The following is a 46,958-nucleotide window of genomic DNA, read 5'->3' as shown; positions in this document are numbered from 1 at the left end:
ATGAACATGGTCGAGGTGTGGTTCGGCATCATCGAACGCCAAGCCATCCACCGCGGGACCTTCCGCAACGTGCGCGAGTTGACGACCAAGATCCGCGAGTTCATCAACGGCTGGAACCCGAGAGCGAAGCCCTTCGTCTGGACCAAGACCGCTGAGCAGATTTTGGCCAAGGCTGACCGCCGAAGAACTTCAAATACGGCCCACTAGGGCTGCTGCATGCGGTGCCATGCAACAGCCTCGCCGTCGGGTATTGAGGAGCGTGTAACCGACATCTCACGCCAGCCAGTGTTGGCTGCTCTGCATCCCTACTCAGCGTGTTTCCGCCCGCGAAGTCGTGCTGGCGGACCACCGGCAAGCTAGGTACGGCGGCTACAGCCAGCCGGTCCGGAAACCGGGCAATCTCGCCTCCCGCCAATCGGCACGCTCCGCCCCGGACCCACCGCGCTCTTCCCCGCGCCTGTGCCGGAACCCGGTGCAGGGCGCCGATGTCGGTCCACACCGGAACTTCGGCCGCATGGGCGTCACTGAGCGCTCCGCGGCGGGTCAGGTCCGATTGCGCCACGCGCACGCGGTGTCAGAACCCGCTCTGCGATGATGCTGGAATGATTAGTCCGACATCGGGTGCTGCCGATAGCCCCTTGTATCAGGCAATGATCGCCTCCGGAGTTGATTACCGCCCCTGGGAGGGACAACGACTCGACGACGATCAGTGTTTTATTTGCGGTGCTGAGCTGGATCCTTCAACGTACACGAAGGAAGACGTAATCCCGAGATGGATGCAACGCGAGATAGCAAAGCGTAAACACAGTAGACCGTTCATGGAACTACCAAACGAAACAGCTATTGCGCTCGGTAAAATTCTTGTTCCCGCATGTAGGACTTGCAATAATGCCCATCTAAGTGGCCAAGAAAAGTCGATCTCTGGCGCCTTCAAGAAGGGTCCGTTCGAGGTGCGGAAGCTTCCGGAGCAGACGTTACGGATTTGGTTTGCAAAGATCGCATACGGTCTTCGGCGCAACGATTTGCGGCTCAAGCGGGATAGGAGTGACCCTGCATCGCTTACTGTTGCTGCCAGAGGGGATGTCGAGCAATTGGCGCATTTGCACCTATTACTACAGGAGGTGCGTGATGTCGTTTACATTCCTGACCCGCATTCAACCTTCTTCGTATTCGAGGCACAGGAGGCGGACTGTGGAGCCTGTGACTTCGACGCAGCCTTCCCGATCGGCTGGCCTTACCCCGTGATGCTTCGCCTGGGCAATACGGTCGTCATGGGAGCCGTGGACGATAGGCGGCTGCTAACCGTGCTCAGATCGCACTCCGCTTTCAAAGCGGCTGCAAAGCTGAAGCTGCATCCGATTCAAGTAAGGGCGCTGTGGGCAATACTTCTGCATACTGCAACCATGCTGAATCCGAGCAGTGCAACGCTGAGATTCGGAGTGACCGGAAATCGATTGCTGGTGCGGAGTGAACTTGGGGGCGGTCCTGTACTGGACATGACTCGTTCGAAGGTGTCGGTAGATAAGGTACTTCAAAATCTGATTGGAATGCCTGAAGATGAGCTTGCCGCTCAAGGTGGCGCGGTTGGATTGTTGGTAGACAAAAATGGTGACCCCAGGGAGATGGTGTTTGAGCACAATGCTTAACGCACCGCCTGTTGAGCCGTACCGGACTTCAACCCGCAAGGCATCACGCAGTGGTTCTCTAAACCAGAAGTTGGCTTCGAGTTTGCGTCCTGCCACTGCAGGCGCCGATGCTTGAGATGCAGCCCATGCCACACCCACAGGCTGGCGGCGTCGGTAGCACCCAAGTTGGATAACTCAGAGTTCTCGATATGGGATCTCCGATTGGTTTACTGTGACGTCGCCGAAGGCATCCTTTCCGCTTGCAAAATAACGCTCAAGGGAAGCCTTACGAAGTTCGGCAAAAGCACCCGGGCCAACAATCACCTCCTGCACGGCCTTCTTATCGTAACTCACCTTTGCCCGAGGGATTAGGCCAAGACTTCCGGGTGTGAAAAACGACTCGCGGCATCGAGAAATGATTCGATACTCGTGCTCCTCGTAGAATTTCCTATGTTTAAGGGTGCTTACGGCCTCAATGACGGAGTCTGTAAATTTACCGGCAGCTTCATCTGCCTTGGAATTATCCTGCGCTTTGATAGCTTCTATTGTGTCTTTCATGCGGTCTTGAACCATCTGATCGACCCGCTCTCCGACCAGGTGACCTAGGTATATTGCCTTGACAACATGCGGATTCTCGTCACCAGGGGTCGCCGCGCCGCTTTCGGTGACTAGCTGAAGTGAACTCTCTAGCAATTCCGGTTCGAATGCAATGGCGTAGCCTCCATTTGCATATCCTCGCCATTGGCTAAGTTGATCTCGAGATCTTGACAGACACGCAATGAATGGTGCGTGAGTATTTTTCAGGGAACCAGCGTTGGTGGCCAGCCCGGCGGCGATCGCGCGGTACAGATCGGCAACGAACTCGACGCTTTCCGGGCTTGTAGTTTTCTCCGGATTCTGATTGAACCAATCAGCTTGGGATTCGATTATGTCACATATGACACCAATTCCATACTCAAATTCCTGCGAGTCGTTGAGGTAAGCCATATGCGTCAGCCATATTTCACCTGAATCCAGAATGCCTTTTAGTCCGTTTATGTCCGTGTAGTGATACCACTGCTTGTCATTCGAGTACTCTGCATTGATATCCCTCCAAGAGATCTCCGATGCAAGCGCCTGGTCCTCAGTCCAATCCTCTGTGTCAGTCACGCGCCAGAGACTATCGCGCAGCGGAGTTTCCTGGGCGCGAACTTTGGCACCACCTCGCGATGACGTGCAACTCGTGGATAGGCATCGCTCGCTCGATGCTCGGTTGGGCCGTTATTCCTGCCCAAGTTCCGTATCGTCTCGGCGACCGTCCCATCTGGACTCGAAGGACAAGGAGTGTGTAACCGACATCTCACCCCAGCCAACATCGCGACCTCTTCACGTCGCAACCCGGGAGTCCGCCGTCGACCGGCCGCAGGCAGCCCCACTTCGGTTGGGCTCAACCGCTCCCGCCGCGACCGCAGAAAATCGCGCAACTGTTCGCGTCGCCGAGCAGATACCGCACTGACCATGCAACCAAGGTAACAACGTCGGAGTCGCCGCGGCTTCGGTGAGCCGGTTCTACTCGGGGCGAGGCCCGGTACGGTCAGTGGTGGAAGATGCGACTGGTCACCTCGCCGGTGGCGATGAGGGATTTTTTGGTGTCGACGACGCGGACATGGGTCAGAGTCGAAGAGCGGGTTCGGTTCACGACGGTCGCTTCGGCGGTGAATTCGTCGACTCCCGGTGCGAGGTAGTAGACAAGCCGGGGACGACTACGACGATCCGCAAGCGGTGAGCGCCGCGTCCTTCGCGGTGAAGTAGCGGGTCTGGGCTGTAGTGACCACGGCCGAATCGCCGGACCCCAGCGCCAACTTGTTCAGCTCGCTGCCGAAAGCATGTGAGGCGGAAGCATATTCGGTCAAGGCGGTGTTGAGGCTGGTCGAAACCTTGTTGGCGGCCAACGCGCTGTCGACCTTGTCGCCCGAGTCGTCGAGTGCGGTTGCCGCATCCTGGGCGGCGGTCCGCGAGGCCACACGGTCGTCCTTCTCGTCGAGCCGGCGTTTCAACGCGTCGATCTTGAGTTTCACCTGCAGCGCACTGGTCAGAAACGGCCCACACACCGCCCCCTGTGCGGCCCTCGCCTTCGACGACGATGTGGCCGCCGCAGCGCTGACCGAGGTGACATGCGCCGCCCGATCGGCCTCGTTGACAGTGGCCTGCCCGCTCACAGTATCCGCGCATCCGACGGTGATGAGACCGCCGAAAACCGCCACCGCCGCCAAGATCAAACCAGCAATACGCCTGTTCACCGAACCCCCACCGTCGAGTGCCCACAATCCCGATCCCGTTGTGCGACAAGCGCGCCACCGCCGCGCCCGAGCAGAATACAGGCAAGGCCGCGCCCGAAGCTCACCGATTACCCGGTCTCGCCGCCCACCAACCAGCATCGGCGAACCGATCCACCTGACCGCACGTCGCCCGGTCCGATAGTCTCGCCGCCGCGAGTGCGGAAATCGCGCAGTTGTTCGCGCCGACGGGCAGGTGCCGCCCTGGCGATTGAACCGAGGTGGTGGCGACGTAGCGGGCAAATAGCTCGTTACATGCAGAGCGGAACGGCACCCGAACCTGACCTATGGCTAGTGTGCTATCCGTTAACGTAGTTAAAGCGTACTGTACTGACCATGAAGCGTCCCACGTCTCCTATCGTCACACGAAGTGCGAAGCAGCTCGGGGAGTACATGGCAAACTGGCGGAAACTCCAAGGACTGACCGCCGAGCAGGTGGCTCAACGCGCGAACATCACCCGCACAACCTTGCGCAACGTCGAGAACGGAGGGCTCGGCGTGACGATGGAGACATACCTGTCGGTGTTGCACGCCCTCGGCATCCTGCGTGATGCCATCACCGCCATCGACCCATACGAGTCCGATCTCGGACGAGCGCGCGCCGACCAGATCCTGCCGACAAGGGTGCGGCCATGACGACACCGGACAAGCTCGTCGTCGCCATCGACTTGGACGGCGACACTACCGACGCTGCCATCGCTCATTTCAACCGCCGCGGCGGATCGATCAGCACGACCATCCAGTACTTCCCGAGCTACTTGTCGAATCCGCGCGCCTATGCCATCGATCCCGCAATACCGTTGACCGCGGGCAGTTTCAGCGTTCGAGGGTTGCCCGGAGCATTTTCCGACTGTGCCCCCGATCGGTGGGGAAAGAACCTCGTCACCAAACGGCTGGCCGCGCAGGCGCGTGAGCAGGGGCGTCGACCGGCCACCGTGACAGACATCGATCTTCTCGTAGGCGTCGCCGACGCGACCAGGCAGGGCGCTCTGCGCTTTCGTAACGTCGACGAACACGATTTCCTCCACTCCGACTCCTCGATTCCGCCATTGGTCGAACTCCCTCGGCTGCTACGCGCTGCCGATCGCGTGACGTTCGGACCACAGCCGCGCTCCTCCGACCTTGCAGCTATCAAAGAGCTCCTCGGCGCGGGAACCGGCACACTGGGCGGAGCGCGACCGAAAGCATCGATCCGCGATGGGGACCGACTGCTGATCGCGAAGTTCCCACACCAAGACGACGCAGTCGACGTCATGGCTTGGGAATGCACCGCGCTCGACCTGGCACAACGAGCCGGGATCGAGGTTCCCCCGCATCGCATTTCACGAGTTGACGGGCGCACGGTACTGCTGCTCGATCGGTTCGATCGACACCCGTCCACCGGACAACGGGTGGGGTACATCAGCGCGATGACGCTCACCGAACACAGTGATGGAGACGTTGCCGACTACCTGGACCTCGCCGCCGCACTGTCTGTCACCGGGCACCGGCCGAAGGACGACCTAGCTGCGTTGTGGCGCAGGATGGCGTTCTCTGTCGCCATCCACAACACCGACGACCACCTTCGAAATCACGGGTTCCTGCACGTCCGCAATGGTTGGACGCTGGCACCGCTGTTCGATGTGAACCCGGATCCTGACCCGCACAGCGAACGCGTGACCGGGATCTCGGGTGCACGCGCGGCCGACGACGAGATCGACGCGCTGATGACCAGCGCCGCCGAATTCGGCCTGGCACCGAACCAAGCGGCCGCGATCCTCGCTGAGGTGTTCACAGCGACGCGGGATTGGCGAACGGTCGCGACCGCCAACGGCATTCCAGCCCCGCAGGCCACCGTATTCGAATCGACTTTCGACCGGCTACGCGACGAGGCAGGAGTGGCGATCCAACGCTGGCGATGAGCTGTGGGACATCGCTACCGGCCGAATGATCCGACCGATCACGGAATCAAGAAGGGGAGAATGGCGGAAAATGGGCTGGGTGGCGGGCGAAGTGTGGTCGATTACGCCGGCTTCGCCGTGGGTCGGTGATGTCTATGGGGGTGATTGTGGGGAGTTCTAGACTTTCGTCATGACAGCGTGGATCGAGGTTCTGACAGCGCTCACCGCCGGCCCTGACCTGCCCATTCGAGGCACGGTTCGGGAGATGGCTCCTGCGGATCGGGCTGAGGGGTTCGCGTCGGTCGGGTCGCGAAGGCCCATGATGGTTGTCGTTCGTGACGGATGTCGGGTGTGGCGAAGCGGGGATCGGCTCCGTGTCGAGCATGAGGACGGGCGGCCGGTCTTCGTCACCGATGGGGTTCATGCGTGGGATTTCACCGCGGATCCCGAGCGTCCACGCGTCGGTCCACCCGACCGCGTTCGTTACCTCGGGCGGAATCAGTTGCTGTTGCGGCGACGCGATGCGGCGGAGTGGGCAGGTGATGATTTCACCCGGCCCAATGGTCCTGTGGAAGAGGTCGAGTTCGTCGGTCGGGCGTGTTGGACTGTCGAGTTGGCTCCGCCTCCCGGAAAGCCAATGCCGCTGCGGATTTGGGTGGACATCGAGTCGGGGCAGATGCTCGGGTACCGGTCCGAGGAGGCTGGGGTCGGGGCGCAGTTCGTTGATCTCGAGGTGGGCGAAGACATCGATGATGCATGGTTCGTGTGGGACGGTCCGGTTTACACCCCGGAGCAACACCAGCAGATGTTGAAGGAGCGGCACGAGGCGGTAGAGCGTGCGCAGACTGATTGGTTTGCTGAAACAGTCACTGCGGCACCGATTGTCGTTCGTGTGCCGGTCAACTTCACCCCGAACGCTGTGCCGTTCCATGATGCCGATTCGGGGGCGTTCGATGCGATGAGCCAGCACACGATGCTCTCCCGGCGCCCACGCAGTGAGGAAGGTTGGGCTCCCCGCTGGGGCGCGGTGCACTATGTCTGGTCCACGCCCGGCTGGGACTGGGCAGCCGCCGCCCACGACGCCGACCTCGACGACGAGGCGATCCGCCAGCTCCAACAAACCCTGCACTCCGACGAGCCCATCGACCGCCAGCGACGCATCGGTCCACCTGGTCGAGGCAAAGTCGGTTGATCACGTCCGCCGCAAGATCCGCATCCAGAAACGAGGAGATCATGAGCACGACAGTGACCGACGAACAGATTCGAGCGCTGGCCGCGACCGCGAAACCCTGCAGTCTGGTGCTGCTTCGGTGGACACCGGAGCGATCCATGGACGGCGCTGCCGCTATCGAGCTAGAACACCAGCGACGGATGGTTTCACTGCGTGCCGACGGGGTGATCGCGATCCTGTGCCCGGTCGGCTCCGACACCGTGGCGGGCGTCGCGATCATGACTGTGCCTGCCGAGGAGGCCGCGGCGATCATGGCCGATGATCCCTGCGTGCGAGCCGCAATGATGACCTACGAGGCACTCCCGTGTCATGGTTTTCCCGGGGACGCTGTCCCCGCTTGAGCGAGGGTTTGCGCGCGAAGTCGGTGGACGGGCATACGCTGGGCGCGTGTCGGTCTTACCTCTGATCTTCACCGCCGGCTGGGCCAGCGGGATCAACGCGTATGCGGTGGTGTTTCTGCTCGGGTTGTTCGGGCGGATCGGGTGGGCGGGGGATGTGCCGCCCGGGTTGCAGCGCACGGATGTGCTTGTCGCGGCCGGAGTGTTGTTCTTGATCGAGGCGGTGGCGGACAAGATTCCGTATCTGGACTCGTTCTGGGACGCGGTGCACACGGTGGTGCGGCCTGCGTCCGGGGCGATCGTCTCGGCTTTGATTGCGGGGCAGGATGATTCGTTGCCGACGATGTTCGCGGCGGCGGTGGGCGGGACCACGGCGTTGCTCAGTCACATCGTCAAAGCGGGCACCCGGATGGCGATCAACACCTCGCCGGAGCCGGTCACCAATATCGCGATGAGTACTGCCGAAGACTTCACGGTCGGCGGTGTCGTCACTCTCGCGGTGTTCTTCCCGGTGCTGGCCGCGGTGATCGCCGCTGTCCTGCTGGCGGTCGGTTTATCGGTGGTCTATCTGTGCGCCAGCCGAATCCGCCGATACCTGCGACGACGGAGGGAGCGCCGCGCCGAGCGGACTTCGGGCATCGACCCCGCCCTCGAATAACTCCGGGCGGGAACCGACCCGCGGGCCATGTGCCGACCGCACAGCACGACGACGCGACGCGAAAGCGATGGGTGGCCATCCATCCGCGCGGGGTTCACCGCACCTGTGGCGCCACCTTGTTCCCCAACAGATCGATGCTGTGCAGCACCTGTTCGGGCGGCAGTGTTCCCACACTGGTGTGCAGCATGAACCGGTCGAGGCCGAGGGTGTCGCGCACCTCGCCGATCTTGTTCGCCACGTAGTCGGGCGTGCCGACGAACAGCGAACCGCTCTGCGAACGCAGCGCGTCGAACTGTGCGCGCGTCATCGGCCCCCAGCCGCGTTCCCGGCCGATGGTCGACATGGCCAGGGCGTAGGGCTCGTAGAACCCGGCAACAGCCTGCGCGTCGGTGTCCGCCACATAACCGTGCGCGTGCACCGCGACGGGCTGCTTCTCGTGCCCACCTTCGGCGAGCGCCCGGTGATACAGCTCGACCAGCGGCTTGAACCGCGCGGGCTCACCACCGATGATCGCGATGGCGAGGGGCAGGCCGAGCAGTCCGGCGCGGATCACCGATTCGGGACTGCCGCCGACCGCGATCCACACCGGCAACGGCCTACCGTCGGTGCGCGGATACACCGTCGCGTCCTGCAGCGGCGCACGGAACCGGCCCGACCAAGTGACCGGCCCTTCCTCGCGCAGACGCAGCAACAGCGCCAGCTTCTCCTCGAACAGCGCGTCGTAGTCGGACAGGTCGTACCCGAACAGCGGGAACGACTCCGTGAACGACCCACGCCCCGCCATCAACTCCGCGCGCCCGTTCGAGAGCCCGTCCAACGTGGCGAAGTCCTGATACACGCGCACCGGATCATCGGAGCTGAGCACGGTGACCGCGCTGGTCAGCTGGATGCGCTCGGTGCGCGCGGCGGCCGCGGCCAGCACGACAGCGGGGGAGGACGCGGCGAAATCCTTGCGGTGATGTTCACCGACGCCGTACACATCGAGCCCGGCGGCCTCGGTCGCCACGGCCTCGTCGACCACCTGACGCAGCCGCTGGGCAGCGGTCGGTGCGGGCCGGTCGCCGGTCGGGTACAGCTCGGCGAAGGTCGTAAGCCCCAGTTCCATGTGAACCTCTCTTCCGGATGTCATCCACACTCTAAACGGACCGCAGTCCGATAACATTCCCGAGTTATGGATGGATGCGGATTATCTATGACAAAACTATAGTGAGCGGTATGACTGCTCTCGCGCCGACGCGCAATGAACCGGACCTGTCCTTCCTGCTCGACCGCACCAGTCATGTCCTGCGCACGCAGATGGCGGCGGCGTTGGCCGAAATCGGGCTGACGGCCAGGATGCACTGCGTGTTGGTGCACGCGCTGGAGGCGGAGCGCACGCAGGCGCAGCTCGCGGAGCTCGGCGACATGGACAAGACGACGATGGTCGTCACCGTCGACGCGCTGGAGAAAGCCGGTCTGGCCGAACGCAAGCCGTCGAGCACCGACCGCCGCGCCCGCATCATCTCGGTGACTCCTGAGGGCGCGAAACTTGCCGCCCGCAGTGCGGAAATCGTCGACGGCGTCCATCGGGACGCGCTCGATTCACTGCCGAAGGCTGAGCGCGAATCCTTGTTGCGCGCACTGAATCACCTGGCAGAAGGCCATTTGTCGACATTGGTCGAAGCTGCTCCCGCGCGCCGCGCCAGGCAATAGTCCGTTAGAGATTGTCTGCAACAAAACTATCTAGTAGTGTCACTCTTGTTCGACACGAGCAGGAGATGACCCATGACGAAGTCCCAGCGCACCGCCCTCGCGGTGCTGTCGGCAGCGATGCTGATGACCATCCTCGACGGCAGCATCGTGACCGTCGCCATGCCGGCGATCCAGGAAGACCTGGGCTTCTCGCCCGCCGGTCTGAGCTGGACCGTGAACGCCTACCTGATCGCCTTCGGCGGTCTGCTCCTGCTGGCGGGGCGCCTCGGTGACCTGATCGGCCGCAAGACGATGTTCGTCACCGGCAATATCGTCTTCACCGCCGCCTCGGTGCTGGCGGGCGTCGCGACCACCCCCGCCGTGCTCGTCGCGGCCCGCTTCCTGCAGGGCGTCGGCAGCGCGATAGCTGCCTCGGTGGTGCTCGGCATCCTGGTCACGATCTTCACCGAACCGCGCCAACGAGCCACGGCCATCGGCGTTTTCAGCTTCACCGGCGCCGCGGGTGCCTCCATCGGACAGGTGCTCGGCGGTGTGCTCACCGATGCGCTGAACTGGCACTGGATCTTCCTGATCAATGTGCCGATCGGTGTGCTGACGGTGTTCGTCGCGATGAAAGCCCTGCCCGCTGATCGTGGTCTCGGCTGGTCCGCCGGTGCCGATGTGCTGGGTGCCGCGCTGGTCACGGCCGGTCTGATGCTGGGTATCTACACCGTCGTCGAGGTGGAACGTTACGGCTGGGTCTCGCCGCACACCCTCGGCCTGGGCGCGCTGGCCGCCGCACTGCTCGCCGCCTTCGTCGTCCGTCAGGCCACCGCGACCAACCCGCTGCTGCCGCTGCGAATCTTCCGCTCCCGCACGGTCTCCGGAGCCAATGTGGTCCAGATGCTCACTCTCGCAGCCATGTTCGCCTTCCAGGTCATCGTGGCGCTCTACCTGCAGAAGGTGCTGGGCTACAACGCATTGCAGACCGGCCTGGCCATGCTGCCCGCCGCCGTCGCCATCGGCGCAGTGTCGCTGTTCGCCTCCGCTCGGCTGATCACCCGCTTCGGCGAGCGCGCTGTGCTCATCGCCGGTCTGGCCCTGCTGCTCGCGGGGATGTCCTGGCTGATCCGGCTGCCCGTCGACGCCGCCTACCTGACCGACGTGCTGCCGGTGATGGTGGCGATCTCCGGTGGCGGCCTGGTGCTGCCCGCCCTCACCGCACTCGGTATGTCGGGTGCCGACGCCGACGACGCGGGCCTGGCATCGGGACTGTTCAACACCACCCAGCAGGTCGGTATGGCCATCGGCGTCGCGGTCCTGTCCACCCTCGCCGCCGCGCGCACCGGGACCGAGCTGGTGGCGGGTGCGTCCGACGCCGAGGCTCTGACCAGCGGTTACCGGCTGGCATTCACCGTTGCGGCCGGACTGCTCGCCTCCGCCCTGGTCATCAGCGCCACCGTGCTGCGTAACCAGAACCGCACCGAAACCGCGTCGGTGGCCGAACCGGTTCTCGCGCACTGACGCGACGAATCGCGGGGAACCACCCCTGCGATTCACCCCCCGGGTGGATGTCCGCCCGGGGGGTCGGTGGTGTCCTCGAAGGATGCTGACCGATCGCACGACGTTGACCCAGTTCCTCATCGAAGAGCGCCGCCGCCATCCCGGTTCCAGCGGTGAGCTCAATTCCCTGATCCTCGACGTCGCGCTGGCCTGCAAGGCGATCTCCAAGCGCATCGCCTCGGGCGCGCTCACCGGTGTCCTGGGCGGCGCCGGGGTGGTGAACGTGCAGGGTGAGCAGCAGCAGAAGCTCGACGTGGTCGCCAACGACCTGTTCCTGCGCGCCAACGAATGGGGTGGGCAGCTGGCGGGCATGGTGTCGGAGGAACTCGACGACCCCTACCCGATCCCGCCCGACTATCCGCGCGGCAAATACCTCCTCGCCTTCGATCCGCTCGACGGTTCGTCGAATATCGACGTGAATGTCGCTGTGGGCAGCATCTTCTCGATCCTGCGCGCCCCGAAGCCCGGCGTGGACGCGATCCTGGAGGACTTCCTGCAACCCGGCACCGAGCAGGTCGCCGCGGGCTATGCGATCTACGGTCCCGCAACGCAACTCGTACTCACCGTCGGCACCGGCGTGCACGCCTTCACCCTCGACCCAGAGCTCGGCGAGTTCTTCCTGACCGGGCAGAACCTGCGGCTGTCGGAGTCCACGTCGGAGTACGCGGTCAACAGCTCCAACCGCCGCTTCTGGGAACCGGCCGTGCAGCGCTACATCGACGAATGCCTGGCGGGCGCGACGGGCCCGCGCGAGAAGGACTTCAACATGCGGTGGGTGGCTTCGCTGGTGGTCGAAACGCACCGGATCCTCACTCGCGGTGGCGTTTTCCTGTACCCGCGAGATTCCAAGGATCCGTCCAAAGAGGGCAGGTTGCGCCTGCTCTACGAGGCCAATCCGATCGCCTTCCTGATCGAGCAGGCAGGCGGTCTCGCCTCGACCGGTCGTGAACGGATTCTCGAGGTCGCCCCCACCGAGCTGCACCAGCGGATCGCGTTCATTTTCGGTTGCCGCGACGAGGTAGCGCGCATCGTGAAATACCACGCCGAAGCGGCCGAGGAACCCGACGGCCAGTGGAGTCCGCTGTTCGGTCTACGCGGTCTCTACCGTTCCACCACCTGAGGAGGAGATTCATGTCCGCCAAGCACCCCGTCGTCTCGATCACCGGATCATCCGGTGCCGGAACAACTTCGGTGATGCGCACGTTCGATCAGATCTTCCGCAGGGAGGGCATCGACGCCGCGTATGTCGAGGGCGACAGCTTCCACAAGTTCGACCGCGCCGGCATGAAGGAGGAACTGGGGCGGGCGCTGTCGGACGGCGACCACACCTTCAGCCACTTCGGCCCGGAGGCCAATCTCTTCGAAGATCTCGAGAAACTGTTCCGTGGCTACGGTGAGACCGGAACGGGACGGGTGCGAAAGTACCTGCACGACAAGGAAGAAGCCGCGCCCTATGACCAGGAGCCCGGCACGTTCACGCCCTGGGAGGACATCCGCCCCGGCACCGATCTGCTGTTCTACGAGGGTTTGCACGGCGCGGTCGCCAACGAGCAGGTCGACGTGGCGCAGTACGCAGACCTGCTCATCGGAGTGGTGCCGGTGATCAATCTCGAGTGGACCCAGAAGTTGCACCGCGACAAGGACAAACGCGGCTACTCCACCGAGGCGGTGACCGAGACGATCCTGCGCCGCATGCACGACTACGTGAACTTCATGTGCCCGCAGTTCTCCCGCACCCACGTGAATTTCCAGCGGGTTCCGGTGGTGGATACGTCGAATCCGTTTGTCGCCCGGACGATTCCGACGCCGGATGAGTCGATGCTGGTGATCCGGTTCGCCGACCCGCACGGCATCGACTTCCCGTATCTGCTGTCGATGCTGCACGACTCGTTCATGTCCCGCCCGAACACGATCGTATGTCCGGGCGGGAAAATGGACCTGGCCATGCAGTTGATCTTCACGCCGATGTTGTTGCGGCTCATGGAACGTCGCGGCCGCACCCGCTGAGACGGACTCGACGACCACCTCACCCGAGGTGGTCGTCGAACCATGTCACCAGCTCCGGATCGTCGAGCCCGTCGGCGACGAGCACCGCCGCGGACAGGTCGTCGGTGCGGGTATAGGCGTTCTGTGCGGCCACGCACCGTAGTCCGGCGGCCACCGCTGACCGCACTCCGTTGGCTGAATCCTCTACGGCCACTGCCTGATCGGCGGACAGGCCGGTCTGAATCAGCACGTCCAGATACACCGCCGGGCTCGGTTTCAGTACGGGCACTTCGGTTCCGGTGGTCACGGTGTCGAACGGTTCACCGAACGCGTGTTTCAGCAACGGCTCTACCCAGGCGCGCGTGCCGGTGGTCGCGACGTGCAACCGGACACCGTGCGCCCGGAGTCGTTCGATCAGCTCACGCGCGCCCGGGCGGGCACGGATGTGCCCGTCCGCGGCCATCTGTCGCATGATCCGGGTCTTGGTGCGGTGCAACTGTTGTGCGAGCTCGCGGGCCTCCGTACCCGTCCGTCCGTGCTGCTCGAACCAGAACGCCAGTCGCTGCGCACCACCGGCGACCTTCAACAACTTCCCGTACTCCTCGACCTCCCAGCGGTCGGGGAGCCCCGCCTCGGCGAAGGCCGCGTTGAAGGCCACCCGGTGGCCGTCGCGTTCACTGTCGACGAGGGTGCCATCGACATCGAAGATCACCGCCCGCAGTGGAGTCACGGTGCACCGTCGAGGTATTCGCGAATCCGATCGAGGACGGCCGCCACGGTGAAACCGTGACGGGCCATGACCTCGTCGCCGGGGCCGCTGTGCCCGAACTCGTCGATGCCGATCGCCAGGTCGACCAGTCCGGCCCAGCCCGCGGTGGTGCCTGCCTCGATGCTGATGGTGTGCGCCGAACTGTCAGCGGTGAAGCGCGAACGATCCAACGGCGACACCACCCGCACGTCATAGCCGTCCGCCCGCAGCTGCTCGGCAACCCCGACTGCTAATACGACTTCCGAACCGGTGGCGGCGATTTCGATCCCGCGCCCGGCCGCACCATCGCTGCCACCTGCGTCGGCGCCCATCTCGACATTCAGCTGGGGGAGTGATTGCCGCGACAGGATCAGCGCGGTCGGCCCGTCGACGCGAGTCAACGCCAATTCCCAAGCATGCGCCGTCTCGACATCGTTCGCCGGCCGCAACACCTGAACCCCGGGGATCACCCGCAGCGACTCGACATGCTCGACCGGCTGATGCGTCGGCCCGTCCTCACCGACCGCGATCGAATCATGCGTCAGCACATAGATCACCGGCTGTTTCATCAACGCCGACAGACGCAAAGCGGGCCGCAGGTAGTCGGCGAACACCAGGAACGTGCTCCCGAACACCCGGAACCCACCGTGCAGGCTCATCCCGTTCAGAATCGCCGCCATTCCGAACTCGCGAATGCCGAAAGCTATAGCGCTGGAAGTGAAGTCATCGCGACTCACCACCTCGCCACACACCGTGCCGGTCGACCCGGCGAGGTCGGCCGATCCGCCTACCAATTCCGGCATCATCGCCATCGCCGCAGTCAGACACGCCTGCGAGGACTGTCGAGTTGCCCGGGGTGCGTCAGCGGCAACGGCTTCCAATGCGGGCAGCAGTTCCGCGGGCAGCAGTCGCGCACGAGCACGTCGGAACTCGGCAGCCCGCTCCGGCGCCACAGCGTCGAACGTCGCGAATTCCTCGAGCCAGGTCGCATGCTCTTCACCGCCGATCGTCGCCAGCACCGCGCACGTCGCCGCGACCTGCTCGGGCACGGAGAACGATGGAAGAGTCCATCCCGCGAGCTCTTTGGCCTGCGCCAACCGATCGGCACCGAGCGGCGCCCCGTGCGCCTTGGAGGTACCGGCGACACCGGGCGCACCATGACCGATCACCGTCCGCACCGCGAGGAAGCTCGGTCGCGGATCGCCCTTGGCGCGCATCAACGCCGCATCGATCGCCGCGATATCGGTCCCGTCGGCCACCACTTCGGTGTGCCACCCGTAGGCCGCGAACCTGGCCACCTGATCGTCGCTACACGAACGCCCGACCGCACCGTCGATGGTGATCTCGTTGTCGTCCCACAGCACGATCAATCCGCCGAGCCCCAAATGCCCTGCGAAGGAAGCGACTTCGTGGCTGACGCCCTCCATCAGGCACCCGTCGCCGACGATCGCGTACGTGCGATGCCCGGTGATCTCGGGGTACCTGGCAGCGGTCATGCGCTCGGCCAGAGCCATGCCGACCGCCATCGCCAAGCCCTGACCCAACGGCCCGGTGGTGCATTCGACCCCGGCGGTGTCCCCGTATTCGGGATGCCCCGGTGTCCGAGACCCCAACTGCCGGAACCGTTTCAACTCGGAGAGGGGCAGGTCGTACCCGAACAGGTGCAGCAGCCCGTACAGCAGCGCCGACCCGTGCCCGGCCGAGAGCACGAACCGGTCCCGATCGGCCCATTCGGGATCGGCCGGATCATGGCGCAGGTGCCTACTCCACAGCGTCCACGCCATCGGCGCGGCACCCATCGGCATACCGGGGTGCCCGGATTGCGCGGCCTCCACCATGTCGGCCGCGAGGAACCGCAGGGTGTCGACGGCGAGCTGATCGGTCTCCACCGAGGGGACGAAAGTCGCGATATCGGTCATCGGAGGGCCCCGATCGTGGCGGCTTCGCGCAAGCGCTTGACCGCAGCCGCTTTGCCCTCGGGGTAGCCGTACATCCACGACCCCGAGATGAAGACATCGGCGCCCGCGACAGCCGACCCACCGATCGTGTCGGCCGTGATCCCGCCATCCACTTCGAGTTCGATGGACCGCCCCGACTCATCGATCATCCGTCGCAACTGCGCGATCTTCGGCTCGACGGCCGGAATGTAAGCCTGCCCGCCGAACCCCGGATTCACAGTCATCGCCAGCACCAGATCGGTCTCGGCCAGCACATGCGCGACGGTCGCAGCGGGGGTGTGCGGGTTCAGCGCGACACCGCTGCGCGCACCGAGATCGCGAATGCGCGCAAGCGTGCGATGCAGGTGCGTACACGCTTCGGCATGCACGATGATCAGCTCGCAACCAGCATCGATGTACTCGGTGAGCAGCTCATCGGGATTCACCACCATCAGGTGCGCCTCGAACCCCACCGTGCTGTGCGAACGCGCCGCCGCGATCACGTCGGGCCCGAAGGTGAGGTTCGGGACGAACACGCCGTCCATCACATCCCACTGGATCCGGTCGACGCCCGCCGCGCACAGATCGCGCACCTCCTCACCGAGTCGAGCGAAATCGGCGGGCAACACCGACGGCACTATGAGCGGCCGACGAACTGAGGACTCCGGCATGGCGCGGCCTTTCTGATCGGGTCCGTTCATCGGACCGCACCGGCCCACCCGCCGCACTCCCCCTCGCGGGTGGCGGCCGGGGTGAGATCTCGTCAATGCCGGTATGCGCGGTGCCGTCGGCCGTAGGGTGGGGGGATGCCGGAGTTGCCTCCGACCCCGTTGAAGCTGGTGCTCGTCGACGATCACGAGATGGTGCTGCACGGGCTCGACGCCATGCTCGGCCACTTTCCCGACGAGGTCGTGATAGTCGGCCAGTCCACCACCGACACCGCCGCGCTGCGGATGGTCGCCGAGCAGCGGCCCGATATCGTCCTGTGCGATGTGCGTATCGGCAAGGCCAGTGGTCTCGACCTGTGTCGCCAGATCACCCTGCAGCATCCCGACACCAAGGTCGTGCTGCTCACCGTGTACGACGACGAGCACTACCTGTATCAGGCGCTGCGCGTCGGCGCGTCGGGTTACATCCTCAAGCGGGTCGACGGTCGTGAACTCGTCGCGCAGTTGCGTCGCGTCCAGGACGGCGAGACCGTGGTCGACGCGTCGCTGGCCGGTCGGGTGGCACTGGCCGCGGCCCGGCTCAACGCGGGCCAGTTCTGGTCCGGCGCGCACCTCGGACTGACCCAGCGCGAGTCGGAAGTGTTGGGGCTGTTGGTTTCCGGACATTCCAACCGGGCCGTCGCGAGCAAGCTGGTGGTCAGTGAGGACACCGTGAAGACCCACATTCGCGGGCTGTATCGCAAGCTGGGGGTGTCCGATCGCAGCGGTGCGATCGCGGTTGCCTTGCGGGAGGGGCTGTTTCGGTGAGCGAGGTCGGCGGTGCGGTGCCAACGGCGGCGGAACTCGGCCCGCTGCTCGGTGCCGACGGGGTGCTGCTCTACGCCATCGACGGCCAGGATCTGAGCATCGTCGACATGTGGCCCGCGCACCCGTCGGCGAGTTCGTTGCGGCTGCAGGTCGGATTCGGGGTGACCGGGCGAGTGGCCCGAACCCGTGAACCCGTGCTGCTCGACAACGACTCGCCACGAAATGCCCTGCACCGCAGACTGTTACGCCTGGAACCACAACAGACCGTCGCCCGAATGTGTCTGCCGCTACCCGGCCTGGAGGGTGATGTGGTCGGCGTACTCGCGGCCCACCGCAGCCCACGCGAACCGTTCGGCCAAGAAGACGTCGACGGCGCGCAACAGCAGGCCGCCGTGCTCGGGCTGTGGTTGCACGCGCAGCGCCTGTTCCGCACCGTCAACCGGCAGCGCACCGAACGTGACCGCCTCGTCGAACAGGCGATCACCGCCCAGGAAGCCGAACGCCGCCGCATCGCCTTCGACCTGCACGACGGCGTCACCACCGCCCTGGCCTCCATGTCGTTCCACCTGTCCGCCGCCGACCTCACCGTCTCCGAACTCGCCGCCCACGTCGCCGTCACCGACGAAGCCAGCCTGCGCGACCTGGCCCGCGCCCGCGCCGAACTCGTCAGCGCCCGCGAGCTGGCCGATTTCGCCTACAACGAGACCAGAGCGGCCATCTCCGGCCTGCACAGCCTCGTCCTCGACGACCTCGGCCTGATCGCCGCGATCGAATCCCTGGTCCGCACGGTGACCGGCGACGGCCCGCCGACCATCGAATTCCTCGTCGACCACGCCGCCGCCATCGACGACATCCCCGACCACGCCGCCGCCACCCTCTACCGCATCGCCCAGGAAGCCCTCGCCAACGCAGTGAAACACGCAGGCGCACAACGCATCGTCGTCTCCCTGCGCCGGGTCGGCGATTCCGTGATCCTCGGCTGCTCCGACGACGGCGAGGGTTTCGACCCCGCCGAGCGCCGCGCGAACCGTGCCGCCGACACCGACGGTGAACAACACTTCGGCCTCACCTCGATCGCCGAACGCTGCGCCCTCATCGAAGCCTCCCTACGCGTGGAATCGATGCGGGGACGCGGCACCACCGTCCTGGTCGAGTTGCCGATCCGCAACGGCTGAGCCGCACGCCGGGGCATTTCCCCCAACGCCCCTAACTCCCGCCGCAGGCGCCCCCAATTACCGTTCCAGCCCGTGACCTGCGGAAAGAGTGGCCATACTCTGGGATCAGACCACACCGATCGGACTCCCGGAGAGGGGTAGGCACATGACGAATCCGAGTACTCCGATGCAGCGCCAGGCAGCCTGCATGCAGCACGCATTGCCCGAGGGCTGGCAGGTCGACATCGTCGAAGAACCGATCCCCGGCGGCGCCGGTACACGCCCTGTCCTACGTATGCGACCACCCACCGCCTTCGTCTCACGCCTGTTCGGCTACCCGACCGCAGCCTGAGTCGGCGCCGCGGTGTCCTCAGCTGATTCTCGCCAGCCGAAGCGATCATGGAAGCGCCGCAACGGGCGGGGCGCCCACCAGTTGGCGTGTCCGGCCAGACGCATCAGGGCGGGAACCAGAATGCCTCGCACGAGGGTGGCGTCGATCGCGATGGTGATCGCCATGCCGATGCCGAGCTGCTGGAGGAAGGTGACACCGCTGGTGGCGTAGACCGCGAATGACGCCGCCAAGATCAGGCCCGCGGCAGTGATCAGTGGCGCCGAGCGTGCGATGCCGCGGGGCACCGAGCCGATCGGGTCGCCGGTGCGGTCGTAGTCCTCTTTGATGCGTGAGAGCAGAAACACCTCGTAGTCCATGGACAGGCCATAAGCGATGCAGAACATGAGGATCGGGATGCTCGGCTCGATATTGCCGGTCGGGGTGAAGCCGAGGACGCCGGCCAACGCGCCGTTCTGAAAACCCCACACCAGCACGCCGAACATGATCGACATCGAGAGCAGATTGAGCAGCGACGCCTTCAGCGGAGCGAGCACACTGCCCGTCATCAGGAACAGCACGGCGAACGTGACCAGCAGGATCAGTGCCGCCACCACCGGCAGACGCGCGGTGACACCGTCGCGGTAGTCGACCATCTCGGCGGGGAATCCACCTACCAGCACGTCGAAAGGTGCAGGGGTGGCACGTATATCGGCGACAAGGCCGGACGAGTCGGTGGCGAGCCGGGCGGCGGTCGGTACCACGCGCAACCAGGTCGCCTCGTCCTCGGTGAAGCGCGCAGGGTCGGCCGTCGACGCCGAATCCACCCGCAGCACACCGGGAATCGTGGCGAGCCGCTCGGCGTACCCCGCGATGTCACCGCGTGCGTCGGGCCCGGTCTGCGGCGCGATGACGTGCACGGCGTCGGCTTCCTCGGTCTCGAAATCGGCGCGGATCGTGTCGTACATGGCGCGCACCGGCTGTTCGGGGGTGAGTACCCGGTCGTCGGGCGGACCGAAGTTCATGCCGAGCGCGGGAGCGCCGAGCAGTATCAGGACCAGCAATGCCGCGCCGCCCGCCGCCACCGGCCTGCGCATCACCTTCTCCGCTGTTCGGTACCAAAAGCTCTGCTCCGCAACCCCGGTCTGCTTCGCGGGCAAGGCGCGACGGCCGAGCAGCATCAGGATGGCGGGCAAGATCACCACCGCCGCGAGCACCGCGGTCGTCGCAACGGCGATCCCCGCGTAGGCGAACGATCGCAGGAACGGGAACGGGAAGGCGAACAGCACAGCCAAGCTGATCCCCACGGTCGAGGCGCTGAACGCGATGGTGCGCCCCGCGCTCGCCACCGCCCGGCGCACCGCCGCCGCCACGTCGTGACCCGCGGTCAGCTCCTCCCGGAACCGATAGATCATGAACAGCCCGTAATCGACGCCGAGCCCGATCCCCATCACCAGCGCGATGTTCGCGGCGAACGTCGACACGTCGGTGAACACGCTCACCAACCGCAGCGCCGTCAACGTGGCGACCACACAGAACAGGCCGACCGCGACGGTGACCAGCGCCAGGGTGGCTCGTCGCAGCACCAGGGCCAGCAGGGCGAAAACCAGTGGGAGCACGATGAGTTCGGCACGCAGGAAGTCCGCCGATGCCTGCTCGGCGAGATCGCGGAACACTTCGTCCGCGCCGCCGAGGGTGAGCGCGACAGCGGGGTCGGTGACGGTCTCGACGACCCGGGTTTCGATGCCGGGCAGGAGTTCGCCGCGCACTCGGTCGGCGTCGCCGGGCGCCCAGGCGAGCACGAGCGCGCTGCGGTGATCGGTCGCGGCCAAGGTGTCGGGCGCTCCCGGCGACCAGAACGACCAGGCGTCGCCGACTCCCGGATACGCGCCGAGTTCCTCCGTGAGCCGAGCGCCGATCGCGGCGACTCCGGGATCGCGCACATCGCCGCCGGTTGCGGTGACCAGGATCGCGATATTCGGGGCGCCGGTGTCGAATCGGTCGGCCAATTCTCTTGCGGCGGAGCCGGATTCGGAATTCGGATGCTCGAATCTGTTCAGTGAGAGCGAGTCCATCGCGCCACCGGCGGCGACGAGGAGTAGTACGAACAGCGCCAGTGCGGCGGCGAGTAGAGCGCGGGGTCGATGGGTGACGAACCGTCCGAGCATGGGCGTTCCTCTGCTAGCCTTCGAATATACGAGCAATCACTCGTAAGATCGAAGATACGAGTAATTACTCGCATATTCAAGGAGGAATATGGCAGAGGTACGTCGTCAGGAACGCGGCCGTCGTCGGATGGAGGAGATCCTGCTCGCGGCGGCGCAGGTGTTCGGCGAACGTGGGTACGAGAACGCGACGACCAATGCGATCGCCACCGCCGCGGGCATCTCGCCCGGCTCGCTGTACCAGTACTTCCGCAACAAGGAGGAATTGGCGACGGCGTTGGCCGAGCTGTACCGGGAGCGCCTGGCCGCTTTCGGAAGCACGTTCGGCACCGCCGTCGGCCCGGGCGATCTCGACGTGCTGCTCGACCATGTGATCGGGCCGCTGGTCGAGTTCAACATCGCCAACCCCGGGTTCAAGGCGCTGTTCGCGCGCGCCGACATGCCCACCGCGCTCCGCGAGGCTGTCGACCCCGCGCATCGAGCCGTCCACCTTCGGGCGGAAGGTCTGCTCGGCGCTGTCTACCCCGATCTCGCCCCGGATGTCCGCGCACGCTGTACCGCGGTGGCCGTGCAGACCGTACGGGCCATGATGCCGATGATCGTCGAGGCTCCCGAGGCCGAGCGTGCCGCCTTGACCGAAGAATTGCGCCTGGTCCTTCGGTCGTATCTGACGGCTCGGGGGACTCGGAGCTCGTCGGTCTGACCAACGAACGCAGCAGCGGTGCCCGAGGGGTAGCGCCGCTGCTGCGTGTTGCCACCGCGTCAGTAGCGCGCGGAGCGGCCTCGCCGGAGCTCAGCTACTGCGCCTGCTCGGTGGCGTGGGAGGCGGTGCGGCAGTTTTCGAGCAGAACATGTTGTGCGGCAGCGACTTCGGCGGGCGTGCCTCCCCAAGTATGCAGGGCGGAGCTCACCAGGGCACGTCCGAAGGAGAAGGTCACCGGCCATGGGCGGTCGGCGATGGCGGCCAGCGCGCTCAGGAACTCGCACACGCTGGTGGTGGGATGCCCGCCGGAGAGGAACGCGATTCCCGCGACTTCGGCGGGGACCTGATCGCGCAACACCGCGAAGGTGGCGGCGGCGACTTCGGTCGGCGCGATGGGGGTGGCGCCCAGGCCCGGCGTGACGAAGTTCGGCTTGAGCACGATCCCGGTCAGGTCCACCCCGGCATCGGTCAAGGCCTCGAACAGGGAACTCAGGGCGAGCGCGCTGGCTGTTGCCGATGCGGCGAGGTCGTGGTCGCCGGTGCACAGCACCTCGGGTTCGACGATCGGGACGATGCCGTGCTGCTGACACAGTGTCGCGTACCTGGCCAGGGCTTGGCCGTTGGCGCGGGCGGAGTAGGGGGTGATGGTGTGGACGTCGAACACCGCGCGCCACTTGGCGAACGCGGCGCCGCGGTCGGCATAGGAGGCCAGCCGCGCGCCGAGGCCGTCGAGGCCTTCGGTGATCAGTGCGCCGTTCTGGCCGGGCAGTGGTGTGGTGCCGGTGTCGACCTTGATGCCGGGCAGGATTCCTAGCTCGCGGGCCGCGATCGGGAAGGGACGGCCATCGGCGAGATCCTGGCCGAAAGTCTCGTCGCACAGGATGATTCCGCTGATCCACTCCGACAGCCCGTCGGCGGTGAGCAGCAGTTCGCGGTAGTCGCGCCGGGTGGTCGCGCTCGCGGGGACCCCTTCTTGTTCGAGGCGCGAGGACATGGTTTTGATCGACTCGTCGGCGGCGAGGATGCCGCGGCCGCCGCTGGTCAGCTGCTGGGCGATATCGGCGAGGGCGGTGGCGGGGAGTGTCGTCATGACGACCAGCGTGCGGGCGACCTGGTGAGCCGTCCTCACCCCTTCGGGCGAGACCGGGTGTGAAATGCGGCGGCGCCGACCTGTTCCGGATCGCAGAGGTGGGCGACGAACAGCCGGGTCGCCGAGGTCGGTTCGGCGGAGGTGCAGACGTGCCAGGGGCGATCGAGGGGGGTGCCCGGCACGCCGTAGGCGACCAGTTCTCCCGAAGCGAGTTGCTCGCGCACCGCTTCCTCGTGCACCAGCGTGACGCCGAGGCCTTCGCGGGCGGCGGCGACAGCGGCGCCCGAGGTGCCGAGGGTGAGCAGGGGAGGTGCGGCCTGCAGCCTGCTCAGCAACGACAGTGTGGTGTCGCGGGTGCCCGAGCCGATCCCGGTGAGCAGCCATGGTGTCGTCAACGGGTCCTCGACCAGGCCGGGTCGCCCGACCAAGACGAGGCGGTTCGCCCGTCGTGCCGCCGTGATCAGCCCGGACCCGCGCGGTGGTCGGCCCGCCAGCGCGATGTCGAAGACGTGGTCGGCGGCGCGGGCGAACAACTCGCCGCGCGTCAGCACCGACAGCGAGAGTTCGACGTGCGGGTGGGCGCGAGCGAACGTGGCCATCAACAGCGGCAGCACATACTCACTCGCCGTCGCCACCGCCCCGATGCGCACCCGCCCTCGATCGGCATCGTGGACCGCCCCGGCCGCCTCGGCGAGCAACCCGAGCAGTCTGCGCACGTACCCGGCGAAGATCTCGCCCGAGTCCGTCGCCACGATCCCACGGCCGGATTTACCGAAAAGCCTTGTGCCCAAAGCTTCTTCCAACGCGGTGATGGCAGCCGACACCGCAGGGGGTGTGACGTGCAGTGTTTCGGCCGCCGCCCGCACACTGCCCGTCTCGTACACCGCGAGAAAGGTACGCAGCCGACCCCAGGTGGCGGCGGCGGGAAGGTCCGAGCTCGCGAACATAGTTCAATTATGCCTTAACAGTGCACAGGAAAGATTCCATTGTCGTTGAACTGTCCGCGCCCACACACTGGGAGTGCTTCTCCAGGTGTGATGCGAAAGGACGACGGCGATGACGATGATCGAGAACGAGGGTCCGGCGACCAAAGAGCGGTGGGATCCGGGTGTTCAGAGTTACGCCGGAATGGGTTACTGGAACCCCGATTACATTCCCAAGGACACCGACGTGCTCGCTGTCTTCCGCGTCACGCCGCAGGACGGCGTCGATCCGATCGAGGCCGCGGCCGCCGTCGCGGGCGAATCCTCCACCGCCACTTGGACTGTGGTGTGGACCGACCGGCTCACCGCCAACAGCCACTACCAGGCCAAGGCGTACAAGGTCGACGACGTTCCAGGCAGGCCTGGCGAGTACTTCGCCTACATCGCCTACGACATCGACCTTTTCGAGGAGGGTTCCATCGCGAACCTGACCTCCTCGATCATCGGCAATGTCTTCGGCTTCAAGCCGCTCAAGGCCCTGCGCCTGGAAGACATGCGCATCCCCGTCGCCTACACCAAGACCTTCCAGGGCCCCGCCCACGGCATCGTCATGGAACGGGAGATGCTCAACAAGTACGGTCGCCCGCTGCTCGGTGCCACCATCAAGCCCAAGCTCGGCCTGTCGGCCCGCAACTACGGGCGCGTCGTCTACGAGGCCTGTCGCGGTGGACTCGACTTCACCAAGGACGACGAGAACATCAACTCCCAGCCCTTCATGCGCTGGCGTGACCGCTTCCTCTACGCGATGGAGGGGGTGAACCGGGCAATGGCCGAAACCGGCGAGATCAAGGGCCACTACCTCAATGTCACCGCGGGCACCATGGAGGAGATGTACCGGCGGGCGAACTTCGCCAAGGAGCTCGGCAGCGTGGTGGTGATGATCGACCTCACGATCGGCTACACCGCCATCCAGTCCATGGCGCTCTGGGCGCGCGAGAACGGCGTGCTGCTGCACCTGCACCGGGCGGGCCACTCCACCTACACCCGTCAGAAGACCCACGGCGTGAGCTTCCGGGTGATCGCGAAGTGGTGCAGGCTGATGGGTGTCGATCACGTGCACGCGGGCACCGTCGTCGGCAAGCTCGAAGGCGACCCGGCCACCACACGCGGTTTCTATGACACGTTGCGCGACAACGATGTTCCGACGAACCTGGGCAACGGCATCTTCTTCGATCAGGACTGGATCTCGATGCCCGGCGTCATGCCGGTGGCTTCCGGTGGCATCCACGCCGGCCAAATGCACCAGCTCCTGGATCTTTTCGGCGATGACGTGATCCTGCAGTTCGGTGGCGGCACCATCGGCCACCCCTACGGCATCGCCGCGGGCGCCGAAGCCAACCGGGTCGCGCTGGAGGCAATGGTCAAGGCGCGCAACGAAGGTCGCGACCTGCTGCTCGAAGGGCCTGGCGTGTTGCGCAACGCGGCCAAGCACTGCGCACCCCTGCAGGCGGCCCTCGACACCTGGGGCGACATCACCTTCGACTACACCAGCACCGACGCGCCCGACGTGGTGGCGACTCCGGTGCCCTCGATCTAAGGAGCACCCGATGAAACTTCGCTACGGCACCTTCTCCTACCTGCCCGACCTCACCGACGACGAGATCGCCGCCCAGGTGAAATACGCCCTCGACCACGGCTGGCCGGTCTCGCTGGAATACACCGACGACCCGCACCCGCGCAATGTGTACTGGGAGATGTGGGGGCTGCCGATGTTCGACCTGGCCGAACCCGACGGCGTGCTCGCCCAGCTCAACGACTGCCGGGCCACCTTCCCGCAGCACTACATCCGGCTGCTGGCCTACGACGCGAGCCTGGGTCGGCAGTCCACGGCGATGCAGTTCCTCGTCCAGCGACCGGCGCACGAACCCGGTTTCCTGCTCGAACGTGTCGAGGGCCCCGACCGCACCCAGCGGTACTCGGTGAAGTCCTACGCCACCGCCCGTCCGACCGGCGATCGGTACGTGGGCGAGTGAACTGATGGACACACCAAAGGGATTCGGGTTCCACCGGCCGGGCGTCCACGGTTCGGGGCAGACGGCTGTCGACGAGGAACCGCACGAGCCCGCGATTCTCGGCGACGACGAGGTGCTCGATCTCTCGGCCGACGAGGCCGCGGCCAGGGTGACCGACACCCTGGCCGCCCTCGACGCCGAGCTGGTCGGGCTGGCCGCGGTGAAGCGCCGGGTCCGTGAGGTCGCCTCGCTGCTGCAGGTCGACCGGGCGCGGCGCCGGTTCGGGCTCACCACCACGCGTCCGACGTTGCACATGAGCTTCACCGGCGGCCCCGGCACCGGTAAGACCACGGTCGCCCTGCGGATGGCGGCGATCCTGCACGCACTCGAATACATCCGGGCACCGCGCGTGCACACCGTCACCCGCGACGACCTGGTCGGCCAGTTCATCGGCCACACCGCGCCAAAGACCAAGGAGGCGATCGCCCGCGCGGCCGGTGGGGTGCTGTTCATCGACGAGGCCTATTACCTGTTCCGCCCGGAGAACGAGCGGGACTACGGGCAGGAGGTGATCGAGATCCTGCTGACCGAGATGGAGAACGAGCGCGGCGATCTGGTGGTGATCTTCGCCGGTTACCCCGACCGGATGGCGACGTTCTTCGCCGCCAACCCGGGCCTGAGTTCCCGTGTGCCGCACCATCTCACGTTCGAGGACTATGACCACGCCGAGCTGACCCAGATCGCGGGTCTGATGGTGGAGTCGGAAGGTTTCGCTTTCGACGACGAGGCCCACAAGGCTTTCGCCGAATACCTGACGTTGCGCATGCAGCAGCCCAGGTTCTCCAACGCGCGCAGCGTGCGTAATGCCATCGAACGGTGTCGACTGCGGCAGGCACGTCGGTTGGTGGCGCTCGACCGCCCACTGGGCAAGTCGGATCTGATCACGCTCACGGCCGAGGATGTCTACGGAAGTAGCGTGTTCGAGCCGTAGTGCGACTGCGTCATCACAGGCGGGAAGCCCGATAACCGAGATCTATCAGGTGATCGGGCTTCCCGCTTTGACAAGCGCGACCATTGTGAGAAGCCTGAGGTCACATATGTCGTCGCGCGGTGTCGCAGAACTGAAAATGAGCTGATACATGACCTCGATCGAGGACCCTGAAGATCATCTGACCGTCACGCCGCCCAAGACCTGGGCGGTCGGCGTTCCCGCGGTAGTCCACGCGATCGAGTATTCGCTCTCGCAGAACTCTCCGGCCCGCACGGCGCTCACCCTGCTGAACATCAATCAGACCAAGGGTTTCGACTGCCCCGGCTGCGCGTGGCCGGAGCCGAAGCATCGACACCTGAACGAGTACTGCGAAAACGGTGCCAAGCACATCAACGACGAGGCGACCACCCGCCGTGTCACCAGGCAGTTCTTCGCCGAACACCCCGTGGCCGAGCTCGACACCATGTCGGACTACTGGCTCAACCAGCAGGGCAGGCTCACCGAGCCGATGGTGAAGCGTCCCGGTGCCACCCACTATGAACCGATCGGCTGGGACGACGCCCTCGACCTGCTGGCCCGCGAACTGCGTGGCCTCGCGACCCCCGACGAGGCCCTGTTCTACACCTCGGGCCGGCTCAACAATGAGGCCGCGTTCCTGCTGCAACTGTTCGCGCGGGCGTACGGCACCAACAACCTGCCCGACTGTTCGAACATGTGCCACGAGTCGAGCGGTTCGGCGCTGCAGCAGACCATCGGTGTCGGCAAAGGCACTGTGTCGCTTGATGATATCTACGAAGCGGACCTGATTTTCGTCGTCGGTCAGAACCCCGGCACCAATCATCCGCGGATGCTGTCGGCGCTGGAACAGACCAAACGCAACGGCGGCAAGATCGTGGCGGTGAATCCGCTGCCCGAGGCGGGGCTGATCCGGTTCAAGAACCCGCAGAAGGTGCGCGGGGTGATCGGGCGCGGCACCGAGATCGCGGATATCTTCCTCAAGATCCGTCCTGGTGGCGACCTCGCGCTGTTCCAGATGCTGAACAAGCTGCTCCTGGACGCCGAGGACGCGGCGCCGGGCACTGTTCTCGACCACGAGTTCATCGCTTCGCAGACAACAGGTTTCGACGCTTTCGCCGAGCACGCGAAGAAGGTGAGCTGGGACAACACGCTTCTCGCGACCGGGTTGGCGCGCGAGGAGATCGAGGCCGTGCACCAGCAGGTGTTGGGCAGCAAGAAGATCATCGTGTGCTGGGCGATGGGCTTGACCCAGCAGAAACACGGTGTGCCGACCATCCGCGAAGTGGTCGACTTCCTGCTGCTGCGTGGCAATCTCGGGCGCCCCGGTGCCGGTGTGTGTCCCGTCCGGGGGCACAGCAATGTGCAGGGCGACCGCACCATGGGGATCTGGGAACGGATGCCGCAACCGTTCCTGGACGCCCTCGGCAAGGAATTCGACTTCACCCCGCCCGCCGAACACGGTCTCGACGCGGTCGACTCCATTCGTGCCATGCGCGACGGCCAGGCGAAGGTATTCGTCGGTGTCGCAGGCAATTTCGCGCGTGCCACGCCAGACAGTGACGTGACCGAGGCGGCGTTGCGGCGGTGCTCGCTGACCGTGCAGATCTCCACCAAACTCAACCGCTCCCACACCGTGTGCGGTGACACGGCGTTGATCCTGCCGACGCTGGGTCGCAGCGACCGCGATATCCAGGCCACCGGTGAGCAGTTCTATACGGTCGAGGACTCGATGAGCCAGGTCCGCACCTCGCGAGGGCGACTGGATCCCGCCTCGCCCGATCTGCTGAGCGAGGTGGCGATCATCTCGCGGCTGGCGCGCGCCACGCTGGGGGAGGAGTCCACGATTCCGTGGGAGGAGTTCATCGCCGACTACGGAACCGTGCGCGACCGGATTTCCCGGGTTGTGCCGGGGTTCGAGGACTTCAATGCCCGTGTCGGTCAGCCTGGTGGGATGTTGCTGGTCAACCCGGTCAACGAGGGTATTTACCACACTGCCAGCGGCAAGGCCGAGTTCACCTGCAACGACTTCGACATGCTCGACGCACCACCGGGATACCTTGTGCTGCAGTCGCTTCGGTCCCACGACCAGTGGAACACCATCCCGTATGCGGCCAATGACCGCTACCGTGGCATTCACAATGCGCGCCGGGTGGTGATGGTCAATCCCGAGGACCTCACCGAGCGTGGGATCGCGGATGGGGACGTGGTCGATATCGTGAGCATTTGGCACGACGGGACCGAACGGCGGGCGGAGAAGTTCGTGGCGGTCGGGTATCCGGCCAGTCGCGGTTCGGCGGCCGCGTACTACCCGGAGACCAATGTGCTGGTCCCGCTCGACAGTGTGGCCGATATCAGCAACACGCCGACGTCCAAGGGCATCATCGTCCGGTTGGAGCCGGTCGGCTGAGTACGGCGTAATTCGGCCCGGTCGCCATTGACCGGGCCGAATTCCCGCCTACATGACCGCGTGCTGTGACAACCGCATCGCGCCCGAGTAGACGTTCATCGACGAGCCGCGCAGGAAACCGACCAGCGTCAACCCGTTGTCAGCGGCCAGGTCCACGGCCAGTGAGGACGGAGCAGAGACGGCGGCCAGCATCGGGATGCCTGCCATCAGCGCCTTCTGCACCAGTTCGAACGAGGCTCGCCCGCTCACCATCAGAATGGTTCCGCGCAGCGGCAGCATGCCCGACTGCAATGCGTACCCGATCACCTTGTCCACGGCATTGTGTCTGCCGACATCCTCTCGCAGGCAGAGCAATTCGCCGTACCCGGTGAACAGTCCGGCCGCGTGCAGACCGCCGGTGGTGTCGAACACCCGCTGACCACCGCGCAGCTGTTCGGGCAGGGTCGAGATCACGCCGGGCGTGCTCTGCAGTGGGTCGTCGGCGACCGACCAGTGCGTGTGGGTGCGCACCGCGTCGAGGCTGGCCTTTCCGCACAGCCCGCACGAGGACGTGGTGTAGAAATTGCGTTCCAGCGAAGCGTCGGGCGGTGCCACGCCGGGCGCGAGCTCCACATCGACGATGTTGTAGGTGTTGGTGCCGTCGGCGGTGGCGCCCGCGCAGTAGCGGATGCTCACGATGTCCTCCGCCGTGCGCACCACGCCCTCGCTCACCAGGAACCCGGCCGCCAGGTCGAAGTCGGCGCCGGGTGTGCGCATCGTGATCGTCATAGCCTTACCGCCGACCCGGATTTCGAGAGGTTCCTCGGCGACCAGGGTGTCGGGTCGTTCCGAGTACTGTCCATCGCTGATGCGCAGCACCCGTCGACGCGCGGTCACTCTCCCCACTGTGTACTCCATTCCCGGTCGGTGCCGACCCGTCAGCGGACAGGTAGTTCGAGCAGTTCGGCGGTCGCCCGCACGTGTCCATCGCAGGTGGCGCCCGCGCGAGTCACCTGGTCGCGCAACTGTTCTCGCATGCGCGGGTCCCAGTATTTGCGGATGTGGGTCGCCATGACCGAGGCCGCATCGCGTTCGGGCAGGTCGCGGAACTGGGCGGCGATCTCGGTGGCCAGGCGCATCGCCTCGGGCAGGTGTTCGCGGTGCGAGGCGTCGCGCAGCGGTGAACCCAGGGCCACCTGCACGGCGGTCACCTTGTATTCGGGGCAGTTGGTGGCCCAGTCGGAGTTGTCGGTGGTCACCACGTTCGCCCCGGTGGTGGGGTAGTGGAACGTCGTGTACACGACGCCGGGCGGCATGCGATCCGAGAGCACCGCGTGCAGGCGGGTCTCGCCCGCACGGCTGGCCAGGGTCACCTCGGCGCCGTCGGTGATGCCGCGGACCTCGGCGTCGTGCGGGTGGATCTCGAGGATGTCCTCGGCGTGCCAGACCACATTGGCGGTGCGGCGGGTCTGCGCGCCCACGTTGTACTGGCTCAGGATGCGGCCCGTGGTGAGGATGAGCGGGAAGCGGCGGGTGGCTCGTTCGGTGGTCGGGACGAAGGTAGTGGTGACGAATCTGCCCTTGCCACGGATGAATTCGTCGACGTGCATGATCGGGGTGCCGTCAGGAGCGGCATCGGTGACCGGCCACTGCATGCTGCCGAGGCGGTCCAGCTTCGCGAACGAGACGCCCGCGAAAGTCGGGGTGAGCGCGGCGATCTCGTCCATGATCTGGCTCGGGTGGTCGTAGTCCATCGGGTAGCCCATGGCCGTGGCGATCTCGCACGGAATCTGCCACTCGTGCTTACCCGTGGCGGGCGCCATCACCGGGCGCACTCGGTTGATCCGCCGCTCGGCGTTGGTGAAGGTGCCGTCCTTCTCCAGAAACGAGGTCCCGGGCAGGAATACGTGCGCGAACTTCGCCGTCTCGTTGAGGAACAGGTCCTGCACGACCAGCAGATCCAGCGCCGCCAGTGCCGCGAAGACGTGCTTGGTGTTCGGGTCGGACTGGGCGATGTCCTCACCCTGTACGTACAGCCCACGGAACGTGCCGTCGATGGCGGAGTCGAACATGTTCGGAATCCGCAGGCCCGGTTCGGCGGAAATCGGTCGCTGCCACAGGGTTTCGAAGACCTCGCGCACGGCGTCGTCGGAGACGTGCCGGTAGCCGGGCAGTTCGTGCGGGAACGACCCCATATCGCAGGAGCCCTGCACATTGTTCTGGCCACGCAGCGGGTTCACGCCAACGCCGTCGCGGCCGATATTGCCGGTGGCCATGGCCAGGTTCGCCATGCCCATCACCATGGTGGAGCCCTGGCTGTGCTCGGTGACGCCGAGACCGTAGTAGATCGCGGCATTGCCGCCGGTGGCGTAGAGGCGGGCGACCGCGCGCAGGTCCTCGGCGGGGATGCCGGTGAGATCCGCGACGGCTTCGGGGCTGTGTTCGGGGCGGGCGATGAACTCCGCCCACTCATCGAAGTCTTCACAGCGGCTGTGCACGAATTCGGTGTCGACCAGGCCCTCGGTCACCACCACGTGGGCGAGGGCGTTCACCACGGCCACGTTGGTGCCCGGCCGCAAGGGCAGGTGGTAGGCGGCCTCGATGTGCGGTGAGCGCACCAGGTCGATGCGGCGCGGATCGATCACGACCAGTTTCGCGCCCTCGCGCAGCCGTCGCTTCATCCGCGAGGCGAACACCGGATGCCCGTCGGTGGGGTTCGCGCCGATGACCACGATCACATCCGCCGCGGCGACCGACCGGAAATCCTGGGTGCCCGCGGACTCACCGAAGGTCTGCTTGAGTCCGTATCCGGTGGGGGAGTGACACACTCGCGCACAGGTGTCGATGTTGTTGTTGCCGAACGCCGCGCGCACCATCTTCTGCACGACGTAGACGTCTTCGTTGGTACAGCGCGAGGAGCTGATCCCGCCGATCGCGCCCGCACCGTGGCGTTCCTGGATGGCACGCATCCGCTCGGCCACGTAGCCGATCGCGTTGTCCCAGTCCACCACTCGCCACTCGTCGGTGATCTTCTCGCGGATCATCGGTTCGAGGACGCGGTCGGGGTGGGTGGCGTAACCGAAGGCGAAGCGGCCCTTCACGCACGCGTGGCCCTCGTTGGCGCCGCCGTTCTTGTCGGGGACCATCCGCACCAGTTCGGTGCCGCGCAGCTCGGCCTTGAACGAGCAGCCGACACCGCAGTACGCGCACGTGGTGGACACCGAGCGTGTCGGAATGCCCAGTTGCACAACGGACTTCTCCTGCAGCGTCGACGTCGGACAGGCCTGCACGCACGCACCGCACGACACGCACTCGGAGTCGACGAACGACTCACCCACTCCCGCAGAAACTTTCGACTCGAAACCGCGACCCTCGATGGTGAGCGCGAAGGTGCCCTGGATCTCACCGCACGCACGCACACACCGCGAACACGCGATGCACTTGGCCGGATCGAAGTCGAAATACGGGTTGCTGGTGTCCTTTTCGAGGTCGAGATGGTTCGCGCCCTCGTAGCCGTAGCGGACCTGACGTAGCCCGACCACCCCCGCCATGTCCTGCAGTTCGCAATCGCCGTTCGCGGGGCAGGTCAGACAGTCCAGGGGGTGGTCGGAGATGTAGAGCTCCATGACACCCTGGCGCAGCTTCTCCAGTTGCGGTGTCTGGGTGCGGACCCGCATGCCCTCTGTTACGGGGGTCGTGCACGAGGCGGGCGTGCCGCGCCTGCCGTCGACCTCGACCAGACACAGTCGACAGGAGCCGAACGCGTCGAGACTGTCGGTGGCGCACAGCTTCGGAATGTCGATACCGGCCAGGGCGGCGGCCCGCAGCACCGAGGTGCCCTCGCCGACTGTTACTGGCAGACCGTCGATTTCGACGGTGACGGGTGGGGCGTCGGCCGGGGGAGCGGGTGTGCCGAGGTCCCTTTCGGGGAGCAGCGTCATCAGGTCTCCTCGGGTCGTGCGTGGGTGAAGTCCTCCGGGAAATGCAGCAGCGCGCTGCGCACCGGGTTGGGGGTGAGGCCGCCCATCGCGCACAGCGAACCGCTCACCATGAGCTCGCACAGATCGTTGAGCAGGGCGAGATTGCCGTCGGGGTCGACGCCGCCGACGATCCGGTCGATCACCTCGACCCCACGCACCGCGCCGACCCGGCACGGCGTGCACTTACCGCACGACTCCTCGGCACAGAACTGCATGGCGAACCGTGCCATCCCGGCCATGTCGACGGTGTCGTCGAACACCACGATGCCGCCGTGGCCGAGCATCGCGTCGGCCGCGCCGAAGGCCTCGTAATCGGTGGGCAGGTCCAGCTTGTCGGCCGGAATGTAGGCGCCGAGCGGGCCACCGACCTGCACCGCGCGCACGGGGCGACCGGAGCGGGTGCCGTCACCGTACTTGTAGACCAGATCGTGCAGCGAGATGCCGAACGCGGACTCGAAAACCCCACCGCGCGCGATGTTTCCGGCGAGCTGGAACACCTGGGTGCCGCGCGAGCGGTCGACGCCGAGCGCCGCGTAGGCCTTGCCGCCGTCGGCGAGGATCGCGGGCACACTCACCAGGGTGAGCACATTGTTGACCGCGCTCGGTTTGCCGAACAGTCCGTTGATCGCGGGAATCGGCGGTTTGGGACGGACCGTGCCGCGCTTGCCCTCGAGGCTTTCCAGCATCGCGGTCTCCTCACCGCAGATATAGGCGCCGCCGCCGATCCGCAGGTGGATATCGAAATCCAGACCGGAGCCGAGGATGTCGCGGCCGAGCCACCCCTTCGCCCTCGCCGCCTCGATCGCCTGCTCGAGTACCGATGCCGCGTCCGGATATTCCGAACGCAGGTAGATGTAGCCCTCGCTCGCGCCGACCGCGTACGCGGCGATGGTCATTCCCTCGAGGAGGCTGAACGGGTCGCCTTCCATGACGACACGGTCGGCGAAGGTGCCGCTGTCGCCCTCATCGGCGTTGCAGCACACGAACTTCAGCGGACCGGGCGCGTCGGCGACGGTCTGCCACTTGATGCCCGCCGGGAATCCGGCCCCGCCGCGACCGCGCAGTCCGGATTCGGTGACCTCGGCGATCACCTCGGCCGGGGTGAGCTCGAAGGCGCGGCGCAACCCGACCAGCCCGCCGTGGGCCACGTAGTCGGTAGGGGAGAGCGGGTCGGTGACGCCGACCCTGGCCAGGCACAAGCGCTGCTGTTCACGCATCCACGGAAGATCCTCGACCACACCGTGATTCAGCTCGTGCGGCAGTCCGTCGAGCATGCCGAGCTCGACCAGGTCGTCGATGTCCTCGACGCGCACCGGGCCGTAACCCACACGCCCACGCGGGGTTTCGATCTCGACGAGCGGTTCCAGCCACAGCATGCCGCGAGTGCCGGTGCGCACGACCGTGATCTCCTGGCCGATGCGCGATGCCGCCGAGTACAGCGCGATCACGACCTCGTCGGCCCCGACCGAGGTCGCCGCGGAATCGCGCGGCACGTAGACCTTGGTGACCTTGCGCATTATTCGTCCTCCGCCAACACGATCTCGGCGACGCTGTCTCGATCGAGCCGCCCGTACACCTGCCCGTTGATCAGCGCCGACGGGCCAAGCGCGCAATTGCCCACGCAGAACACCTGATCGAGGGTGACGCGCCCGTCCGGTGTCGTCTGCCCGGTCTTGGTGCCGAGCCACTGCTCGAGCTCGCCCGCGAGGGTTTCCGAGCCGACCGACCGGCAGGCCTCGGCCCGGCACACCTGCACACACACCCGACCGACCGGCTCGGCCCGGAAGTCCTTGTAGAAGCTGACCACCCCGTGCACATCGGCGCGCGAGAGATTCAATTCGGCGGCAACCAGACCCACGATCTCGGGCGCGATGTAGCCGAGTAGGTGCTGGATGTCGTGCAGGATCGGTAGCAGGGGCCCGCGTTCGTCGCGGTGCTTGTCGGCCACGGTGCTGACCAGTTCGGCCAGCTGACCGGTCGTGTCTCCCATCGCTTCCCTCTATCCGCTGAAGAGTTTGAGTGCTGCTTTGACGGCGTTGAAAAGTCCGTAGGCCAGCGGTAATCCGACGACGGTCCAGGAGATCACGAGCTGCGCCCGGTAGCTGTGCGGATGTTCGGCTTCGGTCATGAGGTGGGCTCCTTACGTGTTTCAGGTTCGGACGGCGGCGGGTGCGGCAGCGTCGGTGACCGGCTGCTTCTCGTGCCAGCGCGCAGAGACCGGGCGGACCAGGAGGTTCGCGACGAAGCCGATGGCCAGCACGCCGACCATGATGAACAGCGCGGGCCGGTAGTCGCGGGCCATGAGATGGCCGGGCTCGCCCTGGGCGTCGAGCACTCCGTTGACGATCAGCGGCCCGAGCACACCCGCCGTCGACCAGGCCGTGAGCAGGCGCCCGTGGATCGCGCCGACCTGGAAGGTGCCGAACAGGTCGCGCAGATACGCGGGCACCGTGGCGAAACCGCCGCCGTAGAAGGAAATGATGATCACGCACAGGATCACGAACAGCGCGGTCGCGTTCGAACCGACCAGGGCCAACGCGAGATAGGCGACCATGCCGACACCCAGATACATCATGTAGGTGGGTTTGCGGCCGAGATAGTCGGAGGTGGTCGACCAGACGAACCGGCCGCCCATGTTCGCCACCGACAGCAGACCGACGAACCCGGCCGCCACCGCGGTGGTCACCGTGGACACTCCGTCGGCATTGCGGAAGAAGTCCTGGATCATGTCCGCGGCCTGCTCGAGAATGCCGATGCCAGCGGTCACGTTGCACAGCAACACAATCCACAGCAGCCAGAACTGCGGGGTCTTGATCGCATTGGCTGCCGAGACATTCGCCGTGGTCACCATCGGCTTGGCGGCGACCGTGCTCGGATCGAAATTCGCGGGCTTCCAGCCGGGCGCAGGGACCCGCACGGTGAACACGCCGAGCATCATCACGATGAAATAGGCGATGCCCAGGGTGATGAACAGTTTCATCACCGCGTCGCCACCGGCCTCGGCGCCACCGAAACGGGCGAGGAGTTCACGCGAGAGCGGGGCGGCCACCATGGCGCCACCGCCGAAACCCATGATCGCCATGCCCGTGGCCAGACCCGGGCGATCCGGGAACCACTTGATCAGCGTCGACACCGGGGAGATGTAGCCGAGGCCGAGCCCGATACCGCCGATGAAGCCGTACCCGAGATAGACCACCCACAGCTGCTCGGTCGCGATACCCGCCGCCGCCACCAGGAATCCCGACGACCAACAACAGGCCGCGGTGAACATCGTTTTGCGCGGGCCGACGCGGTCCACCCAGGTGCCGAAGATCGCGGCCGAGAGCCCGAGCATCACGATCGCGATCGAGAAGATCAGCCCGATCGCGGTGAGACTCGAATCGAAGTGCTTGACCAGCGCGTCCTTGTAGACACTGGTGGCGTACGCCTGACCGATGCACAGGTGGATGGCCAGCGCGGCGGGTGGGATCAGCCACCGGCTGTAGCCGGGGGGAGCGATGGTGTGCTCCCGGTCCAGGAAAGACAGCGCAGGCACTGCGCACCTCCTCGAGGTGTGGCTTCTACGGGTGGGTAGCCGGGGTGGTGCCTGCACCGAGACCGCGCGAAACACCGACGGCTTTGCGCCCGTCGGTGTTTCGACGTCGAACCCTGCTCATGATCACCTGCCGGTCAGCGGGTCACGCCGCGCCGCTGATCGCGCTACGTCGTCCCGTGTCCTGAAAAGTAAGGCCGACGTGTGATCAACGTCAAAGTCCTAACTTCGATGAATTGATAAGCAGGATTTATCAGAAATCGGGTTTCAGGCGACGGGCGAGGCCCCGGTCCAGCTCACCGGCGATATCGAGTTCACCGACCGTGTCGACCAGCGTGCGCGCCAGGATCGACTTCGGGTCCTTACCGGCCAGTACCAGTCCCACATGGAAGGATCGGCGCGGTTGCGGCATGGTCAGCAACCGGGCACCGGGTGGGATGTCGAAGCTGTGCAACCACGCGTGCGGAATCACACTGGACAGTCTCATCGACTCTAGATGAGAGTAGATCGCGGAAACAGTGTCAGTTTCGACCACCGGTTCCACCTGGGCCCCTGCCTCGGCGAAGTGCCCGTCCAGGATCCGGCGGTTCTGCATCACCGGCGTCAGCAGGCACAGCGGTGCCCTCGCCGCATCGGCCCAGCTGATCGACTCCCTGGCACCGAACTCACCGTCAGCCGGGGTCAGGAACAGGTAGCGCTCCCGATACAGCGGAACCACCCGCACCCGGCCCAGCGGATCACCGTCGACGTAGGTCATCCCGATGTCGATGTCGAAGTCGTTGAGCCGGGTCGCGATCTCGCGCGAGGACATCGATTCGAGGGAGAACCGCACCAGCGGGTGTCGCAGATGCAGGGGAGTGGTCACCAGCGACGCGGCCGTCAGCGCCGTCGGAATCGCGCCGATGCGCAACACTCCGGTGAGCCCGCCGCGCATGCTCGACAACGTCGAATGCAGTTGTTCCTGCTCGGCGATCATCCGCTGCGCCCACTCGAGGACCTCCGCGCCCTCGGCGGTGAACCCGGCGAATCGCTGCCCACGCTGGACGATCTGCACCCGCAGCTCGCTCTCCAGCTTGCGGATGCCCGCCGACAGCGCGGGCTGGGTCACATGACAGGCCAGGGCCGCGCGACCGAAGTGTTGTTCGTGCGCCAACGCGACCAAGTACTCCATCTGACGCAGCAGCATGAGCCCATAGATACACTGCCTCTATGTCCGTGCGCACCCGTCAGCCACTAGTTCCCGGCACCCAGTCGCCGATCCGGGAAGTTCCCCGCTCCATCGAGCGTCCCGAGTACGTCTGGAAGAAGACCGCGAACGAGGGCAACGAGCCCTGGGTGCAGACCGCCGAGACCATCGAGAAGATGCGGATCGCGGGCAAGATCGCGGCCCGGGCCCTCGAAGAGGCGGGCAAGGCGGTGGCGCCGGGCGTCACCACCGACGAGCTCGACCGAATCGCCCACGAGTACATGTGCGACCACGGCGCCTACCCCTCCACGCTGGGCTACAAGGGTTTTCCCAAGTCCTGCTGCACCTCGCTCAACGAGGTCATCTGCCACGGCATCCCCGACTCGACCGTGATCGAGGACGGTGACATCGTCAATATCGACGTCACCGCCTTCATCCACGGCGTGCACGGCGACACCAACAAAACCTTCCTCGCCGGCGATGTCGACGAGGAGGTGCGCCTGCTCGTGGAGCGCACCGAGGAGGCCACCAACCGGGCGATCAAGGCCGTCAAGCCGGGTCGCGCCCTGAATGTGGTCGGGCGCGTCATCGAGGCATACGCCAACCGCTTCGGCTACGGCGTGGTCCGCGACTTCACCGGCCACGGTGTGGGCCCGACCTTTCACAGCGGTCTGGTGGTGCTGCACTACGACCAGCCCAACATCGAGTCGGTCATCGAACCCGGCATGACGTTCACCATCGAGCCGATGATCAACCTCGGCGGCATCGACTACGACATCTGGGACGACGGCTGGACCGTGGTCACCCAGGACCGCAAGTGGACGGCGCAGTTCGAACACACCCTGGTCGTCACCGAAACGGGCGCGGAAATCCTCACCCTGCCGTGAGTGCGCCCTTGCGCGGGGCGCTACTGATCGCGGGTACCACCTCCGACGCGGGGAAAAGCGTTGTGGTGGCTGGTATCTGCCGGATGCTGGCGCGGCGTGGGGTGCGGGTGGCGCCGTTCAAGGCGCAGAACATGTCGAACAACTCGGTTGTCACGCTCGATGGTGGGGAGATCGGGCGGGCGCAGGCTCTGCAGGCTCGGGCCTGTGGGTTGGAGCCTAGTGTGCGGTTCAATCCGGTGCTGTTGAAGCCCGGCAGTGATCGCCGTTCGCAGTTGGTGGTTCGGGGTCAGGCTGTCGGGACTGTCGGCGCGCGTGACTATTTCACGCGTCGACAGGAACTGCGCGAAGTGGTCGCGGCCGAACTTACCTCGCTGCGTGCCGAATTCGATGTGGTGATCTGTGAAGGTGCGGGTTCGCCAGCCGAAATCAATTTGCGTGCCACCGACTTGGCGAACATGGGTTTGGCGCGGGCCGCTGATATTCCGGTTCTGGTGGTCGGCGATATCGACAGGGGCGGTGTGCTCGCGCATCTGTTCGGCACCGTCGCGGTACTGGAACCCGAAGACCAGCAACTCATCTCGGGGTTCATCATCAACAAATTCCGTGGTGATGTGTCCCTGCTGCAGCCAGGCCTGGACCAACTCACTGCCCTGACCGGTCGACCGACCCTCGGCGTCCTCCCGTTCGCTGAAGACCTCTGGCTCGACGCCGAAGACTCCCTCGGCACCATCTCCGGTGCCCCCGTCGGCCGACCGGGCCCACCCCATGGCACCGAGTGGCTCACCGTGGCCGCCATTCGCCTCCCGCGAATCTCCAACTCCACCGATATCGAAGCCCTGGCCTGTGAGCCCGGCGTGTCGGTCCGCTGGGCCGACAGCCCGCACCAACTGGCCACCGCCGACCTTGTGGTCATCCCCGGCAGCAAGGCCACCATCTCGGATCTGAACTGGTTGCGCGCCAATGGCATTGCCGATGTGCTCCGGGCTCGCGCCGCGGCGGGCCGTCCCGTTCTCGGTATCTGTGGTGGTTACCAAATGCTCGGTCGGCGAATCACCGACGGTGTCGAACACGCGATGTCCGAGGCGCCCACCTCTACAGCGGACAGCGCCTCGGCGACCCGACCCACTGTGGTGGACGGTGTCGGCCTGCTCGACCTCGACATCGAGTTCGCGGACCCGAAGATCGCCCGTCAGGTGACCGGCGCCGCGGGCTCGATTCCCGTGCACGGCTACGAGATCCACCATGGCAGAGTCACCCACACTGCCGACCTGCCCTGGCTGACCATCGACGGAGCCCCCGAAGGTAGTGCGCGAGAAGCGATCTGGGGTACCCACGTCCACGGCCTCCTCGAATCCGACGAGTTCCGGCGCGCCTGGCTCACCGAAGTCGCCACCCGAGCGGGCCGCCCCGGCTTCACCGTCGCCCCCGACACCTCGGTCGCGACCACCCGGTCCGCCCAACTCGACCTACTCGCCGACCTCGTCGAACAACACCTCGACCTGGCCGCGCTGGACCAGCTCATCCGTGACGGTGCCCCAGCCGACCTCCCCGTCATCGACACCGGGATCAGCACGCCCGCACCGTGACGGCCAGGCAGGCGGAGCCGGTGCGACCGTGACGGCCCGACAGGCCGAACCAGTGCGACCGTGACGGCCTGGCGGGCGGAGACGGCGTGACCGAAACCGCCTGCCAGGCAGTGAGGCGTTGCGTCGCGCTGATCAGCGGGTGGTGTATCCGCCGTTGGCGAAGATGGTCTGGCCGGTGACCCAACCGCCTTCGGCGACAAGGAATTCCACCAGCGGCGCGATGTCCTCGATCCGGGTCAATCGGTCGTTCATCGCCTGCGACTTGTGGAATTCGACGCGCTCGGGCGTCTCCTGCGGGTAGAAGAACGGGGTGTCCATCGGGCCCGGCGCCACGCTGTTGACCGTGATGCTGCGCGGTGCGAATTCCTTCGCCGCGGCCCTGGTGAAGTGCTCGACCGGGCTCTTCGCGCCCGCGTAGGTGGAGTAGCCGTCGGTGAACGCGGCGAGCAGGGAGGTCACGATCGTGACGATGCGGCCGCCGTCGTTGAGCCGCTTGCCCGCCTCCTGCAGGAAGAAGTACGCGGCCTTGGCGTTGACGTCGAACATCGCGTCGTACTCGGCTTCGGTGGTGTCGAGGATCGGCTTGCGCAGCACCTTGCCGACGGTGTTCACTGCGATGTCCACCCCGCCGAACGCCTCGATCGCGGTGTCGAACATGCGGACGATATTGGCCGGCACGGTGAGGTCGGCCTGGAACGAAACCGCTTCGACACCTGCGGCTTTCGCGGCGGCCACGGTGTCGTCGGCATCGGCCTTGCTGGCGTCGCTGTTGTAGTGAACCAGCACATTCGCGCCGTCGTCGGCGAGTGTGGTGCTGATGAGTCGCCCGAGATTCTTGGCTCCCGCGGCTACTACCGCGGAGTTTCCGGTCAAAACGCCCGTCATCGATACGTCCTCTCGTCGGTGTCGCTCGGTTCGTACGACTCGCGGTCCGCCACTGCGAAACCCGGGATATCGAGCGTGGCGCGCCCGATCGGCGTATTCGCCCAGCCACGGCCCCGCGCGGTCATCTCCCACACACCGGTGCCGTGAATCTGCTTATACGCGAGCAGGCCTCGGAATATCATGCGAGCGGTGGCGTGCTCGGCTCGTCGCTCGGAGAGTTCGGCTCTGCGCGCGAGGTCGGCGAGGTCGAGCGACTCGCCCGGTGCGAGTACCGCCAGGACGCGTGCGTCGTCCAGGGTGATCGGGTCTGGATGAGTCACAGCCGCTCCCAAGGTGGTGTCGGAGTCGTACAACTTCGACGGTAGGGGCAGGTTGAACAAATGGGAAACAGTAGTTTCTGGCTTCTCCACAAATGATCTTTGTAGGTCGAGGTAAGGTCGATCGCATGGCCGATCGGACGACCCGCGACGGCAGGCCGCTGGACCTGCATCGCCTGCACCAGTTCCTCGCCGTGGCCGAACATACCGGATTCACCAGCGCCGCAACCGAATTGCACATCACCCAGCAGGCACTCAGCGCCGCCATCGGTCAGCTGGAACGCCAACTCGGCGTCGCACTGTTCGACCGGTCCGGGCGCAAGCTGAACCTCACGCCCGCCGGGGAGGTGTTGCGCGACGGCACCCGCGCCCTGCTCGCGGCCGCCGCGACCCTGGCCGAGCAAACCCACGAGGCAGGCGTCGCCGCACCGCGCCCCTTCGTCATCGGGCACACGCCGGCGATCACGGCCGAAGAGGCTTACCTGCTGATGGCCCCCGTGCGCGACCAGCTGCCCGACGTCTCACTCACCGCCCGGCAGATGTTCCCCGACGCACTTGTCCCCGCCCTCTACGACGGCGAGATCGACCTGGCCCTGCGCCGCGGCGTGGCGATGCCCCCCGACCTCGCCTCCGCGATCATCGCCTATGACCCGGTACGCATCGCGGTCAGCAGCAACCACCGACTAGCCACCCGTGAATCCCTGCACATCCACGACCTACGCGAGGAATCGGTCATCGTCTGGGCGCCACCCGGCCACTCCTTCTACACCGACTTCCTCCTCAGCACCTACCGCCGAGCAGGCATCGAACCCACCTTCGTCGTCAACCGCATCCAGGGCACACCCCCGATCACGGCAGTCGTCGACAACAACCACATCGCCTTCGTCACCGCCCCGGCCGGCCCAGCCCTGGACGGCCGAGTCACCGTAATCCCACTGGCCGACCCACCCCTTGCCCCCACCCAGGCCCTCTGGCTTCCCCACACGGTCTCCCCGATCCGAGACCTCCTCACCACGCAACGAACTCGGGAATGACGGTCCTGACCCGAGCAGCTCCGCGATGGTGCCGAATCGTGTTCGTCCGATGGTGATGGGTCGTCTTCGGGTTGTTCGCGGCCGATGACGAGGGCCGCGTGGCCGAAGATGAGGGCAGGCGCGCCCAGCACGAGGGCGCCGAACAACCAGAGGAAGTCCGTGCTTGCCGCAGACGCCGAGCGGTACGCGTGCATGCCTTGGCGATGTGCGGCCCGTCTCGGCTCACAGCGTGCGGTGCCGGGTTGTGACAGGTCTGGCAATTCTGGGGGTGGGGGTGGTGAAAGGCCAGTTCACGGGGATGGGGTCGGTGGGCGGGTGCGCTGGAACACTGCTCGTTGTTCAGCGTGGCCGTGTACCGTAACCCGGCATGAAATCTCGGCAGATCACGGTCGGTGACCAGGCCTGGACGGTGCGCGTCGACGGGCCTTCCTCGCGGCACAATGTGCTGCTGCTACCCGATGCCGACGACCCTGCCGACGTGTTCGACAAGGTGTGTGCGCGGCTGCACGAATCCGAGCTGCAGACCGTCGTGATCGAGTCGCCCGGGGGACTCGATCCGAAGGGCGTGCTCGCGATTCTCGACGAGCTCGAGATGCCGTACGTGAACGTCGCGGGGCGAGGTTCGGGCGCGGCGCTGGCGTGGCGGGTGTGCGCGGGTCGATTCGGCCGGTTCATGAGCCTGGTCGTCGCCGATCACGGGCACCCGGCCGTCCCCGCCGCGGACGGGGACGTGCCCGATCCGGCGTGTCCGCCGCTGGAGCTCCCGGTCACCATGCTGGTGACCAAGAGCCTCTCGCGCGCCACCGCCGACGCCTCCGGTCGCTACGTCTACGGCGAATTCCGCGTAGTCCCACTGGAAGTCGACAACATCGCCACCGAAGCGGGCCACGAACTCGCCACCGAGATCGTCCTGCGCACCAGCCTCTGGTAGATCAAGATCACCACGCTCTCACCGTGTTCGCCTCTCGGGCGATACTTTGCTGAGAGCGTGGTGATCAGTGGTCCAGGACTAGGCCTTGCGGTAGGCGGCCAGCCAGTCGAGCCAGTTGTCGGTTTCCTGGAAGGCGTTGGCGCGCACGGCTTCCGAGGACAGGAACACGTCGTGGCGGGCGCCCTCGATCGGGACGATCGAGGTGCGCTCGCCCAGGCAACCCGCCCAGCGTTGGATCTGTTTCACGTCGAGCACCGCGTCGGCCACATCGACGGCGGGGGAGTGTTCGCGGGCGAACTTGGTGATCCGCGAGCGCAGGATCAGTGCGGGGACGCCGATGGTGAGGCCCTGGTGCAGGCGCGCCTGACCCCGGCGGATGGCGCGCAGCCAGCCGAGCCGTACGGGTTCGCCGTTGAGCGGCTTCCAGTCGAGGTTGTAATCCCACTCACCCGCGCGGGTGTGGTGGAGGCTGTCGCCGTAAGCGGTGCTGACACCGGCGGGCAGTTGGACGAACGCGCGGAAGCGGCCGACCGTGTTGATCACCGGCGTGCCGATGGTCCGGTAGAAGGAGGGGCCCTGCAGGTCGAACCAGGGGCTGTTCAGGACGACACCGGCGACACCCGCCGCCGCACTGCCACCCTTCGATTCCAGGCGGTCCAACCACAGCGGCACGATCAGACCGCCGGTCGAATGGGCGAGGATCAGCACATCGTTGCCGGTCTCCTCGCGCGCGATCCGCAGTGCCTCGTTGAGTTCGGCGTCGTAGAACGCGAGGTCGGAGACGTAGTGCGCGCTCTGTCCCTCGCGCCGTGAGCGTCCGCATTTACGCAGGTCGAGGGCGTAGAAGCGGTGTCCGCGGGCGGCGAAGTGCTCGGCCAGGTGCTCCTGGAAGAAGTAGTCGGTGAACCCGTGCACGTAGAGCACGGTCGGCTCTGCGGCCGGGGCCTCGGCATCGGGGAGATAGCGCACCAGCGTGGCCACGACGTCGCCCTCGCCGTCGGGGTCGACACCGAGGGGGAGCGTCCGCTGCTGATAGGCGGTGCCGAGGACATCGGGCTGCCACTGCGCCTCGGCGAGGGTTTCGTTCGTCACACTGCTCAATCTAACGCGCGGTCGTCGCGACGTGCAGCGTTGGTTTGCGTCACATTAGTGACCTCCGTTGCAGAACTCCGATCAGCGCAGGTGCACAATTGGCATCAGGTGAACGACGGGTAACCTACCTCCCGGCGATTCACCGCGAGTCGCACGAACACCACCAAAGCGCCCGCGCCAAGCGAACTCACCCGCCGGTGGGTAGCTGAGAAGGACAAGGAAGTCGATCTACCCGTGTCGAACGCTGCGAAGATGGAAAAGACCGATGTAGTTCTCATCGGCGCCGGCATCATGAGTGCCACCCTCGGCGCGCTGCTGCGGCAGTTGCAGCCCGACTGGACGATCTCGGTGTTCGAGCGGCTCGACGCCGCCGCCGCGGAGAGCAGCGACCCGTGGAACAACGCGGGTACCGGCCACTCGGCGCTGTGCGAGCTCAACTACAGCCCGCGCAACGCTGACGGCTCGGTCGACGTGAGCAAGGCCGTCGACATCAACGAGCGCTTCCAGGTCTCGCGCCAGTTCTGGGCCTCCGCCGTCGACACCGGCGTCCTCGACGACCCGGCCGGCTTCATCAACCCCATCCCGCACGTGAGCTTCGTGCACGGTGCCGACAACGTCGACTACCTGCGCAAGCGCTACGAGGCCCTCGCGCCGCACCCGCTGTTCCGCGGCATGGAGTTCATCGACGCCCCCGACGAGTTCGCCGCGCGCCTGCCGCTGATGGCCAAGGGCCGCGACTTCAGCGACCCGATCGCGCTGAACTGGTCCGACGGTGGCACCGATATCGACTTCGGCGCGCTCACCAAGCAGTTGCTCGCCTACATCGGCTACTCCGGTGGCGAGATCGCCTTCGGCACCGAGGTCCGCAACCTCGACAAGCAGTCCGATGGTTCCTGGAACGTCACCGTCCGCAACCTGCGCACCTACAAGTCGCGCACCATCAATACGAAGTTCGTCTTCGTCGGCGCCGGTGGTGGCGCGCTGCCGCTGCTGCAGAAGGCCGGAATCAAGGAAGCCAAGGGCTTCGGCGGCTTCCCGATCAGTGGCCAGTTCCTGCGCTCGACCAACCCCGAGCTGATCGCCGCGCACGAGGCCAAGGTCTACGGCAAGGCCGCCGTCGGCGCGCCGCCCATGTCGGTGCCGCACCTCGACACCCGCGTCATCAACGGGCAGAAGGGCCTGCTGTTCGGCCCCTACGCCGGCTGGACGCCGAAGTTCCTCAAGGACGGCTCCAACGCCGACCTGTTCAAGTCGATCAAGCCGAACAACATCGCTTCGCTCGTCGGTGTCGGTCTCACCGAGATGGGCCTGACCAAGTACCTGGTCGAAGAGCTGCTCAAGTCGCAGAACGGCAAGGTGGGCGTGCTCGAGGAGTTCCTGCCGCGCGCGCAGGGCCGCGACTGGGAGCTGATCACCGCCGGTCAGCGTGTGCAGGTCATCCGTCGTAAGGGTGCCGGTGGGGTGCTCGAGTTCGGCACCGCGGTTATCTCCGCCGAGGACGGGTCGATCGCCGGTCTGCTCGGTGCGTCGCCGGGTGCGTCGACCTGTGTCACCGCGATGCTCGACGTGATGCAGCGTTGCTTCCCGCAGCAGTACGCGGGGTGGACGCCGCAGTTGCAGACGATGATCCCCTCGCTGGGACAGAAGCTGTCGGAGAACCAGGCGCTGTTCCAGGAAGTGTGGGACTGGACCAACGCCACGCTGAAGCTGGATCGCAACCACGCGCCCGCGCCTACGCAGGCCCCGAGCTTCGCTCAGGTGTGACTGTCGCGCTGAGGCGGTCGTGGGCGGCGGACCTGGATGCCGCCGCCCTCTACCAGCTGTTGCGGCTTCGGGTGGATGTGTTCGTTGTCGAGCAGGAATGTGCTTATCCGGAGCTGGATGGGCGTGATCTGCTGGCTTCGACGCGGCATTTCTGGCTCGATGACGGTTCGGTGCTCGGCACTTTGCGGCTGCTCGAAGAGGTTGTCGATGGTGTGACGAGTTATCGGATCGGGCGGGTTTGTGTGGCTGAGTCGGCTCGCAAGCACGGGTACACCACGCGGTTGATGCAGGCTGCTTTGGCTGAAACAGGTTCTGCGACTGTGCGGTTGGATGCGCAGTCGCATTTGGTGGGGATGTATGCGAAGTTCGGGTTCGTTGTCGATGGGGCGGAATTCGATGATGACGGGATTATGCATACGCCGATGCGGCGCGGTTAGCGGGACTTCGGGGTTTGAGTAGTCCTAGAGGTTTGACGCTGTGTTTATTGGAGCGCTGGCGCGCTCGAGCGCGGCCCCTGGGGGGCCGCGAGTTAGCCGCCGTTGCTCGCGCTTCGCGCATGCGCAACGG

The 46,958-nt window shown here is 65.8% G+C and carries 43 protein-coding genes and 1 pseudogene; 25 read left to right on the top strand and 19 right to left on the bottom strand.

All coding sequences use genetic code 11. The annotated features are described in order from the left end of the window. Both ACFW6D_RS29870 and ACFW6D_RS29865 read left to right on the top strand, forming a co-directional pair. Positions 1 to 207: pseudogene (locus ACFW6D_RS29870) on the top strand (IS630 family transposase); the annotation flags it as partial. A gap of 443 nt (positions 208 to 650) precedes the next feature. After that, the gene (locus tag ACFW6D_RS29865; protein WP_379333628.1) at positions 651 to 1,646 is read left to right on the top strand and encodes a hypothetical protein; all 996 of its coding nucleotides are present in this window, start codon (positions 651 to 653) and stop codon (positions 1,644 to 1,646) included. Between the two features lie 174 nt (positions 1,647 to 1,820). Here the strand turns inward: ACFW6D_RS29865 and ACFW6D_RS29860 are convergent, their stop codons facing one another. Further along, the gene (locus ACFW6D_RS29860; RefSeq protein WP_379333626.1) at positions 1,821 to 2,774 is read right to left on the bottom strand and encodes a DUF2971 domain-containing protein; all 954 of its coding nucleotides are present in this window, start codon (positions 2,772 to 2,774) and stop codon (positions 1,821 to 1,823) included. A 593-nt stretch (positions 2,775 to 3,367) separates the two neighbouring features. Beyond that, positions 3,368 to 3,904: a hypothetical protein gene (locus tag ACFW6D_RS29855; RefSeq protein ID WP_379333624.1), complete on the bottom strand. Its 537-nt coding sequence runs from the start codon at positions 3,902 to 3,904 to the stop codon at positions 3,368 to 3,370. A gap of 372 nt (positions 3,905 to 4,276) precedes the next feature. On the opposite strand from ACFW6D_RS29855, the gene ACFW6D_RS29850 reads away from it, so the two are divergent. The 5 genes from ACFW6D_RS29850 to ACFW6D_RS29830 all read left to right on the top strand — a co-directional run bounded on the left by ACFW6D_RS29850 (position 4,277) and on the right by ACFW6D_RS29830 (position 8,047). Then, complete coding sequence (locus ACFW6D_RS29850) at positions 4,277 to 4,576, top strand: helix-turn-helix domain-containing protein (protein ID WP_379333622.1); 300 nt, start codon at positions 4,277 to 4,279, stop codon at positions 4,574 to 4,576. Beyond that, positions 4,573 to 5,841: a type II toxin-antitoxin system HipA family toxin gene (locus ACFW6D_RS29845; protein ID WP_379333620.1), complete on the top strand. Its 1,269-nt coding sequence runs from the start codon at positions 4,573 to 4,575 to the stop codon at positions 5,839 to 5,841. Before ACFW6D_RS29850 ends, ACFW6D_RS29845 begins: the two co-directional genes overlap by 4 nt. Positions 5,842 to 6,388: 547 nt before the next feature. Further along, on the top strand, positions 6,389 to 7,012 hold the full coding sequence (locus tag ACFW6D_RS29840; protein ID WP_379333618.1) for a hypothetical protein: 624 nt from the start codon (positions 6,389 to 6,391) through the stop codon (positions 7,010 to 7,012). Between the two features lie 41 nt (positions 7,013 to 7,053). Next, positions 7,054 to 7,392: a hypothetical protein gene (locus ACFW6D_RS29835; protein WP_379333616.1), complete on the top strand. Its 339-nt coding sequence runs from the start codon at positions 7,054 to 7,056 to the stop codon at positions 7,390 to 7,392. A gap of 46 nt (positions 7,393 to 7,438) precedes the next feature. Next, on the top strand, positions 7,439 to 8,047 hold the full coding sequence (locus ACFW6D_RS29830) for a DUF4126 domain-containing protein (RefSeq protein ID WP_379234925.1): 609 nt from the start codon (positions 7,439 to 7,441) through the stop codon (positions 8,045 to 8,047). A 94-nt stretch (positions 8,048 to 8,141) separates the two neighbouring features. Here the strand turns inward: ACFW6D_RS29830 and ACFW6D_RS29825 are convergent, their stop codons facing one another. Then, complete coding sequence (locus ACFW6D_RS29825) at positions 8,142 to 9,152, bottom strand: LLM class flavin-dependent oxidoreductase (RefSeq protein WP_379333614.1); 1,011 nt, start codon at positions 9,150 to 9,152, stop codon at positions 8,142 to 8,144. 110 nt (positions 9,153 to 9,262) lie between these two features. Here ACFW6D_RS29825 and ACFW6D_RS29820 point away from each other — a divergent pair, with 110 nt between their 5' ends. The 4 genes from ACFW6D_RS29820 (at position 9,263) to ACFW6D_RS29805 (ending at position 13,288) form a co-directional block, all read left to right on the top strand. Next, complete coding sequence (locus ACFW6D_RS29820) at positions 9,263 to 9,739, top strand: MarR family winged helix-turn-helix transcriptional regulator (RefSeq protein WP_379333612.1); 477 nt, start codon at positions 9,263 to 9,265, stop codon at positions 9,737 to 9,739. Between the two features lie 72 nt (positions 9,740 to 9,811). Then, positions 9,812 to 11,242 carry an MFS transporter gene (locus tag ACFW6D_RS29815; RefSeq protein WP_379333610.1) on the top strand — a complete coding sequence of 477 codons (1,431 nt, stop codon included), beginning with the start codon at positions 9,812 to 9,814 and terminating at the stop codon, positions 11,240 to 11,242. Positions 11,243 to 11,324: 82 nt separating this feature from the next. Then, positions 11,325 to 12,401 (top strand): class 1 fructose-bisphosphatase, encoded by a 1,077-nt coding sequence (locus tag ACFW6D_RS29810; protein ID WP_379333608.1) that lies wholly within the window; start codon positions 11,325 to 11,327, stop codon positions 12,399 to 12,401. Positions 12,402 to 12,412: 11 nt separating this feature from the next. Beyond that, the gene (locus ACFW6D_RS29805; RefSeq protein WP_379333606.1) at positions 12,413 to 13,288 is read left to right on the top strand and encodes a phosphoribulokinase; all 876 of its coding nucleotides are present in this window, start codon (positions 12,413 to 12,415) and stop codon (positions 13,286 to 13,288) included. Between the two features lie 19 nt (positions 13,289 to 13,307). Here the strand turns inward: ACFW6D_RS29805 and ACFW6D_RS29800 are convergent, their stop codons facing one another. From ACFW6D_RS29800 to rpe, 3 genes are read right to left on the bottom strand one after another with little or no spacing between them, the layout of a single operon-like run. Next, complete coding sequence (locus ACFW6D_RS29800) at positions 13,308 to 13,997, bottom strand: HAD family hydrolase (protein WP_379333604.1); 690 nt, start codon at positions 13,995 to 13,997, stop codon at positions 13,308 to 13,310. Beyond that, positions 13,994 to 15,934 carry a transketolase gene (gene tkt, locus ACFW6D_RS29795; RefSeq protein WP_379333602.1) on the bottom strand — a complete coding sequence of 647 codons (1,941 nt, stop codon included), beginning with the start codon at positions 15,932 to 15,934 and terminating at the stop codon, positions 13,994 to 13,996. The genes ACFW6D_RS29800 and tkt overlap by 4 nt, the downstream gene beginning before the upstream one ends. Next, positions 15,931 to 16,653, bottom strand: a complete 723-nt coding sequence (gene rpe / locus ACFW6D_RS29790) for a ribulose-phosphate 3-epimerase (protein WP_379333600.1) — start codon at positions 16,651 to 16,653, stop codon at positions 15,931 to 15,933. The genes tkt and rpe overlap by 4 nt, the downstream gene beginning before the upstream one ends. A gap of 105 nt (positions 16,654 to 16,758) precedes the next feature. Between rpe and ACFW6D_RS29785 the strand changes: the two genes are divergently transcribed. The 3 genes from ACFW6D_RS29785 (at position 16,759) to ACFW6D_RS29775 (ending at position 18,933) form a co-directional block, all read left to right on the top strand. Continuing rightward, on the top strand, positions 16,759 to 17,427 hold the full coding sequence (locus ACFW6D_RS29785; protein WP_379333598.1) for a response regulator: 669 nt from the start codon (positions 16,759 to 16,761) through the stop codon (positions 17,425 to 17,427). Next, positions 17,424 to 18,602: a GAF domain-containing sensor histidine kinase gene (locus ACFW6D_RS29780; protein WP_379333596.1), complete on the top strand. Its 1,179-nt coding sequence runs from the start codon at positions 17,424 to 17,426 to the stop codon at positions 18,600 to 18,602. The genes ACFW6D_RS29785 and ACFW6D_RS29780 overlap by 4 nt, the downstream gene beginning before the upstream one ends. Positions 18,603 to 18,747: 145 nt before the next feature. Continuing rightward, a complete protein-coding gene (locus ACFW6D_RS29775) occupies positions 18,748 to 18,933 on the top strand; it encodes a hypothetical protein (RefSeq protein ID WP_379333594.1) in 186 nt (61 codons plus the stop codon). Here the strand turns inward: ACFW6D_RS29775 and ACFW6D_RS29770 are convergent. Continuing rightward, positions 18,915 to 21,077 (bottom strand): MMPL family transporter, encoded by a 2,163-nt coding sequence (locus tag ACFW6D_RS29770; protein WP_379333592.1) that lies wholly within the window; start codon positions 21,075 to 21,077, stop codon positions 18,915 to 18,917. The genes ACFW6D_RS29775 and ACFW6D_RS29770 overlap by 19 nt on opposite strands. A gap of 88 nt (positions 21,078 to 21,165) precedes the next feature. Here ACFW6D_RS29770 and ACFW6D_RS29765 point away from each other — a divergent pair, with 88 nt between their 5' ends. After that, positions 21,166 to 21,777, top strand: a complete 612-nt coding sequence (locus ACFW6D_RS29765) for a TetR/AcrR family transcriptional regulator (RefSeq protein WP_379333590.1) — start codon at positions 21,166 to 21,168, stop codon at positions 21,775 to 21,777. 94 nt (positions 21,778 to 21,871) lie between these two features. Here ACFW6D_RS29765 and ACFW6D_RS29760 read toward each other — a convergent pair whose 3' ends face one another. Next, positions 21,872 to 22,867, bottom strand: coding sequence for a class I fructose-bisphosphate aldolase (locus ACFW6D_RS29760; RefSeq protein ID WP_379333588.1), 996 nt, complete (start codon positions 22,865 to 22,867; stop codon positions 21,872 to 21,874). A gap of 35 nt (positions 22,868 to 22,902) precedes the next feature. Beyond that, on the bottom strand, positions 22,903 to 23,814 hold the full coding sequence (locus ACFW6D_RS29755; protein WP_379333586.1) for a LysR family transcriptional regulator: 912 nt from the start codon (positions 23,812 to 23,814) through the stop codon (positions 22,903 to 22,905). 109 nt (positions 23,815 to 23,923) lie between these two features. Between ACFW6D_RS29755 and ACFW6D_RS29750 the strand changes: the two genes are divergently transcribed. The 4 genes from ACFW6D_RS29750 (at position 23,924) to ACFW6D_RS29735 (ending at position 29,218) form a co-directional block, all read left to right on the top strand. Next, positions 23,924 to 25,387: a form I ribulose bisphosphate carboxylase large subunit gene (locus ACFW6D_RS29750; RefSeq protein ID WP_379333584.1), complete on the top strand. Its 1,464-nt coding sequence runs from the start codon at positions 23,924 to 23,926 to the stop codon at positions 25,385 to 25,387. A 10-nt stretch (positions 25,388 to 25,397) separates the two neighbouring features. Beyond that, complete coding sequence (locus ACFW6D_RS29745) at positions 25,398 to 25,823, top strand: ribulose bisphosphate carboxylase small subunit (RefSeq protein WP_379234957.1); 426 nt, start codon at positions 25,398 to 25,400, stop codon at positions 25,821 to 25,823. Positions 25,824 to 25,827: 4 nt separating this feature from the next. Then, a complete protein-coding gene (locus tag ACFW6D_RS29740) occupies positions 25,828 to 26,793 on the top strand; it encodes an AAA family ATPase (RefSeq protein WP_379234959.1) in 966 nt (321 codons plus the stop codon). A gap of 148 nt (positions 26,794 to 26,941) precedes the next feature. Continuing rightward, entirely contained in the window at positions 26,942 to 29,218 is a 2,277-nt protein-coding gene (locus ACFW6D_RS29735) for an FdhF/YdeP family oxidoreductase (RefSeq protein ID WP_379333582.1), read from the top strand. A gap of 48 nt (positions 29,219 to 29,266) precedes the next feature. Here ACFW6D_RS29735 and fdhD read toward each other — a convergent pair whose 3' ends face one another. The 7 genes from fdhD to ACFW6D_RS29700 form a co-directional block, all read right to left on the bottom strand. Then, positions 29,267 to 30,103: a formate dehydrogenase accessory sulfurtransferase FdhD gene (gene fdhD / locus ACFW6D_RS29730; RefSeq protein ID WP_379333580.1), complete on the bottom strand. Its 837-nt coding sequence runs from the start codon at positions 30,101 to 30,103 to the stop codon at positions 29,267 to 29,269. A gap of 32 nt (positions 30,104 to 30,135) precedes the next feature. Beyond that, positions 30,136 to 33,138, bottom strand: coding sequence for a formate dehydrogenase subunit alpha (gene fdhF, locus ACFW6D_RS29725; RefSeq protein WP_379333578.1), 3,003 nt, complete (start codon positions 33,136 to 33,138; stop codon positions 30,136 to 30,138). Further along, positions 33,138 to 34,694, bottom strand: a complete 1,557-nt coding sequence (locus ACFW6D_RS29720; protein WP_379333576.1) for a formate dehydrogenase beta subunit — start codon at positions 34,692 to 34,694, stop codon at positions 33,138 to 33,140. The genes fdhF and ACFW6D_RS29720 overlap by 1 nt, the downstream gene beginning before the upstream one ends. After that, complete coding sequence (locus tag ACFW6D_RS29715; protein WP_379333574.1) at positions 34,694 to 35,167, bottom strand: NAD(P)H-dependent oxidoreductase subunit E; 474 nt, start codon at positions 35,165 to 35,167, stop codon at positions 34,694 to 34,696. The genes ACFW6D_RS29720 and ACFW6D_RS29715 overlap by 1 nt, the downstream gene beginning before the upstream one ends. A 9-nt stretch (positions 35,168 to 35,176) precedes the next feature. Continuing rightward, on the bottom strand, positions 35,177 to 35,305 hold the full coding sequence (locus ACFW6D_RS29710) for a hypothetical protein (protein ID WP_379234971.1): 129 nt from the start codon (positions 35,303 to 35,305) through the stop codon (positions 35,177 to 35,179). A gap of 21 nt (positions 35,306 to 35,326) precedes the next feature. Beyond that, entirely contained in the window at positions 35,327 to 36,712 is a 1,386-nt protein-coding gene (locus tag ACFW6D_RS29705) for an OFA family MFS transporter (RefSeq protein ID WP_379333572.1), read from the bottom strand. Between the two features lie 250 nt (positions 36,713 to 36,962). Beyond that, on the bottom strand, positions 36,963 to 37,895 hold the full coding sequence (locus ACFW6D_RS29700) for a LysR substrate-binding domain-containing protein (protein ID WP_379333570.1): 933 nt from the start codon (positions 37,893 to 37,895) through the stop codon (positions 36,963 to 36,965). A 23-nt stretch (positions 37,896 to 37,918) separates the two neighbouring features. Here ACFW6D_RS29700 and map point away from each other — a divergent pair, with 23 nt between their 5' ends. Beyond that, positions 37,919 to 38,782 (top strand): type I methionyl aminopeptidase, encoded by an 864-nt coding sequence (gene map, locus ACFW6D_RS29695; RefSeq protein WP_379333568.1) that lies wholly within the window; start codon positions 37,919 to 37,921, stop codon positions 38,780 to 38,782. After that, a complete protein-coding gene (locus ACFW6D_RS29690) occupies positions 38,779 to 40,368 on the top strand; it encodes a cobyric acid synthase (protein ID WP_379333566.1) in 1,590 nt (529 codons plus the stop codon). The genes map and ACFW6D_RS29690 overlap by 4 nt, the downstream gene beginning before the upstream one ends. Positions 40,369 to 40,500: 132 nt before the next feature. Here ACFW6D_RS29690 and ACFW6D_RS29685 read toward each other — a convergent pair whose 3' ends face one another. Both ACFW6D_RS29685 and ACFW6D_RS29680 read right to left on the bottom strand, forming a co-directional pair. Further along, positions 40,501 to 41,253, bottom strand: a complete 753-nt coding sequence (locus ACFW6D_RS29685) for an SDR family oxidoreductase (RefSeq protein ID WP_379333564.1) — start codon at positions 41,251 to 41,253, stop codon at positions 40,501 to 40,503. Beyond that, positions 41,250 to 41,573: a hypothetical protein gene (locus ACFW6D_RS29680; protein WP_379333562.1), complete on the bottom strand. Its 324-nt coding sequence runs from the start codon at positions 41,571 to 41,573 to the stop codon at positions 41,250 to 41,252. Before ACFW6D_RS29680 ends, ACFW6D_RS29685 begins: the two co-directional genes overlap by 4 nt. A gap of 125 nt (positions 41,574 to 41,698) precedes the next feature. Here ACFW6D_RS29680 and ACFW6D_RS29675 point away from each other — a divergent pair, with 125 nt between their 5' ends. Both ACFW6D_RS29675 and ACFW6D_RS29670 read left to right on the top strand, forming a co-directional pair. Then, a complete protein-coding gene (locus tag ACFW6D_RS29675) occupies positions 41,699 to 42,604 on the top strand; it encodes a LysR family transcriptional regulator (RefSeq protein WP_379333560.1) in 906 nt (301 codons plus the stop codon). 367 nt (positions 42,605 to 42,971) lie between these two features. After that, complete coding sequence (locus ACFW6D_RS29670; RefSeq protein ID WP_379333558.1) at positions 42,972 to 43,535, top strand: alpha/beta hydrolase; 564 nt, start codon at positions 42,972 to 42,974, stop codon at positions 43,533 to 43,535. A gap of 78 nt (positions 43,536 to 43,613) precedes the next feature. Here the strand turns inward: ACFW6D_RS29670 and ACFW6D_RS29665 are convergent, their stop codons facing one another. Continuing rightward, on the bottom strand, positions 43,614 to 44,627 hold the full coding sequence (locus ACFW6D_RS29665; protein ID WP_379333556.1) for an alpha/beta hydrolase: 1,014 nt from the start codon (positions 44,625 to 44,627) through the stop codon (positions 43,614 to 43,616). 234 nt (positions 44,628 to 44,861) lie between these two features. Between ACFW6D_RS29665 and mqo the strand changes: the two genes are divergently transcribed. Together mqo and ACFW6D_RS29655 are read left to right on the top strand one after the other, a co-directional pair. After that, positions 44,862 to 46,391 carry a malate dehydrogenase (quinone) gene (gene mqo / locus ACFW6D_RS29660; protein ID WP_379333554.1) on the top strand — a complete coding sequence of 510 codons (1,530 nt, stop codon included), beginning with the start codon at positions 44,862 to 44,864 and terminating at the stop codon, positions 46,389 to 46,391. Further along, on the top strand, positions 46,388 to 46,828 hold the full coding sequence (locus ACFW6D_RS29655) for a GNAT family N-acetyltransferase (RefSeq protein WP_379231762.1): 441 nt from the start codon (positions 46,388 to 46,390) through the stop codon (positions 46,826 to 46,828). The genes mqo and ACFW6D_RS29655 overlap by 4 nt, the downstream gene beginning before the upstream one ends. The last annotated feature ends 130 nt before the right edge of the window (positions 46,829 to 46,958 follow it).

Origin of the sequence: Nocardia sp. NPDC058705 (assembly GCF_042749305.1) — a bacterium.
Classification (GTDB): domain Bacteria; phylum Actinomycetota; class Actinomycetes; order Mycobacteriales; family Mycobacteriaceae; genus Nocardia.
Note: the sequence above shows the minus strand (reverse complement) of the source record. Positions and strands in the feature narration are given on the sequence as shown.

What these genes read in the sequence shown, in the direction of transcription:
- ACFW6D_RS29865 (WP_379333628.1), top strand. Translation starts at nt 651, where the DNA reads ATGATCGCCTCCGGAGTTGATTACCGCCCCTGGGAGGGACAACGACTC.
- ACFW6D_RS29850 (WP_379333622.1), top strand. Translation starts at nt 4,277, where the DNA reads ATGAAGCGTCCCACGTCTCCTATCGTCACACGAAGTGCGAAGCAGCTC.
- ACFW6D_RS29845 (WP_379333620.1), top strand. Translation starts at nt 4,573, where the DNA reads ATGACGACACCGGACAAGCTCGTCGTCGCCATCGACTTGGACGGCGAC.
- ACFW6D_RS29835 (WP_379333616.1), top strand. Translation starts at nt 7,054, where the DNA reads ATGAGCACGACAGTGACCGACGAACAGATTCGAGCGCTGGCCGCGACC.
- ACFW6D_RS29825 (WP_379333614.1), bottom strand. Translation starts at nt 9,152, where the DNA reads ATGGAACTGGGGCTTACGACCTTCGCCGAGCTGTACCCGACCGGCGAC.
- ACFW6D_RS29820 (WP_379333612.1), top strand. Translation starts at nt 9,263, where the DNA reads ATGACTGCTCTCGCGCCGACGCGCAATGAACCGGACCTGTCCTTCCTG.
- ACFW6D_RS29815 (WP_379333610.1), top strand. Translation starts at nt 9,812, where the DNA reads ATGACGAAGTCCCAGCGCACCGCCCTCGCGGTGCTGTCGGCAGCGATG.
- ACFW6D_RS29810 (WP_379333608.1), top strand. Translation starts at nt 11,325, where the DNA reads ATGCTGACCGATCGCACGACGTTGACCCAGTTCCTCATCGAAGAGCGC.
- ACFW6D_RS29805 (WP_379333606.1), top strand. Translation starts at nt 12,413, where the DNA reads ATGTCCGCCAAGCACCCCGTCGTCTCGATCACCGGATCATCCGGTGCC.
- tkt (WP_379333602.1), bottom strand. Translation starts at nt 15,934, where the DNA reads ATGACCGATATCGCGACTTTCGTCCCCTCGGTGGAGACCGATCAGCTC.
- rpe (WP_379333600.1), bottom strand. Translation starts at nt 16,653, where the DNA reads ATGAACGGACCCGATCAGAAAGGCCGCGCCATGCCGGAGTCCTCAGTT.
- ACFW6D_RS29785 (WP_379333598.1), top strand. Translation starts at nt 16,759, where the DNA reads ATGCCGGAGTTGCCTCCGACCCCGTTGAAGCTGGTGCTCGTCGACGAT.
- ACFW6D_RS29775 (WP_379333594.1), top strand. Translation starts at nt 18,748, where the DNA reads ATGACGAATCCGAGTACTCCGATGCAGCGCCAGGCAGCCTGCATGCAG.
- ACFW6D_RS29770 (WP_379333592.1), bottom strand. Translation starts at nt 21,077, where the DNA reads ATGCTCGGACGGTTCGTCACCCATCGACCCCGCGCTCTACTCGCCGCC.
- ACFW6D_RS29765 (WP_379333590.1), top strand. Translation starts at nt 21,166, where the DNA reads ATGGCAGAGGTACGTCGTCAGGAACGCGGCCGTCGTCGGATGGAGGAG.
- ACFW6D_RS29760 (WP_379333588.1), bottom strand. Translation starts at nt 22,867, where the DNA reads ATGACGACACTCCCCGCCACCGCCCTCGCCGATATCGCCCAGCAGCTG.
- ACFW6D_RS29755 (WP_379333586.1), bottom strand. Translation starts at nt 23,814, where the DNA reads ATGTTCGCGAGCTCGGACCTTCCCGCCGCCGCCACCTGGGGTCGGCTG.
- ACFW6D_RS29750 (WP_379333584.1), top strand. Translation starts at nt 23,924, where the DNA reads ATGACGATGATCGAGAACGAGGGTCCGGCGACCAAAGAGCGGTGGGAT.
- ACFW6D_RS29745 (WP_379234957.1), top strand. Translation starts at nt 25,398, where the DNA reads ATGAAACTTCGCTACGGCACCTTCTCCTACCTGCCCGACCTCACCGAC.
- ACFW6D_RS29740 (WP_379234959.1), top strand. Translation starts at nt 25,828, where the DNA reads ATGGACACACCAAAGGGATTCGGGTTCCACCGGCCGGGCGTCCACGGT.
- ACFW6D_RS29735 (WP_379333582.1), top strand. Translation starts at nt 26,942, where the DNA reads ATGACCTCGATCGAGGACCCTGAAGATCATCTGACCGTCACGCCGCCC.
- fdhF (WP_379333578.1), bottom strand. Translation starts at nt 33,138, where the DNA reads ATGACGCTGCTCCCCGAAAGGGACCTCGGCACACCCGCTCCCCCGGCC.
- ACFW6D_RS29720 (WP_379333576.1), bottom strand. Translation starts at nt 34,694, where the DNA reads ATGCGCAAGGTCACCAAGGTCTACGTGCCGCGCGATTCCGCGGCGACC.
- ACFW6D_RS29715 (WP_379333574.1), bottom strand. Translation starts at nt 35,167, where the DNA reads ATGGGAGACACGACCGGTCAGCTGGCCGAACTGGTCAGCACCGTGGCC.
- ACFW6D_RS29710 (WP_379234971.1), bottom strand. Translation starts at nt 35,305, where the DNA reads ATGACCGAAGCCGAACATCCGCACAGCTACCGGGCGCAGCTCGTGATC.
- ACFW6D_RS29700 (WP_379333570.1), bottom strand. Translation starts at nt 37,895, where the DNA reads ATGCTGCTGCGTCAGATGGAGTACTTGGTCGCGTTGGCGCACGAACAA.
- map (WP_379333568.1), top strand. Translation starts at nt 37,919, where the DNA reads ATGTCCGTGCGCACCCGTCAGCCACTAGTTCCCGGCACCCAGTCGCCG.
- ACFW6D_RS29685 (WP_379333564.1), bottom strand. Translation starts at nt 41,253, where the DNA reads ATGACGGGCGTTTTGACCGGAAACTCCGCGGTAGTAGCCGCGGGAGCC.
- ACFW6D_RS29675 (WP_379333560.1), top strand. Translation starts at nt 41,699, where the DNA reads ATGGCCGATCGGACGACCCGCGACGGCAGGCCGCTGGACCTGCATCGC.
- ACFW6D_RS29670 (WP_379333558.1), top strand. Translation starts at nt 42,972, where the DNA reads ATGAAATCTCGGCAGATCACGGTCGGTGACCAGGCCTGGACGGTGCGC.